This window comes from Cellulomonas rhizosphaerae (assembly GCF_003470205.1).
GTDB classification, from domain to species: Bacteria; Actinomycetota; Actinomycetes; order Actinomycetales; family Cellulomonadaceae; genus Cellulomonas; species Cellulomonas rhizosphaerae.
Genome location: NZ_QWKP01000220.1, coordinates 1 through 57,259, shown reverse-complemented (window position 1 = coordinate 57,259; position 57,259 = coordinate 1). Strand labels below are relative to the sequence as shown.

General features: G+C 70.8%; 52 protein-coding genes, 4 tRNA genes and 1 pseudogene (1 of these 57 cut by a window edge). 27 read left to right on the top strand and 30 right to left on the bottom strand.

Annotation, left to right across the window (positions count from 1 at the left end):
* A protein-coding gene (locus D1825_RS16265; protein WP_118768461.1) for an acyl-CoA dehydrogenase family protein crosses the window boundary here: on the top strand, positions 1-897 show its end. The gene continues 1,173 nt to the left of window position 1, outside the view; the window shows 897 of its 2,070 coding nt (coding positions 1,174-2,070); the start codon falls outside the window, past its left edge; it ends in the stop codon at positions 895-897.
* 60 nt (positions 898-957) lie between these two features.
* Here the strand turns inward: D1825_RS16265 and D1825_RS16260 are convergent, their stop codons facing one another.
* The 3 genes from D1825_RS16260 to D1825_RS16250 form a co-directional block, all read right to left on the bottom strand.
* The gene (locus D1825_RS16260) at positions 958-1,230 is read right to left on the bottom strand and encodes a LapA family protein (RefSeq protein WP_118768460.1); all 273 of its coding nucleotides are present in this window, start codon (positions 1,228-1,230) and stop codon (positions 958-960) included.
* Positions 1,231-1,343: 113 nt separating this feature from the next.
* Entirely contained in the window at positions 1,344-2,078 is a 735-nt protein-coding gene (locus tag D1825_RS16255; RefSeq protein ID WP_147356278.1) for a DUF2599 domain-containing protein, read from the bottom strand.
* A gap of 23 nt (positions 2,079-2,101) precedes the next feature.
* Complete coding sequence (locus D1825_RS16250; protein ID WP_118768458.1) at positions 2,102-3,181, bottom strand: hypothetical protein; 1,080 nt, start codon at positions 3,179-3,181, stop codon at positions 2,102-2,104.
* A gap of 123 nt (positions 3,182-3,304) precedes the next feature.
* Between D1825_RS16250 and purL the strand changes: the two genes are divergently transcribed.
* From purL to D1825_RS16230, 4 genes are all read left to right on the top strand, one after another.
* Positions 3,305-5,683, top strand: a complete 2,379-nt coding sequence (gene purL, locus D1825_RS16245; RefSeq protein WP_118768457.1) for a phosphoribosylformylglycinamidine synthase subunit PurL — start codon at positions 3,305-3,307, stop codon at positions 5,681-5,683.
* A 112-nt stretch (positions 5,684-5,795) separates the two neighbouring features.
* A complete protein-coding gene (rsgA, locus tag D1825_RS16240) occupies positions 5,796-6,818 on the top strand; it encodes a ribosome small subunit-dependent GTPase A (RefSeq protein ID WP_118768456.1) in 1,023 nt (340 codons plus the stop codon).
* A 94-nt stretch (positions 6,819-6,912) separates the two neighbouring features.
* A complete protein-coding gene (locus tag D1825_RS16235) occupies positions 6,913-8,976 on the top strand; it encodes a PQQ-dependent sugar dehydrogenase (protein WP_118768455.1) in 2,064 nt (687 codons plus the stop codon).
* 175 nt (positions 8,977-9,151) lie between these two features.
* Positions 9,152-10,534, top strand: coding sequence for a glycoside hydrolase family 6 protein (locus tag D1825_RS16230; protein WP_118768454.1), 1,383 nt, complete (start codon positions 9,152-9,154; stop codon positions 10,532-10,534).
* 4 nt (positions 10,535-10,538) lie between these two features.
* On the opposite strand, the gene trpS is transcribed toward D1825_RS16230, so the two are convergent.
* The gene (gene trpS / locus D1825_RS16225) at positions 10,539-11,528 is read right to left on the bottom strand and encodes a tryptophan--tRNA ligase (RefSeq protein ID WP_118768453.1); all 990 of its coding nucleotides are present in this window, start codon (positions 11,526-11,528) and stop codon (positions 10,539-10,541) included.
* Positions 11,529-11,740: 212 nt separating this feature from the next.
* Between trpS and D1825_RS16220 the strand changes: the two genes are divergently transcribed.
* The 4 genes from D1825_RS16220 (at position 11,741) to purM (ending at position 15,329) form a co-directional block, all read left to right on the top strand.
* A complete protein-coding gene (locus D1825_RS16220) occupies positions 11,741-12,133 on the top strand; it encodes a sterol carrier family protein (protein ID WP_118768452.1) in 393 nt (130 codons plus the stop codon).
* Positions 12,134-12,147: 14 nt separating this feature from the next.
* Positions 12,148-12,579 carry a histidine kinase gene (locus D1825_RS16215; RefSeq protein WP_118768451.1) on the top strand — a complete coding sequence of 144 codons (432 nt, stop codon included), beginning with the start codon at positions 12,148-12,150 and terminating at the stop codon, positions 12,577-12,579.
* An 81-nt stretch (positions 12,580-12,660) separates the two neighbouring features.
* Positions 12,661-14,214, top strand: coding sequence for an amidophosphoribosyltransferase (gene purF / locus D1825_RS16210; RefSeq protein ID WP_118768450.1), 1,554 nt, complete (start codon positions 12,661-12,663; stop codon positions 14,212-14,214).
* Entirely contained in the window at positions 14,211-15,329 is a 1,119-nt protein-coding gene (gene purM, locus D1825_RS16205) for a phosphoribosylformylglycinamidine cyclo-ligase (RefSeq protein ID WP_118768449.1), read from the top strand. The genes purF and purM overlap by 4 nt, the downstream gene beginning before the upstream one ends.
* 164 nt (positions 15,330-15,493) lie before the next feature.
* Here purM and D1825_RS16200 read toward each other — a convergent pair whose 3' ends face one another.
* Positions 15,494-15,700, bottom strand: coding sequence for a DUF3073 domain-containing protein (locus D1825_RS16200; protein ID WP_118768448.1), 207 nt, complete (start codon positions 15,698-15,700; stop codon positions 15,494-15,496).
* A 437-nt stretch (positions 15,701-16,137) separates the two neighbouring features.
* Between D1825_RS16200 and D1825_RS16195 the strand changes: the two genes are divergently transcribed.
* Positions 16,138-16,344: a BldC family transcriptional regulator gene (locus D1825_RS16195; protein ID WP_118768487.1), complete on the top strand. Its 207-nt coding sequence runs from the start codon at positions 16,138-16,140 to the stop codon at positions 16,342-16,344.
* A gap of 1 nt (position 16,345) precedes the next feature.
* Here the strand turns inward: D1825_RS16195 and D1825_RS16190 are convergent, their stop codons facing one another.
* The 8 genes from D1825_RS16190 to D1825_RS16155 form a co-directional block, all read right to left on the bottom strand.
* Positions 16,346-16,660 (bottom strand): DUF3618 domain-containing protein, encoded by a 315-nt coding sequence (locus tag D1825_RS16190; RefSeq protein ID WP_118768447.1) that lies wholly within the window; start codon positions 16,658-16,660, stop codon positions 16,346-16,348.
* Positions 16,657-17,049, bottom strand: coding sequence for a phage holin family protein (locus D1825_RS16185; RefSeq protein ID WP_118768446.1), 393 nt, complete (start codon positions 17,047-17,049; stop codon positions 16,657-16,659). Before D1825_RS16185 ends, D1825_RS16190 begins: the two co-directional genes overlap by 4 nt.
* A 105-nt stretch (positions 17,050-17,154) precedes the next feature.
* On the bottom strand, positions 17,155-17,586 hold the full coding sequence (locus tag D1825_RS16180; RefSeq protein WP_118768445.1) for a phage holin family protein: 432 nt from the start codon (positions 17,584-17,586) through the stop codon (positions 17,155-17,157).
* 32 nt (positions 17,587-17,618) lie between these two features.
* Complete coding sequence (locus tag D1825_RS16175; RefSeq protein WP_118768444.1) at positions 17,619-18,797, bottom strand: cation:proton antiporter; 1,179 nt, start codon at positions 18,795-18,797, stop codon at positions 17,619-17,621.
* Positions 18,798-18,875: 78 nt separating this feature from the next.
* Entirely contained in the window at positions 18,876-21,146 is a 2,271-nt protein-coding gene (locus tag D1825_RS16170) for a SpoIIE family protein phosphatase (protein ID WP_118768443.1), read from the bottom strand.
* A 147-nt stretch (positions 21,147-21,293) separates the two neighbouring features.
* Positions 21,294-21,369, bottom strand: a tRNA-Phe gene (locus tag D1825_RS16165).
* Between the two features lie 54 nt (positions 21,370-21,423).
* A tRNA-Asp gene (locus tag D1825_RS16160) sits at positions 21,424-21,497 on the bottom strand.
* A gap of 54 nt (positions 21,498-21,551) precedes the next feature.
* A tRNA-Glu gene (locus D1825_RS16155) sits at positions 21,552-21,624 on the bottom strand.
* A 133-nt stretch (positions 21,625-21,757) separates the two neighbouring features.
* Here D1825_RS16155 and D1825_RS16150 point away from each other — a divergent pair.
* The 3 genes from D1825_RS16150 to D1825_RS16140 are packed head-to-tail and all read left to right on the top strand — an operon-like array spanning position 21,758 to position 23,955.
* On the top strand, positions 21,758-22,102 hold the full coding sequence (locus tag D1825_RS16150) for a metallopeptidase family protein (RefSeq protein ID WP_118768486.1): 345 nt from the start codon (positions 21,758-21,760) through the stop codon (positions 22,100-22,102).
* Positions 22,102-23,016, top strand: coding sequence for a cation diffusion facilitator family transporter (locus D1825_RS16145; RefSeq protein WP_118768442.1), 915 nt, complete (start codon positions 22,102-22,104; stop codon positions 23,014-23,016). The genes D1825_RS16150 and D1825_RS16145 overlap by 1 nt, the downstream gene beginning before the upstream one ends.
* A gap of 39 nt (positions 23,017-23,055) precedes the next feature.
* The gene (locus tag D1825_RS16140; RefSeq protein WP_118768441.1) at positions 23,056-23,955 is read left to right on the top strand and encodes an LLM class flavin-dependent oxidoreductase; all 900 of its coding nucleotides are present in this window, start codon (positions 23,056-23,058) and stop codon (positions 23,953-23,955) included.
* A 53-nt stretch (positions 23,956-24,008) separates the two neighbouring features.
* On the opposite strand, the gene D1825_RS16135 is transcribed toward D1825_RS16140, so the two are convergent.
* Positions 24,009-25,502 carry an MFS transporter gene (locus D1825_RS16135; RefSeq protein WP_233549947.1) on the bottom strand — a complete coding sequence of 498 codons (1,494 nt, stop codon included), beginning with the start codon at positions 25,500-25,502 and terminating at the stop codon, positions 24,009-24,011.
* 132 nt (positions 25,503-25,634) lie between these two features.
* On the opposite strand from D1825_RS16135, the gene D1825_RS16130 reads away from it, so the two are divergent.
* Positions 25,635-26,282, top strand: a complete 648-nt coding sequence (locus D1825_RS16130; RefSeq protein ID WP_118768439.1) for a TetR/AcrR family transcriptional regulator — start codon at positions 25,635-25,637, stop codon at positions 26,280-26,282.
* A 4-nt stretch (positions 26,283-26,286) separates the two neighbouring features.
* Here the strand turns inward: D1825_RS16130 and D1825_RS16125 are convergent, their stop codons facing one another.
* A complete protein-coding gene (locus D1825_RS16125) occupies positions 26,287-26,670 on the bottom strand; it encodes a VOC family protein (protein WP_118768438.1) in 384 nt (127 codons plus the stop codon).
* A 61-nt stretch (positions 26,671-26,731) separates the two neighbouring features.
* On the opposite strand from D1825_RS16125, the gene D1825_RS16120 reads away from it, so the two are divergent.
* The gene (locus D1825_RS16120; protein ID WP_118768437.1) at positions 26,732-27,673 is read left to right on the top strand and encodes a helix-turn-helix transcriptional regulator; all 942 of its coding nucleotides are present in this window, start codon (positions 26,732-26,734) and stop codon (positions 27,671-27,673) included.
* Positions 27,674-27,681: 8 nt separating this feature from the next.
* On the opposite strand, the gene D1825_RS16115 is transcribed toward D1825_RS16120, so the two are convergent.
* The 7 genes from D1825_RS16115 to D1825_RS16085 form a co-directional block, all read right to left on the bottom strand.
* Complete coding sequence (locus D1825_RS16115; RefSeq protein ID WP_118768485.1) at positions 27,682-28,260, bottom strand: sugar O-acetyltransferase; 579 nt, start codon at positions 28,258-28,260, stop codon at positions 27,682-27,684.
* 60 nt (positions 28,261-28,320) lie between these two features.
* Entirely contained in the window at positions 28,321-30,015 is a 1,695-nt protein-coding gene (locus D1825_RS16110) for an ABC transporter ATP-binding protein (protein WP_118768436.1), read from the bottom strand.
* Positions 30,012-31,097 carry an ABC transporter permease gene (locus D1825_RS16105; protein ID WP_118768435.1) on the bottom strand — a complete coding sequence of 362 codons (1,086 nt, stop codon included), beginning with the start codon at positions 31,095-31,097 and terminating at the stop codon, positions 30,012-30,014. The genes D1825_RS16110 and D1825_RS16105 overlap by 4 nt, the downstream gene beginning before the upstream one ends.
* Position 31,098: 1 nt before the next feature.
* The gene (locus D1825_RS16100; RefSeq protein ID WP_118768434.1) at positions 31,099-32,205 is read right to left on the bottom strand and encodes an ABC transporter permease; all 1,107 of its coding nucleotides are present in this window, start codon (positions 32,203-32,205) and stop codon (positions 31,099-31,101) included.
* A gap of 74 nt (positions 32,206-32,279) precedes the next feature.
* Entirely contained in the window at positions 32,280-33,917 is a 1,638-nt protein-coding gene (locus tag D1825_RS16095; RefSeq protein WP_118768433.1) for an ABC transporter substrate-binding protein, read from the bottom strand.
* Between the two features lie 208 nt (positions 33,918-34,125).
* On the bottom strand, positions 34,126-34,545 hold the full coding sequence (locus D1825_RS18485; RefSeq protein ID WP_199721627.1) for an SHOCT domain-containing protein: 420 nt from the start codon (positions 34,543-34,545) through the stop codon (positions 34,126-34,128).
* A gap of 202 nt (positions 34,546-34,747) precedes the next feature.
* Positions 34,748-35,314: a TetR/AcrR family transcriptional regulator gene (locus D1825_RS16085; RefSeq protein ID WP_118768432.1), complete on the bottom strand. Its 567-nt coding sequence runs from the start codon at positions 35,312-35,314 to the stop codon at positions 34,748-34,750.
* A 50-nt stretch (positions 35,315-35,364) separates the two neighbouring features.
* On the opposite strand from D1825_RS16085, the gene D1825_RS16080 reads away from it, so the two are divergent.
* The 3 genes from D1825_RS16080 to D1825_RS16070 all read left to right on the top strand — a co-directional run bounded on the left by D1825_RS16080 (position 35,365) and on the right by D1825_RS16070 (position 38,471).
* Positions 35,365-36,294, top strand: coding sequence for an SDR family oxidoreductase (locus D1825_RS16080; protein ID WP_233549946.1), 930 nt, complete (start codon positions 35,365-35,367; stop codon positions 36,292-36,294).
* A 60-nt stretch (positions 36,295-36,354) separates the two neighbouring features.
* A complete protein-coding gene (locus D1825_RS16075) occupies positions 36,355-37,326 on the top strand; it encodes a hypothetical protein (RefSeq protein ID WP_118768430.1) in 972 nt (323 codons plus the stop codon).
* 320 nt (positions 37,327-37,646) lie between these two features.
* The gene (locus D1825_RS16070; protein ID WP_118768429.1) at positions 37,647-38,471 is read left to right on the top strand and encodes a tyrosine-type recombinase/integrase; all 825 of its coding nucleotides are present in this window, start codon (positions 37,647-37,649) and stop codon (positions 38,469-38,471) included.
* Between the two features lie 4 nt (positions 38,472-38,475).
* Here the strand turns inward: D1825_RS16070 and D1825_RS16065 are convergent.
* From D1825_RS16065 to D1825_RS18325, 3 genes are all read right to left on the bottom strand, one after another.
* Positions 38,476-38,548, bottom strand: a tRNA-Lys gene (locus tag D1825_RS16065).
* Between the two features lie 221 nt (positions 38,549-38,769).
* A complete protein-coding gene (locus D1825_RS16060; RefSeq protein ID WP_158580762.1) occupies positions 38,770-40,026 on the bottom strand; it encodes an endonuclease/exonuclease/phosphatase family protein in 1,257 nt (418 codons plus the stop codon).
* A gap of 261 nt (positions 40,027-40,287) precedes the next feature.
* Entirely contained in the window at positions 40,288-40,662 is a 375-nt protein-coding gene (locus D1825_RS18325) for a hypothetical protein (protein ID WP_158580761.1), read from the bottom strand.
* Between the two features lie 154 nt (positions 40,663-40,816).
* Between D1825_RS18325 and D1825_RS16050 the strand changes: the two genes are divergently transcribed.
* From D1825_RS16050 to D1825_RS16025, 6 genes are all read left to right on the top strand, one after another.
* A complete protein-coding gene (locus D1825_RS16050) occupies positions 40,817-41,731 on the top strand; it encodes a tyrosine-type recombinase/integrase (protein WP_158580760.1) in 915 nt (304 codons plus the stop codon).
* A 28-nt stretch (positions 41,732-41,759) separates the two neighbouring features.
* Positions 41,760-43,238, top strand: a complete 1,479-nt coding sequence (locus tag D1825_RS16045; protein ID WP_118768425.1) for a hypothetical protein — start codon at positions 41,760-41,762, stop codon at positions 43,236-43,238.
* 578 nt (positions 43,239-43,816) lie between these two features.
* Positions 43,817-43,978, top strand: a complete 162-nt coding sequence (locus D1825_RS18320) for a hypothetical protein (protein ID WP_158580759.1) — start codon at positions 43,817-43,819, stop codon at positions 43,976-43,978.
* Positions 43,979-44,211: 233 nt separating this feature from the next.
* Positions 44,212-46,593, top strand: a complete 2,382-nt coding sequence (locus D1825_RS16035; RefSeq protein WP_118768423.1) for a hypothetical protein — start codon at positions 44,212-44,214, stop codon at positions 46,591-46,593.
* A 208-nt stretch (positions 46,594-46,801) separates the two neighbouring features.
* A complete protein-coding gene (locus tag D1825_RS16030) occupies positions 46,802-47,800 on the top strand; it encodes a DUF4917 family protein (RefSeq protein ID WP_118768422.1) in 999 nt (332 codons plus the stop codon).
* Between the two features lie 294 nt (positions 47,801-48,094).
* Positions 48,095-51,595: an SIR2 family protein gene (locus tag D1825_RS16025; RefSeq protein WP_158580758.1), complete on the top strand. Its 3,501-nt coding sequence runs from the start codon at positions 48,095-48,097 to the stop codon at positions 51,593-51,595.
* A 636-nt stretch (positions 51,596-52,231) separates the two neighbouring features.
* Here D1825_RS16025 and D1825_RS16020 read toward each other — a convergent pair.
* Together D1825_RS16020 and D1825_RS16015 are read right to left on the bottom strand one after the other, a co-directional pair.
* Positions 52,232-52,888, bottom strand: a complete 657-nt coding sequence (locus tag D1825_RS16020; RefSeq protein WP_118768420.1) for a hypothetical protein — start codon at positions 52,886-52,888, stop codon at positions 52,232-52,234.
* A gap of 3 nt (positions 52,889-52,891) precedes the next feature.
* Positions 52,892-53,380, bottom strand: coding sequence for a hypothetical protein (locus D1825_RS16015; protein WP_158580757.1), 489 nt, complete (start codon positions 53,378-53,380; stop codon positions 52,892-52,894).
* A gap of 197 nt (positions 53,381-53,577) precedes the next feature.
* On the opposite strand from D1825_RS16015, the gene D1825_RS18315 reads away from it, so the two are divergent.
* The 3 genes from D1825_RS18315 (at position 53,578) to D1825_RS16000 (ending at position 55,404) form a co-directional block, all read left to right on the top strand.
* The gene (locus D1825_RS18315) at positions 53,578-53,970 is read left to right on the top strand and encodes a DUF4241 domain-containing protein (protein ID WP_158580756.1); all 393 of its coding nucleotides are present in this window, start codon (positions 53,578-53,580) and stop codon (positions 53,968-53,970) included.
* A gap of 151 nt (positions 53,971-54,121) precedes the next feature.
* Positions 54,122-54,694 carry a hypothetical protein gene (locus D1825_RS16005; protein ID WP_138067698.1) on the top strand — a complete coding sequence of 191 codons (573 nt, stop codon included), beginning with the start codon at positions 54,122-54,124 and terminating at the stop codon, positions 54,692-54,694.
* 86 nt (positions 54,695-54,780) lie between these two features.
* Complete coding sequence (locus tag D1825_RS16000) at positions 54,781-55,404, top strand: dihydrofolate reductase family protein (RefSeq protein ID WP_118768416.1); 624 nt, start codon at positions 54,781-54,783, stop codon at positions 55,402-55,404.
* 2 nt (positions 55,405-55,406) lie between these two features.
* Here D1825_RS16000 and D1825_RS15995 read toward each other — a convergent pair whose 3' ends face one another.
* From D1825_RS15995 to D1825_RS15985, 3 genes and pseudogenes are all read right to left on the bottom strand, one after another.
* A complete protein-coding gene (locus D1825_RS15995; RefSeq protein WP_118768415.1) occupies positions 55,407-56,192 on the bottom strand; it encodes an HpcH/HpaI aldolase family protein in 786 nt (261 codons plus the stop codon).
* Positions 56,177-56,959, bottom strand: a complete 783-nt coding sequence (locus tag D1825_RS15990; protein WP_118768483.1) for a 2-keto-4-pentenoate hydratase — start codon at positions 56,957-56,959, stop codon at positions 56,177-56,179. Before D1825_RS15990 ends, D1825_RS15995 begins: the two co-directional genes overlap by 16 nt.
* Positions 56,960-56,964: 5 nt before the next feature.
* Positions 56,965-57,259 (bottom strand): annotated as a pseudogene (locus D1825_RS15985) (3,4-dihydroxyphenylacetate 2,3-dioxygenase); the annotation flags it as partial.

Genomic DNA, 57,259 nt, shown 5'->3' with positions numbered 1-57,259 from the left:
CTCGAGACGCTCGCGGCGACGCTCAAGCCCACCTCGACGTGGCACGCGATGAACACGATCCAGACCGCGCGCGAGGCGTGCGGCGGCGCGGGCTACCTCGCGGAGAACCGGCTCGTCGGCCTGCACCAGGACATGGACGTCTACGTGACGTTCGAGGGCGACAACACGGTGCTCTACCAGCTCGTCGCCAAGCGCCTGCTCACGGACTACGCGCGCTCGCTCAAGGTCACCGGCGCGGGGGACGTGGCGCGCCACGTCGCGGGCCGGGCCGCGGACGCCGCGATGCACCGCACCCCGCTGATCCGCGCGGTGCAGACCTTGGCTGACGCGGGTGACGCGCGCCGCTCGGTGGGTCAGCTGCGCGACGAGGCCTCGCAGCGCGAGCTGCTCACCGACCGCGTCGAGTCGATGGTGGCCGACCTGGCCAACTCGCTGCGGCCCGCGCGGAAGATGGCACCGGCCGAGGCCGCGGCGCTGTTCAACGCCCACCAGCACGAGCTCATCGAGGCCGCCCGCGCGCACGCCGAGCGCGTCCAGTGGGAGGCGTTCACGCGGGGGCTGGCCCAGGTGAGCGACCCCGCGACGAAGCAGGTGCTCACGTGGGTGCGCGACCTGTTCGGCCTGCAGGTCATCGAGCGGCACCTGGCCTGGTACCTCATCAACGGCCGCCTCTCGGCCGGCCGCGCCCGCACGGTCACCTCGTACATCGACCGGCTCCTGGTGCGACTGCGTCCGCACGCCCAGGACCTCGTCGACGCGTTCGGGTACGGGCCTGAGCACCTGCGCGCGCCGATCGCCTCGGGTGCCGAGCAGGACCGGCAGGACGAGGCGCGCGCCTACTACCGCGCGCAGCGGGCCTCGGGCGACGCGCCCGTGCCGGAGAAGCACCACCGCTGATCCCGGCGGAGCCACGACCCCGGACCACCGCTCACGAGGCGGCGGTCCGGGGTCGCCGTGCTACTTGCCCTTCCGCTTGCGGCTCGTGCGGCGGTAGTGCAGCAGCCAGCCGATGACCACACCCAGCGCGAGGGTGATCAGGAGCATCACCCACGTCGGCGTCTCGAACGACCACGCGAGGACCTCGAAGGTCGCCGCCTGGGTGTTCTGCAGGATGATCACGAGCGCCACCACGACGACGACGAGGCCCGCGTAGAGCCGCCACGGGATCGGCTTCTTCTCGGCGGGCGTCCCGCCGGGACGTGGGCTGGGGCTGGGGCTCTGGGTCGACATGCTGGCCTCCGTGTCTGTTGCGTGGTCGCCGGCGTCTCTCGTCGCGCGGCCGTCCCCGTCGTCCTCATCCTGGCCTCGTCGCGGCTCGCGCGGAACGCCCGCGCCGCGTGTTCTCACGTGGGGTTGCAGCGCGCGGCGATCATCTCGAGGTCGCTGACCTCGGGCCGCCACGGCTCGAGGTTCCACGTGGGCTTGTCGGGCGCGCCGAGCTCGTGGCACTGCAGCTGCGCGCGCATCGTCGCGGAGTTGGCGTCGGGCTCGCGCTCGACGAGCTGCGACCAGACCAGGTCGTGCGCCGCGAGGCCGCCCGCGCGGGTCCACGCGGTCGGGGTCACGGCGAGCGAGCGGCCGCCCTCCTGGTTCGCCCACCGGGTCTTCGTGATCGTCGCGCCCGCGAACCACACGGTGACGTCGTCGGTCCCGCGGGGGAGCACGACCAGGACGTCGTCCGACGAGGCGGCCAGCGTCCCGTGCGTCGGGGACAGGCCGCCGCCGCCCGCGGTGGCCGTGCCGTCGGCGAACGGCTGGGCGTGGGCTCCGGCGACGAAGGCCAGCGGCGTGGCAGTCGTCGCTCCGGCGGGGACGACGAAGGTGAGGTGGACGGACCCGTCGTCGGCCGCCTTCTTCTCCATGCGCACGCCCGGTGCCGTCAGGACGCGCACCTGCGCGCCGTCGCTGCGGATGCGCGTGCCGTCCGCGCCGACCTCGGTCGCCGTCGGAGCGGTGGGGGTCGGTGTCGGGGTAGGCGCATGGCTCGTCGGCGCTGCGCTGGTCGTCGTGCTCGTGCGCGTGGTCGGGGCAGGGGGCGCGGCCGTGGCCGAGCACCCGGCGGTGAGCAGGACGGCCACGAGGGCGAGCGTCGCAGCGCGTCTCATCCGGCGGCGCCCGGGCGCGGAGCCCGCGCCGGCGTCGGGACCTCGGTCAGGAGCGTGGGGGTGTTCCGCACGGTCGACCGGTCCACGAGCCACCCGACCAGGAGACCACCCAGCGCGGCGAGCCAGCCGTACATGAGCCCCCACACGCCGCCCGTCGTGACGAGCGTCGCGCCGTACCTGAGCAGGTCGGCGAACCCGCCGACCTGGCCGGTCAGCGGGAGCACCGACACGAACGCGGCCACGGTGCTGCCCAGGACCACGGTCAACCAGAGGGCGAGGACGAGCGCGGTGCGGCCGCCGCGCAGGCTCGCCGTGAGCCCGGCAGCCGTCCCGACCAGGCCGACGACGAGGAGGAGCGCGACCGCCCCCAGCAGGTACGCGGACCCGTCCGTGTCGCTCACCGGCACGGACATCCCCCGGGACAGGGGCAGGAACGTCTCGACGACCCGTTGCGCGTCCTGCCGCGCCGGCGACGTCGCGGGCAGGATCTCCCCGAGCGCCCAGCTGCGCAGTGCCCCGGACAGCGCCCAGGCCGCGCCCGCGAGGACCGCGGTCGTCGCCGCGGCGCCGACCGCGGCCGGCAGCGCGAGCCGGTGCGCGGCCGGCGCGGGCACGATCCCCACCGTGCCCCGCACGCGCCAGGCGACGAGGCCGACGAGACACCCGGACACCAGCCCCCACCACGCCCCGGGTCCGAGGGCGGTCGCCGACGACCAGGCCGTCTCGTACGGGCTCCGGTCGGTGCGGATGACCGACCAGGCGAGCGTGCCCATCGCGCCCGCCGCGATCGTGACCCACCACAGGGCCAGGACGATGGTGGCGCCACCGGTGCGGGTCGAGCGCAGCACGGGGATCGACAGCGCCAGCACGAGCGCGAGCACGAGGACCATGACGAGGAAGACCCCGCCCGCGTCCACGGACGTGAGCCACCACGTACCGGCGGGGATCGAGGGCAGGTACGATGACCACGCGCCGGACCGCGCGATGCCCGTGCCGAGCGACCCGAGCGTGAACCAGAGCAGGACCGCCGTACCCCCGGCAGCCAGGATCGCGGCGTTCGTCCTGTTCCTGGGCATGCACGCGACGCTAGCGGACGCGCGTCCGCGGTGTCCGATGGGGCCGGTATCCTGTGCGTCGTCTGCCGACGTCGGCCGCGCGAGCATCAGCCGCGGCCCCCGGGCTCTCCACCGAGGGAATCGATGACCACCGCACCTGCGCGCCCCGCAAGCACCAGCGACAACCGGTCCGACACCGTCGAGAACGCGGCGGCGACGCCCGAGCTCGCCCAGCCGTTCGCCGAGCTGGGGCTGAAGCCCGACGAGTACCAGCGGATCCGCGACATCCTCGAGCGCCGCCCCACGGCCGCCGAGCTCGCCATGTACTCGGTCATGTGGTCGGAGCACTGCTCCTACAAGTCGAGCAAGAACCACCTGCGTCAGTTCGGCGACAAGACGACCGACGCGATGAAGGAGCACCTGCTCGTCGGCATCGGCGAGAACGCGGGCGTCGTCGACATCGGCGACGGCTGGGCCGTGACGTTCAAGGTCGAGTCGCACAACCACCCGTCGTACGTCGAGCCCTACCAGGGCGCCGCGACGGGCGTCGGCGGCATCGTGCGCGACATCATCTCGATGGGCGCGCGCCCGGTCGCTGTCATGGACCAGCTGCGCTTCGGCGCGGTCGACCACCCCGACACGGCCCGCGTGGTGCACGGCGTGGTCGCCGGCGTCGGCGGCTACGGCAACTCGCTCGGCCTGCCGAACATCGGCGGCGAGCTCGTCTTCGACGCGAGCTACCAGGGCAACCCGCTCGTCAACGCCCTGTGCCTCGGCGTGCTGCGGCACGAGGACATCCACCTGGCCAACGCGTCGGGCACCGGCAACAAGATCGTCCTGTTCGGCGCCCGGACGGGCGGCGACGGCATCGGCGGTGCCTCGATCCTCGCGAGCGAGACGTTCGACGACACCAAGCCCTCCAAGCGCCCGTCGGTCCAGGTCGGCGACCCGTTCATGGAGAAGGTGCTCATCGAGTGCTGCCTCGAGCTCTACGCCGCGCGCGTGGTCGAGGGCATCCAGGACCTGGGCGCGGCCGGCATCAGCTGCGCGACGAGCGAGCTGGCGTCCAACGGCGACGGCGGCATGCACGTCGACCTCGAGCACGTGCTGCTGCGCGACCCCACGCTGACCGCCGGCGAGATCCTCATGTCGGAGTCGCAGGAGCGCATGATGGCCGTCGTCCGGCCGGACCAGCTCGACGCGTTCCTCGCCATCACCGGCAAGTGGGACGTCGAGACGGCCGTGATCGGCGAGGTCACCGGCACGGGCCGCCTGACGATCGACCACCACGGCGAGCGCATCGTCGACGTCGACCCCAAGACGGTCGCGCACGACGGCCCGGTCTACGACCGCCCCTACGCGCGCCCGGCCTGGCAGGACGGCCTCAACGCCGACACCGCGGCCTCGCTGGCCCGCCCCGCGAGCCCCGCCGAGATCCGCGGCACGGTGCTCGAGCTGCTCGCCTCGCCGAACCTCGCCTCGAAGGCGTGGGTCACCAACCAGTACGACCGGTTCGTGCAGGGCAACACCGCGCTCGCGCAGCCTGACGACTCGGGCGTCATCCGCGTCGACGAGACGACCGGCCTCGGCGTCGCCCTGGCCACCGACGCGAGCGGCCGGTACGCCAAGCTCGACCCCTACACGGGCGCGCAGCTCGCGCTGGCCGAGGCGTACCGCAACGTCGCCACGACGGGCGCGCGCCCGCTCGCGGTGACCGACTGCCTCAACTTCGGCAGCCCCGAGCACCCCGACTCGATGTGGCAGCTCGTCGAGGCCATCCGCGGCCTGGCCGACGCGTGCCAGACGCTCGAGGTCCCCGTCACGGGCGGCAACGTCTCGCTGTACAACGGCACGGGCGAGCCCGGCCTGATCGACTCCGCGATCCACCCGACGCCCGTCGTCGGCGTGCTGGGCGTGCTCGACGACGTCGCGGACGCGACCCCGTCCGGCTGGACCACCCCCGGCCAGGCCGTCTACCTGCTGGGCACCACGCGCCCCGAGCTCGACGGCTCGGCCTGGGCCGACGTGGTGCACGACCACCTCGGCGGCGTCCCGCCCGTCGTCGACCTGGCCGCCGAGCGCCGCCTCGCCGGCGTGCTGCAGAACGCGAGCCGCGACGACCTCGTCGACGCCGCGCACGACCTGTCGGAGGGGGGCCTCGTCCAGGCGCTCGTCGAGTCCTCGCTGCGCTACGGCGTGGGCGTGCAGGTCTCGCTCGACGAGCTGTGCGCGCGCGACGGGCTGACCCCGTTCGAGGCGCTGTTCTCCGAGTCGACCGCGCGCGTGCTCGTCGCGGTGCCGCGCTCGGAGGAGGTGCGCCTCGTGGACCTGTGCACCGCGCGCGGCGTCCCCGCGCTGCGGATCGGCGAGACCGCCGAGTCGTGCACGCCCGGTGCGGGAGCGCCGACCGACGACGCCGACCACGACCACGGCCCCGCGGTCGAGGTCGCCGGCGTCTTCACGCTCCCGCTCGCCGAGGCGCGCGAGGCCCACGAGGCGACCCTGCCGCACTACTTCGGCTGAGCGGCGGCACCACCCAGAGCAGCGCGCGAACCGTGAGCAGCTCACGGTTCGAACGCCTTGACGGTCGGAAATGAGCTGGGTACCCGCGGAGGGCGTGGCTAGCGTCGGGGCGATGTCGTTCGACGAGGGTGCTGTGCGCGTGGTCCGGGCCGACAAGGGCTCGGTGCTCGTCGCGCCCGACGACGGCCTCGAGCCGCTGCGCGCCGTGCTCGACCGCGACGGCCTGGCGGCGCTCGACGACGGCCGCGCGGTGCCGACCGTCGGCGACTGGGTGCTGGTCGACGACGCGGACGGCGAGCCTCACGTGCGCCAGGTCCTGCCGCGATCGTCGGCCCTCGTCCGCGACTCGGCCGGCGCCACGTCCCGCGAGCAGGTGCTGGCCGCGAACGTCGACGTGGTGCTCGTCGTCGAGCACCTCGACCCGGACTCGGACCTCGGCCGCGTGGAGCGGCTGCTCACGCTCGCGTGGCGGTCCGGCGCGCGGCCGGTCGTCGTGCTGACCAAGGCCGACCTGGTCCCCGACCCCGCGAGCATGGCGCAGGACGTCGGCGCGGCGGCGATCGCGGTCGAGGTGCACGCGGTCAGCGCCGCGACGGGCGCTGGGCTCGAGCCGCTGCGCGCACTGCTGACTCCGGGCGCGACGCTCGTCGTCGTGGGGCCGTCGGGCGCGGGGAAGTCGACGCTGGTCAACGCGCTCGCGGGCCGCGACGTGATGTCGACCGGCGAGCGGCGCGAGCAGGACGGCCGCGGCCGGCACACGACCACGCACCGCGAGCTCGTGCCTCTGCCGGGCGGCGCGGTGCTCATCGACACCCCGGGGATCCGCGGGATCGGGGTCGTGGCCGACGAGGACGCGCTCGCGACGACCTTCGCGGACGTGGCCGAGCTCGTGGCGCTCTGCCGGTTCGCCGACTGCCACCACGAGGGGGAGCCGGGCTGCGCGGTGGCCGACGCGCTCGCGACTGGTGAGCTGTCGCGGCGGCGCTACGACTCGTGGCGCAAGCTCGCGCGCGAGGCCGCGTACCAGGCGCGCCGCGCGGACTCGCGGCTGGCGGCGCAGGAGCGCAACCGGTGGAAGAAGATCACGCAGGAGTACCAGCGCGGCATGCGCGGCCCGGGGCGGCCGCGGGGCTGATCCGTCACGTCGGCGCGACAGGTCGGCGCCGCGGGGGCAGAGTGGGGCGCGGCGATCGCCCGGTCCCGGGCGGTCATGGTCGAAGGAGACCCGGATGCCCTCGCGTCGCTCACCCTGGCTGCTCGCCGCGGTCATCGCCGGACTCGTCGTCTCGATCCTCGTTGCGCCACCCGCGTCGGCGGCGACGACCGCGACGATCGTCGGGGTCGGCTCCGGACGCTGCCTCGACGTCGCGGGCGGTGCGACTGCGGCGAAGACGCCTGTCGTGATCAACGACTGCGGCACGGCGGCGCGGCAGCGCTGGACCCTGACCACGGGTGGCCAGCTCACGGTCTTCGACGCGACCACGTGCCTCGACGTCTCGGGCGCCTCGACCGCGACCGGCGCGAAGGTCCAGATCTACCCGTGCAACGGCGGCGCCAACCAGCGCTGGACGCTGAACGCGGACGGCTCCGTCCGCAGCGTGCAGTCCGGGCTGTGCCTCGACGTGTCCGGCCGCGCGACCGCGAACGGCAGCTCGGTGATCATGTGGACCTGCAACGGCCAGACGAACCAGCAGTGGACGACCGCGCTGAGCGCCGAGAAGAACCCGCCGTCCGTGCCCGGCAACGCGCGCGTGAGCAACCTGACGTGCGACTCGGTGACGTTCGCGTGGAACGCGTCGACCGACGACGTGGGCGTCGTCGCCTACGACGTCTTCCACGACGGCCAGCTCATGAAGTCCGTCAGCGGGACGACGCTGTCGACGAGCCTGACCGTCGTCGCCGGCGTGACCTGGGGGCTGTTCGTCAACGCCCGAGACGCCGCCGGCAACGTCTCGCAGGCCAGCAGCACGGTGTCGATCACCCCGCCCCAGTGCCAGGTCGACACCCAGGCGCCGAGCACCCCGACCGGCGTCACCGGGGCCGCCTCAGGGACCACGGTCACGCTGCGCTGGACCGCCTCGACCGACAACACCGGCGTGCGTGCCTACGACGTCTACCGCGGCGGCACCAAGGTCGGCACGGTGACGGGCACGGCGACCGTCCCGCCGGCGACGACCTTCGTCGACAGCGGCCTGAGCCCGTCGACCGCCTACGCGTACGCGGTCGAGGCGCGCGACGGCCAGGGCAACGTCTCGGCGCGCAGCGCGTCGACGAGCGTGACGACCGGCGCCGCGTGCGGCAGCGCCATCTGCTCGGTGCAGCAGATCGGCACGGACACCGACATCCCGTGGGGCCTGGTGACGCTGCCCGACGGGACGATCCTGTACAGCCGCCGCGACGCGCAGGACATCGTCCGGCTCAACCCGACGACGGGTGCCAAGACGACCGTCGGCACGGTCCCGAACGTCTCCGGCACCGACGGCGAGGGCGGGCTGCTCGGGCTCGCGATCGCCCCGACCTACGCGAGCGACCACTGGCTCTACGTCATGCACACCTCGCCGACCGACAACCGGATCGTGCGCTTCAAGGTCGAGAACAACCTGCTCGTGACGAGCTCGGAGCAGGTGCTGCTCAGCGGCATCCTGCGCAACAAGTTCCACGACGGCGGCCGGCTGCGGTTCGGGCCCGACGGCAAGCTCTACGCCAGCACCGGCGACGCGCAGAACGGCGACAACGCCCAGAACATCAGCAGCCTCAACGGCAAGGTCCTGCGCCTGAACCCGGACGGCACGGTGCCGTCGGACAACCCGTTCGGCAACTACGTGTGGAGCTACGGGCACCGCAACCCGCAGGGCCTGGCGTTCGACTCCCAGGGCCGGCTGTGGGAGCAGGAGTTCGGCAACGCGGTGATGGACGAGACGAACCTGATCACCAAGGGCGGCAACTACGGCTGGCCCGCGTGCGAGGGCACGAGCGGCACGTGCGGCACGGCCGGGTACATCGCGCCGAAGCGCACCTACCCGACCGTGGACGGGTCCTGCTCGGGCATCGCGATCGTGCGCGACGTCCTCTACGTGGCCTGCGAGCGCGGCACGCGCCTGTACCGCGAGGTCATCAGCGGGACGAGCCTGACCGACGTCCAGGCGTTCTTCACCGGGACCTACGGGCGGCTGCGGACGGTCGAGCCGGCGCCCGACGGCGGGCTGTGGCTCACGACGAGCACCACGGGCGACAAGGACTCGATCGCCAACAACAGCAACGAGAAGATCCTGCACGTCACGTTGGGGAGCTGACGCAAGCGCTTCGACGGTGCGAGTTGGGCGACTGAAACGTTTCGTCGTGCCGGTTCGTCTCGCCACGAGGCGCGTCGTCGGGTTACCTCGGGTGGAGAGCGGAGCCCGCGGCGTCATCGTCGACGCCCGGGGCTGACCGCCACCCTGCCGGACGTTCCCGAGGAGATCCACGACCATGTCCCCCCGCAGAAGTGCCGCCGCGCTGCTCGTCGCCGCGGCCGTCGTGGTGGCCGGCCTGACCGCCGTGACCGCCAGCACCGCCACCCCCGCCATGGCTGCCCCCGGCTGCAAGGTCGACTACAAGATCACGAGCCAGTGGCAGGGCGGGTTCGGTGCGGACGTCACCGTGACCAACCTGGGTGACCCGATCAGCTCGTGGAACGTGGGCTGGACGCTGGCGTCCGGGCAGTCGATCTCGCAGCTCTGGAACGGCGCCCTGACCACGTCGGGCTCGTCGGTCAAGGTTGCGAGTCTCGCCTGGAACGGTTCGCTGGCCACCAACGCGAAGGCGAACTTCGGCTTCAACGGGGCCTGGACCACCGCCAACCCCGTGCCGAGCTCGTTCACCGTGAACGGCACGACCTGCACGGGCTCGACGCCCACGCAGCCGCCGACGACGCCCACCCCGACACCCACCCCGACGGTGACCCCGACCGTGACCCCCACCCCCACGCCGACCCCGACGCCGACCGTCACGCCCACCACCCCGCCGGTCACCACCGGCAGCCTCTACGTCGACCCCACGACGCAGGGCTACAAGGCGTGGCAGCCCGCCTCGGGCACCGACAAGACCCTGCTCGAGAAGATCGCGCTCACCCCGCAGGCCTACTGGGTCGGCAACTGGGCGGACCCGGCCCACGCCAAGGCCGAGGTGGCCGACTACACGGGCCGCGCGGTCGCCGCCGGCAAGGTCCCGACGCTCGTCATCTACGCGATCCCCGGCCGTGACTGCGGCTCCTACTCGGGCGGCGGCGTGGCCGAGAGCGCCTACGCGGCGTGGATCGACACCGTCGCGTCCGGCATCCAGGGCAAGCCGTACGTCGTGCTCGAGCCCGATGCCCTCGCGCAGCTGGGCGACTGCTCCGGCCAGGGCGACCGCGTCGGCTTCCTCAAGTACGCGGCCAAGTCGCTGACGCTCAAGGGCGCCCGCGTCTACATCGACGCCGGTCACTCGGCCTGGCTGCCCGTGAGCACCGCGGTCGCGCGGCTCAACCAGGTCGGCTTCGAGTACGCGGTCGGCTTCGCGCTCAACACCTCGAACTACCAGACGACCGCCGCCTCCAAGACCTACGGCCAGCAGATCTCCCAGCAGCTCGGCGGCAAGAAGTTCGTCATCGACACCTCGCGCAACGGCAACGGCTCCAACGGCGAGTGGTGCAACCCCCGCGGCCGCGCGCTCGGCGACCGGCCGACGCTCGTGAACGACGGCACCGGCCTCGACGCCCTCCTGTGGGTCAAGCTGCCCGGCGAGTCCGACGGCACCTGCAACGGCGGCCCGTCCGCCGGTGCCTGGTTCCAGGACATCGCGCTGGAGCTGGCCCGCAACGCGAAGTGGTGACCGCTCACCGGTAGACCATCCCCATGAGCTCGCGGACGTCCCGGATCGTGGCGTCCGCGAGCTCGTTCGCGTGGGCGTTGCCCTGCGCGAGGACGTCGGCCACGAGCCCGGGCTCGGCCGCGTAGAGCGCCCGGCGCGCGCGCAGCGGTGCCAGGTGGGCGACGAGCGCGTCGGCGAGCACGGCCTTGAGCCGGCCCGAGCCGCCGTCGCCGATTCCGTCCGCGACGACCTCCGGTGCGACGCCCGTGCACAGCGACGTGAGCAGCAGCAGGTTGGCGACCTCGGGGCGCTCGACCGGGTCGTAGGTGATGAACCGTTGCGAGTCCGTGCGCGCGGAGCGGATCGCCCGGACGGTCTCGTCGGCCGACGCCCGGAGCTCGATCGCGTTGCCGCGGCTCTTGGCCATCTTGCGCCCGTCGGTGCCCAGCACGGTCGGTGCCTGAGAGAGCAGCCCCTCGGGCGACGTGAAGTACTCGCTGTACCGCTGGTTGAACCGGCGCGCGATCGTGCGGGTGAGCTCCAGGTGGGGAAGCTGGTCGCGCCCCACGGGCACGACCGTGGCGTGGCAGAACAGGATGTCCGCGGCCTGGTGCACGGGGTAGGTGAGCATGAGGCCGCTCAGGGCGCGCCCGGAGTCGGCGAGCTCGGTCTTGACCGTCGGGTTCCGGTCGAGCTCCGCGACGGACACGAGCGACAGGAACGGCAGCATGAGCTGGTGCAGGGCCGTCACCGAGCTGTGCGTGAAGATCGTCGCGGCGTCCGGGTCGATGCCCGCCGCGAGGTAGTCGAGCACGATCTCGCGGACGTTCCCCGCGAGATCGCCGGCCACCTCGCGGTCGGTGATGACCTGGTAGTCGGCGACGACCAGGAAGGTCTCCACGCCGGAGGCCTGCAGGCGGACGCGGTTGGCCACGGTGCCGAACAGGTGGCCGATGTGCAGCGGGCCGGTCGGGCGTTCACCGGTGAGCATGCGGGGACGAGGGGTGTCGGACATGAGGGCTCCTCAGGGACGTGAGCAGCACACCGGCCGACGAGACAGCGATGCCCCCGCAGCCGCGTGAGCAGCTCGAGGGCAGGACGACCGCGGGCTGCGTCTAGTGCAGCCAGCGCCAGGTCGTCGAGGACATGCCCAGGACACTAGCGCGCGCACGGTGCCGATGGGCCCGTCGGGGCAGAGCTGTGGGCGGCGCGGGGCATGATCGAGCCATGCCTCCGCGCCGCCGCACCGATCCCGCCGACGGCCGCGCCGCGCTCGCACTCTGGCGGGCCGACCCGTCCGGCGTCGCGACGCCGGCGCGCCGGACCGCGGTCCGGTTCACGCTCGAGGAGCTGGCCGACGTCGCACCCGGGAACTCGGTCGAGGTGCGCGTGCCGCCCGACGGAGCCGTCCAGGCGGTGCAGGGACCTCGTCACACCCGCGGCACCCCGCCCAACGTCGTCGAGACCGATCCGCAGACCTGGCTCGGGCTCGCGACAGGCATGCTGACCTGGGACGATGCGGTCGAGGCCGGGCTCGTGCACGCCTCGGGGGAGCGCGCCGACCTCGCCGACCTGCTGCCGCTGCAGGCCACCCGGGTGCGGGGTTGGCAGGAGTCCTGACCTAAGATCTGCGGGTGCCCAGCGAGCCGCGCGACGAGACGCCCGACGACCCGACGGTCGTCGTGCCCGCCGCGGACGCTCCCGCCGGCCCCGAGGCGCTGACGCCGCAGGAGGACGCGCCCGACGAGGACGTCGAGCCGCCGATCCCCTCCGAGGAGGAGCTCGAGCGCACCGCGACCCCCGCGACCGTGCGTCGGGCCCCCAAGTACAGCGCCTTCATCACGTTCGGCGCGCTCGGCGGCATGGTTGTCGGCCTGCTGCTCGCCGTGATCATCCACCCCGAGACGCGCCTGGTCGCCGACGGGTCGGGCTTCATCTCGTTCCTCGACGGCGAGGGTGCGGTGCGCACGGTCATGGTCGTGGCGGTCGGGATCGTCGGTGGCTTCGTCGGCGGCGCGCTCGCGGTCTGGGCGGACAAGCGCTCCAAGGCGCCCCGGCTCCGCTGACCCCTGCCTCACGTCCGCCGGACACTCCCGGGGACTGGACGGCGCTCTCGTCGGCCCCGGGACCTGTGCGACGATAGCCGCGTGGCCCCCCGCGCAGACGGACGTCTGAACCACGACCTCCTCCCCAACGAAAAAGGCCCCCAGGACGCCTGTGGCGTCTTCGGAGTGTGGGCACCTGGCGAAGAAGTCGCCAAGCTGACCTACTTCGGCCTGTACGCCCTGCAGCACCGCGGACAGGAGTCCGCCGGCATCGCGACAAGCAACGGCACGCAGCTGCTCGTCTACAAGGACATGGGCCTCGTCTCCCAGGTCTTCGACGAGACCGCGCTCAACGCGCTGCAGGGCCACATCGCCATCGGCCACGCCCGGTACTCGACCACCGGCGGCTCCACGTGGGAGAACGCGCAGCCCACGCTCGGCCCCACGGCCGCCGGCACGGTCGCCCTCGGGCACAACGGCAACCTCACCAACACTGCGGAGCTCGTCGACCTCGTCGCGGAGCGCTACGGCAGCCAGCGGCGCGGCGAGCTCGCGCGCGGCAACACCACGGACACGGCGCTCATCACGGCGCTGCTCGCCGGGGACCCGGACCGCACGCTCGAGGCCACGGCGCTCGAGGTGCTTCCCCGCCTGCGCGGCGCGTTCTGCCTGGTCTTCATGGACGAGCACACGCTCTACGCCGCGCGCGACCCCCAGGGCGTGCGGCCGCTCGTGCTGGGCCGACTCGAGCGCGGCTGGGTCGTCGCGAGCGAGACCCCGGCGCTCGACATCGTCGGCGCGTCCTTCGTGCGCGAGATCGAGCCCGGCGAGTTCATCGCGATCGACGCCGACGGGCTGCGCTCCACGCGGTTCGCGCCCAAGAGCGAGCCGCGCGCCGGCTGCGTGTTCGAGTACGTCTACCTCGCCCGCCCGGACACGACGATCGCCGGCCGCTCGGTGCACACCGCGCGCGTCGCGATGGGCCGTCGCCTGGCGATCGAGCACCCCGTCGAGGCGGACCTGGTCATCCCCGTGCCGGAGTCCGGCACGCCCGCGGCCGTCGGGTACGCGCAGGAGTCCGGCATCCCGTTCGGGCAGGGCCTGACCAAGAACGCCTACGTGGGCCGCACGTTCATCCAGCCGTCGCAGACGCTGCGCCAGCTCGGCATCCGGCTCAAGCTCAACCCGCTGCGCGAGGTCATCCGCGGCAAGCGGCTCGTGGTCGTCGACGACTCGATCGTGCGCGGCAACACGCAGCGCGCGCTGGTCCGGATGCTGCGCGAGGCGGGCGCGGCCGAGGTGCACATCCGCATCTCCTCGCCGCCCGTGAAGTGGCCCTGCTTCTACGGCATCGACTTCGCCAGCCGCGCCGAGCTCATCGCCAACGGCCTGGCCGTCGACGAGATCGGGGCCTCGCTGGGCGCCGACTCGCTCGGCTACATCTCCGAGGAGGGCATGGTCGCCGCGACCGAGCAGCCGCGCTCCCAGCTGTGCACCGCCTGCTTCTCCGGCGTGTACCCGATCGAGCTGCCGCCCGCCGACAGGCTGGGCAAGCACCTGCTCGAGCAGAACGAGCTCCCCCTGGGGGCACCCGAGGACGGTCTCATGTCGATCCTGCCCGGAACCGGTGGCGCCACCGCGCTGGAGCACCCGTGAACGGGCCGGTCACCTACGCCGGTGCCGGCGTCGACACCGAGGCCGGCGACAAGGCCGTCGAGCTGATGAAGGACGCCGTGCGCGCGACGCACGGTCCGCAGGTGCTCGGCGGCGTCGGCGGGTTCGCCGGCCTGTACGACGCTTCGGCGCTCACGCGGTTCCGCCGCCCGCTGCTCGCGACGTCCACGGACGGCGTCGGCACCAAGGTCGCGATCGCGCAGGCGCTCGACATCCACCACACCATCGGGTTCGACCTGGTGGGCATGGTGGTCGACGACATCGTCGTGGTCGGCGCCGAGCCGCTGTTCATGACCGACTACATCGCGACCGGCCGCGTGGTGCCCGAGCGCATCGCCGACGTGGTGCGCGGCATCGCGGCGGCGTGCTCGGTCGCTGGCACGGCCCTCGTCGGCGGCGAGACGGCCGAGCACCCCGGCCTGCTGGCGCCCGACGAGTACGACGTGGCCGGCGCCGCGACCGGCGTGGTCGAGGCCGACGAGCTGCTCGGTCCCGAGCGCGTGCGCGCGGGCGACGTGCTCGTGGCGCTCGGATCGTCGGGCCTGCACTCCAACGGCTACTCGCTCGTGCGGGCCGTGGTCCGCCAGGCGGGCTGGGCGCTGGACCGGCACGTCGACGAGCTCGGCCGCACGCTGGGCGAGGAGCTGCTCGAGCCGACGCGCGTCTACGCCTCCGACTGCCTCGCGCTCGCGCGCCGGGCCGGCGTCGCCGGGCTCCACGCGTTCAGCCACGTGACCGGCGGGGGACTGGCGTCGAACGTGGCGCGCGTGCTGCCCGTGGGCCTCGTCGCGGACATCGACCGGGGCGGCTGGGAGCTGCCGCCGATCTTCTCGCTCGTGCAAGGGCTGGGGCAGGTCCCGTGGACCGACCTCGAGGGCACCCTGAACCTGGGCGTGGGCATGGTCGCGATGGTCGCGCCCGACGCGCTGGACGGGGTGCTCGCGCACGCCGCCGAGCTCGGGCTGCCCGCGTGGGAGCTCGGCACGGTTCGGGACAGCGACCCGACGACGGACGTCGTGGGCGCGCCCGGGTTCGTCGCGGGCACCAAGGGCGTGCACGGCGGGGCCGTGCTCATGTCGGGTGCCTACCGGGCCTGACGCCTGAGTGAGGCCCGGGCCTCGAAGGGCTCGCGCCAGAAGGCCTGCGCCGACGACCTCACGCGCGCGCGAGTGCGACCCAACGACCGACGATCCTGAAGGATCCCGCGCGTCAGACGCGCAGGTCCTTCAGGATCGTGTGGTCGATGACGTGGAGCGCGACGTCAACGGTCGTCGTCGTTCCAACGCTTGTAGTCGTCGTCATCGTCGTCAGCGGTGTCCACTGCGGCACCACCACGACGTTCGCCTAGGTCATTGTGGCCATGCGACGTGAGCTCCTGCTCGAGAGCTCGGTAGTTGGTGTCGGGGCTGAAGTACTTCAGCTCCCGGGCAACCTTCGTCTGCTTAGCCTTCTGACGGCCGCGCCCCATGGCATCGACCCCCTCTTACGTGGAAGCGGGGCGGCTCCGTGCTGACACGTGCGGCCCCGGGGTGCTGAATCGTCTCTTCGTGCCGCAACGGTACATGGCCGATGGCTATTCCGGCCACTTGCCGGGCCGCGACACATCTCACGTCTGCAAGCCGTCCCGGCCGCCGCGGGCCGAGCGCCACGGAAGTCTCGGCGCGCCGTGCTCGTGCGGGGGTGATATGTCCGAGTTAGGGTGGGATCGTCCGGGGGTGACCAGCAGGTTCGTTACTCCGGGTGGGTGATGTGTACCATTTCGTGACCGTTCCGTGTTGCGAAATGCATCGTTTGTCCCGCTTGTTCGTGCTAGTGGGACCGACGCCACTGCGGGTCGGTTCAATGCTTCAGTCCTGGCCGGAGGTCATCCAGTCCACCGGCCGCACGCTTGCCAGGAGGCAGCACATGACCACGCAGCCCGCTCAGTCCGAGGTCCTGCTCACGCCGTCCGAGGTCGCCACGCTCTTCCGCGTGGACCCCAAGACGGTCACGCGCTGGGCCAAGGCAGGAAAGCTGTCCTCGATCCGCACGCTCGGCGGACACCGCCGGTACCGCGAGTCGGAGGTCCTCGAGCTCCTGGGAGTCCCCAACCAGAGGGACCGTCAGGCCTGACTCACTCGCCGCGGCGCCGCAGCAGCGCCACGGCCACGACGAGCGCGACGGCTCCCGCCGCGCCCGCAAGGATCACTCGAGCGCGGGTGCTGGCCTCAGGGTCGGCCTCCGCGCTCGTCGCGTCGTGGACCAGCTGCTCCACGGCCGCGCGGGCCTGCTCGGCGCCCTGCCGGGCCTGCTTGCTCGCGTCGGACGCGAGCGCACCGGGCGAGAGGCGCCTCGCGAGGGCGTCGACCGTCGAGACGAGCTGGACGCGCGTGACCGCGATCTCCGCCTCGAGCTCGACCATGCGGGGGGTGCTGAACGGTTCGCTCACGGGCGGATCGCCTCCTTGACGGCGGTCAGGTCTGTCTGGACGCTCTCGATGGCCGTCGCCGGCGTGGGCGGAACGCCGCGCTTGATGTGCCGGATCCCAAGCCAGGCGAGCAGCGCGATCACGAGCAGCAGGAACACCGCGACGATGAGGCCGGCGAGCCAGGGCTCGAAGGGCACGGCGAGCGCCATGATGGCCGTCGCGATGACGACGGCCAGCAGGTAGAACGCGAGGATCGCCGCGGCCAGGACCAGCACGGTCCCGACGCTGATCTTCTGCAGGCGGCCTTGGATCTCGGCCTTCGCGAGCTCGATCTCGGCGCGCACCAGCTTGCTCAGCTGGTCGCTGAGCTCGCCGATCATCTCGCCGATGCTCCGGTCATGCTTCGCCATCTCGCAGCCCTCTCGTCAGCACACGCCAGCACGTCAGTCAGTGCGGGCGTCTGGGGCTCAGTCTGGCCGGGTGTGCGCCGCAGCGCACCCCCGCGTGCCGCTCGCTCAGTTGTCCCAGGGGTGAACCTGGTCGCCGGCGGGGTGCGGCTCGGGCGCGACCTTGGGTGCCGGCTTGGGCAGCCGGGCCTTGCCCCACGCCGCGAACCCGCCCGCGATGAGGATGAGCGCGACGCCGACGAGCAGTGCCGCTAGCCAGGGGTCGAGACCGCCCTCGACCAGTCCGAGCACCGACGCGGTGACCAGGAGCGCGAGACCGAAGAACGTCAGCAGGACGGCCGCGCCGAACGCGATCGCGGACGGCCGGACCTCCACCGCGCGCGCCCGGACGCTCGCCTGCACGGCGTCGATCTCGGCCTGGATCGACGCGCGGACCTTGTCCTCGGCCTGGTTGAGCTTCTCGCGGGCGCGGTCGGCCAGGGGCTCGGTCAGGCGGTCGAAGAAGCTGCGGGGCTGGTCGGGACCCGGGGTGCCGGTCACGGTACGTCTCCTCGTCGTCGGGTGGTCCCAGCCTAGTGAGCCTCGGCGGTGACCTGGGTGTCCTCGGTCCCAGAGCGGCTCCCGACGGCGCGGGACAGCAGGGGGAAGACCAGCACGGTCAGGGCCCCGGCGCCGACGAGGCACGCGGCCTTGCCCGGGTCGAGCGTGCCGTCGTCGACCGCGAGCTCGGTCAGCGCGACGAGGAGGGGGAGCGTCGTGGCCGTGTACAGCGCGAGGCGTACGCGGTCGCGCGCCGGCAGCACCTTGCGGTACCAGAACAGCGCGGGGCCGCCGCGCACGACGAGGATGATCGCGACGAACGCGAGCGGGAGCCACGGCGTCTCCGCCATGGCGTGGATCTGCAGCCCCATGCCCGAGGAGACGAAGAAGATCGGGATGAAGACGCCCCAGCCGACCGCGTCGAGCTTGCGCTCGAACTCCTTGTTCTCCACGGGTGACCACGAGCGCAGCACCATGCCGGCCAGGAACGCGCCGAGCACCGCGTCGAAGCCCATGAACGTGGCGTTGGCGAGCAGCGCGACGAGCAGCACGAGCGTGATCCGCAGCGGCGCCTGGCTCGTCCCCTCGCCCATCGTGGACAGCAGCCCGCGCGTGCGGACCAACGTGAACCGCCGGGGCGTGAGGGCGAGGACAACGACGGCCGCGGCGAACAGCGTGAGCGAGAACAGCGCCTCGGCCGTGCCGCCGGTGCCGAGCAGCACGGCCATCGCGACGATCGGGCCGAGCTCGCCGATCGCGCCGCCCGCGATCACGAACGCGCCCAGCGGCCGGTGCTCGAGGTTCTCGTCCTTGAGGATCGGGACGAGGATGCCCAGCGCGGTCGTCGAGAGGGCGATGGCGATGGCGGTGGCCGACGGGATCTCCCGCTCGAGCGAGAGCACGTAGAGCAGGACCGCGCCGAGCACGAACGACGAGACCCACGCGCGCATGCCGAGCCGTCCGGCCGGTCGTCGGGCGATGCCCGGGTCGATCTCGTACCCCGCGAGCAGGAACAGGAACCCCATGCCGAGGTCGGACAGCAGGCCGACGTCACCCGGCGAGGACAGCCCGAGCGCCTCGGGACCGATGACGACTCCGCCGGCCAGCAGGACGACCACCTGGGGGAGCCGGTACCGCGACGGCATCGCGGCCACCACGAGCAGGGCCAGCGCCGAGACGATGACCACCGGCAACAGCTTCTCGAACTCCACGGGACTCCTGCCCTGGTGCGGACGGCGTGGGGCTCATCCTCCCGGCCGCGTGGGGTGCGCAGGTCCCGGCACGCCGCGTCAGGTGTCGCGGCAGAGGACCAGCAGCGTCAGGTCGTCGACCGACGCGGCGTCGCGGCACGCGGCCATGACCTCGTCGATGTCGACGGGCCGGGTCTCGTCGTCGCGCTCGAACAGCGTGACGATCCGGCGCAGGCCGGCCCGCAGGTCCGTCTGGCGCGAGTCGACGAGGCCGTCGCTGTAGAGCACGAGTCCACCGCCCGGCTCGAGCGTGAGCCGCGTGGTGGGCGGGGCGCCGGACCCGACGCCGAGCGGCCGGTCGACGGGCAGGTCGGTGAGCAGCGCGCCGCCGCCCGCGTCGAGCAGCAGGGGCCGGGGGTGGCCCGCGGCGGAGATCGTGACCTCGCCCGAGGCGGTGTCCACGACGGCGACGACGACCGTCGCCATGTCGGTCGGCATCGTCAGCCGCGCCACGTGGTCGAGCCAGCGCAGCGCCTGCGCGGGGTCGTCACCGCGCAGCAGGAACCCGCGCAGGGTGTTGCGCAGCTGGCCCATCGCCGCCGCCGCCCCGAGTCCGTGCCCCGCGACGTCGCCGACCACGACGGCGAACCGCCCGTCGGGCAGCTCGAGCGCGTCGTACCAGTCGCCGCCGACCTGGCCGCCCGCGGCCGGCTCGTAGCGCGCCCGGATCGACCAGCCGTCGATCTCGGGCAGCTCCTGGGGGAGCAGGCTGCGCTGCACGTTCTGCGCGGTGCGCAGCTGCCAGCGGTTGCGCACGAGCAGCGTCTCCAGGAGGCGGCTGCGCAGCTCGCCCGCCGAGCGCACCTGCTGCTCGGTCCACGGCTCGCTCGTCCCGCTGACCACCTCGCTCCACCGCTCGAACGACTTCCGCGGGCTGAGCCGCACGGTGTCGCCCTCGCGGTGCGCGATGGCCTTGTTGTGCGGGTCGCCGCCCCAGTCGACGTTGCGGACCGCCTCGTGCCGCAGCCAGACGACGCACTGGTCGTCAGGCAGCCGCACCGCGAGGACCCCGGCCACGCTCGGCAGGGCCGCGGCGAGCGCGGGTTCCTGATCGCGCAGCGAGGTGCGGACCGCGACGTCGTCGGGCGACGCGTCGACCCACGCGAGGAGTCCGGCGACGTCCTCCACCGGGTCGCCCGCCGTGGCGACGCGGCCCTCGGCGCGCACGACGACGGACTGCGCGGGGACGAGATCGAGCGCGGACGCCGCGCCCGCGCGTCCGACGAGCGCGTCGGCCAGGGCGTGGTCGCCGTCGCGGGAGGCCGCGAGCAGGTGACCGAGCGTCGCCGCGGCAGCGACCTGCTCCTCGAGCGCGCGCTCCTCGGAGCGGGCGACCAGGCGCAGCGACAGGCTCGACCCGAGGAACTCGGCGGCCGCGCGCACGCCGTACGGCGGGTTGTGCGGGCCGGAGTAGTGGTGGCACGCGATGAGCCCCCACAGCCGGCCGTCGCGCAGCAGCGAGATGGACATCGACGCGGCGACGCCCATGTTGCCGAGGTACTCGCAGTGGATCGGCGAGACGCTGCGCAGCACCGAGTGGGTGAGGTCGAGCGGCAGACCGGTGTGCTCGTCGAGACCCGGGACGAGCGGCGCGGGCACGTAGGTGACGTCCGCGATGAGGCGGACCCAGTTCTTCTCGTACAGCGCGCGCGCCTGGGGCGGGATGTCGGTCGACGGGTAGTGCAGGCCGAAGAACGAGTTGAGGTCGGCGCGCTTCGCCTCCGCGACGACCTCGCCGTTGTACTCGGCGTCGAAGCGGTAGATCATCACGCGGTCGAACCCGGTGAGCGTGCGGACCTCGCGCGCGGTGACGTCGTACAGCTCGTCGAGGCTCAGCGCGTGGTTGAGCTGCTCGATCGCGCCTCGCACGGCCTGGTAGGTGTTGGGGAAGGAGAACGGCCGCGGGCCGAGTGCTGCTTCGAGCTCCACGACGAGCAGGGTGGAGGGCCCGCTGACGATGCGGTGGAGGACGGCGTCCATCTCGACCGGGCCGTCCGGCGTCTGCGCGGTCACGACCACGGGGTTGCGGGCGCGCAGGTCGCCCCACGCGCGCAGGTGGTGACGGAGCTGGCCGGCGGCCACGGTGCCGAGCACCTCGTCGAGGGTCGCCCCCACGGTGTCGTCGACGCGGCGGCCCAGGAGCTCGTCGACGTTGGCCGACGCGTGCCGGACGACGAGGTCCGGCTCGGTCACGGCCAGCAGGACGCCCCAGCGCTGGATGCTGCCGGGGATATGGATCGGCTCGCGGGCGCAGTTGTCCAGGTCAACGGGCTCACCAGGGGCCAGGAGACCCTCGTCGGTCTGCGTCATCGCCGCCCTTCGTGCGGTAGGGACGGCCCCGTTCTCGACCGCACCGGAAACCTAACCCCCCACGGCGGCGGTGTGCAGCCCCGCAGCGCATCGGGAGGTCCCGGGAATGACGAAGCCCCGCTGCGCCGGTGGCGTGCGGGGCTTGCGTGGTGGCTCCGACCGGCGTCGATCCGGTGACCTTTCGATTTTCAGTCGAACGCTCTACCAACTGAGCTACAGAGCCGTGAGGGAACCAGCCCTCGAACGAGAACGCCGGTCCGAGGACCGGCGCTTCGAGCGACCCCGACGGGACTTGAACCCGCGACCTCCGCCGTGACAGGGCGGCGCGCTAACCAACTGCGCTACGGGGCCTCGTGTACTGCTGCGAGACCTTACTTCGTGTACTGCGACCTGCTGAACTGCTCGTACCCCCAACGGGATTCGAACCCGTGCTACCGCCGTGAAAGGGCGGGGTCCTAGGCCGCTAGACGATGAGGGCTAAGTCCCGCCCCCGGCGGCGAGGCGCCGGGAACCGGTGATGAGCATACGTGGTCATCGGCCGGATCTCCAAAGTGAGTGACCTCGGGGTCGGTGGGAGCCCGCTGAGCAGGCAGGATGGTGCCGTGTTCGAGATGGCGCGCGAGGAGTTCGAGGATGCCGTCCGTGATGCGCTCGACGAGATCCCCGAGGAGCTCGCGCGCGTCATGGAGAACGTCGTCGTGCTCGTCGAGGACCACGCGCCGCCCGACGAGCCCGACCTGCTCGGTCTGTACGAGGGCACGCCGCTCACCGAGCGCACCTCGTTCTGGGCCGCGGGCTCGCTGCCGGACCGGATCTTCGTCTACCGCCTGCCGACCCTCGCGATCTGCGACACCCGCGACGACGTGATCGAGGAGGTGGCGATCACGGTGGTGCACGAGATCGCCCACCACTTCGGCATCGACGACGACAAGCTGCACGAGCTGGGCTGGGGCTGATGGGGCACAGCCACGACCACGGCCACGCGACCGCCGCACACGCGCACCGCGGGCGGCTCGCTGCTGTCCTCGCGCTGACGCTCACCGTGATGGTCGTCGAGGTCGTCGGCGGCATCGCGTCGGGTTCGTTCGCGCTCGTCGCCGACGCCGGCCACATGCTCACCGACGCGGCCGGCGTCGCCCTCGCGCTGGGGGCGACCGCGCTCGCGGCCCGGCCCGCGACCGCCGAGCGGACGTTCGGGTGGCAGCGCGCCGAGATGCTCGCCGCGCTGGTCAACGGGCTGCTGATCCTCGTCGTCGGCGTGCTGGTCCTCGCGGGGGGCATCCGCCGGATCGTCGACCCGCAGGAGGTCGAGGGCGGGCTCATGCTCGTCATCGCATGCGTGGGACTGGTCGCCAACGGGATCGGGCTGCTGCTCCTGGTGCCGGGTCAGCGCGACTCGCTCAACGTGCGCGGCGCCTACCTGGAGGTGCTCGGCGACCTGCTCGGCTCGGCGGCGGTCATCGCCGCGGCCCTCGTCGTGCTGACGACCGGGTTCGAGCGGGCCGACGGCGTCGCGTCCGTGCTCATCGGCGTGATGATCCTGCCGCGAGCCGTGGGGCTGCTCAAGCAGGTCGCGACCGTGCTGCTCGAGGCGACCCCGGCGGGCGTGGACCTGGCCGCCGTGCGGGCGCACATCTGCGGCGTGCGAGGCGTGGTCGGCGTGCACGACCTGCACGCCTGGACCATCACGTCCGGGGTGCCGGTGCTGTCCGCGCACGTCGAGGTGCCCGACGAGGTGCTCGAGCGTGGCGAGGCCGGCCGCGTGCTCGACGACCTGCGGGGCTGCCTCGCCGGCCACTTCGACGTCGACCACTGCACCTTCCAGCTCGAACCCCCCTCCACCGGCGCGGAGCCGCACACCCACGCGTAACCCCCCGGGGTCGCGGGAGGGGGCCGTTAGGGTCGGGGGATGGTTGCCGTCGGGGTCGTGCTGTTGCCGCAGGATCGGTGGGCCGTGGCCCGGGACAAGTGGCGGCAGGCCGAGGAGTGGGGCTTCGACCACGCCTGGACCTACGACCACCTCTCGTGGCGGACGCTCGTCGACGAGCCGTGGTTCGCCACGGTCCCGCTGCTGGCCGCCGCGGCCGCCGTCACCGAGCGGATCCAGCTCGGCACGTTCGTCGCCTCCCCGAACTTCCGCCACCCAGTGCCGTTCGGCAAGGACGTGCTCGGCCTCGACGACATCTCCGGCGGCCGGTTCCTGCTCGGTCTGGGTGCCGGCGGCGAGGGCTTCGACGCGGGCGTGCTCGGCCCGGCGCCCACGCGCGGCGAGCGCACGCGGCGGTTCGAGGAGTTCGTCGACGTGCTCGACCACCTGCTCACCCAGCCCCGGACGGACCACGCGGGCGAGTTCTACGAGGCGCACGACGCCCGGATGATCCCCGTCCCGGCCACCCGGCCGCCGTTCCTGCTGGCCGCGGCCGGCCCGCGGACGATGGCGCTGGCCGCTCGTCGCGGGGACGGGTGGGTGACGTACGGCTCGTCGTTCGTGCCCGACGAGGTCAGCGACGACCGCCACGCCGCGCACGAGCTCTGGTGGGCGGAGCTGGCGACGGCGTCGGCGCAGATGGACGAGGCCGAGACCGCCGCCGGGCGGTCCACCCCGCTGCGCCGCTACCTCAACCTCGACGGCGCCCCGATCTTCTCGCTCGAGTCCGCGCAGGTGGCCATCGAGGGGATCGAGCGGGCAGCGGCGCTCGGCTTCACGGACGTGATCGTGCACTGGCCGCGCGACGAGGGCATCTACGCCGGCCCGCAGCGCGCGCTCGAGGAGCTGGCCGCCGCCCTCCCTGGGCTCCAGGCGCTCTAGCGAGGACGACGCAGCCCCGCGCCGCGGGGAGCGACGCGGGGCTGCGGGGCACGTCAGTGCGCGAGCACGGACTCCGGGGCAGGGCCGGCCGGCGAGGCCTCGAGGCGCGCGGCGCGGTCCGCCCGGGTGCGGAACATCGTGGCCGCCATGACGGCGCCGATCGCGAAGATCCCGGCCGACCACGTGTAGGCCGTCGAGTAGCCCTCGAGCGCGGCCTGGGCGAGCACGTCGGGCGTCTTGGCTGCCTGGTCCGCGAGGAACGCGGTGGTCGCGGTCGCGGCCAGGGTGTTGAGCAGCGCGGTGCCGATGGCGCCGCCCACCTGCTGGCTCGTCGAGACCATCGCCGAGGCGGCACCCGCCTGCTGCGGCGCGACGCCGAGCGTCGCGAGCTGGAACGACGCGGGCATGATCGAGGCCATCCCGACGCCGAGGATCACGAGCCCCGGCAGCACGTGCCAGTAGGTGGAGTCCACCTCGAGCGTGGTGAACCAGAGCATCCCGAGCGCGCCGAGAGTCATGCCGATCGGCACGAGCACCTTGGGCCCGAAGCGCGGCAGCAGGATGTTGCTCATGATCTGCGCGGTGATGATGATCGAGACGATCATCGGCAGGAACGCGACGCCGGTCTGCATGGGCGAGTAGTCGAGCGTCGCCTGCAGGTAGTAGGTGACGAACAGGAACGCACCGAACATGCCCGAGCCCGCGACGAGGATCGACAGGAACGAGGCGCCGCGGTCGCGGTCGAGGATCACGGTGAGCGGCAGCACGGGGAACTCGGCGCGGCGCTGGCGGGCGACGAACGCGACGAGCAGGACGACGCTCGCGACGAGCGAGCCCCACGTCAGCGGCGAGTCCCAGCCCTTGGGCTCGGCCTGCGAGAAGCCGAACACGAGCGCGAACAGGCCCGCCGAGCCGAGCAGCACGTCCGGGATGGCGAGGTGGCCGTGGCTGGCGTGGCGGCTGCTGGTGAGCAGGATCGAGCCGGCGACGAACGCGATGACCGCGATCACGACGTTGACGTAGAGGTTCCAGCGCCAGTCGAAGTTCTCGGTGAGGAACCCGCCGAGCAGCAGGCCGATGGCCCCGCCCATGCCGGCGATCGCACCGAAGACGCCGAACGCGCGGGCACGCTCCTTGGGGATCGTGAACGTGGTGGTCAGCACGGAGAGCGCGGCCGGGGCGAGGACCGCACCGAAGACGCCCTGCAGGGCGCGGGCACCGACGAGGAGCTCGAAGGTCTGCGCCGCGCCGCCGAGGGCCGAGGCCGTCGCGAAGCCGACGAGGCCGATGAGGAACATGCGACGCCGCCCGAACATGTCGGACAGGCGGCCGCCGAGCAGCAGGAGGCTGCCGAACGCGAGCGCGTACGCGGTGACGACCCACTGGCGGTCGTTGTCGGAGAAGCCGAGGTCCGCCTGGGCGGACGGCAGGGCGATGTTCACGATGGTCGCGTCGAGGACGACCATGAGCTGCGCCAGCGCGACCGTCGCGAGGACGAACCAGCGGCGGCGGCCCGAGTGGTCGGGCGTGGGGGATGTCGAGGACATGGGGGACTCCATGGACGTCGTGGTCGGTGGAGCGACTGTAATACAGGACTACACAGTTCCGGAACCCCCGAGTTCCGGAACTAGCGCGTGTCGTTTCGAGGTAGGGTGAGCTTCGGAGAGAGCGGAGGCCCCATGACGGCGTACGACGAGGACGTCCTCGCGGCGGCCCCTGCGCGGCGTCCCGGCAGGCGCCGGGACGACTCCAAGGACGACGTGATCCTCGAGGCCGCGCGCCAGCTCATCGCCGAGCGCGGGTACGAGGGTATGACGATGGACGCGGTGGCCGAGCGCGCCGGGACCGGCAAGGCGACCGTCTACCGTCGCTGGCCGTCCAAGGTCGAGCTCACGGTCGACGCCGTCATCTGCGGCCGCCCGCTGCTGACGATCGACGACGTCCCGGACACGGGCTCGCTGCGCTCGGACCTGCTGGCCACGCGCGGCGTGCCGCAGGGCACGCGCAACGACGAGCTCATGCACGGGCTGCACCAGGCGGCGCAGGCGGACCCGCAGGTCGCCGCCGTGTTCCACGAGCAGTTCGTCGCCGCCCGGACCGCGCTCATGCGCGGCCTGCTCGAGCGGGCCAAGGAACGCGGCGAGATCGCCCCGGGGCGCGACCTCGACATGATCGCGACCGTCGCGCCGGCGATGATCGCCTACCAGAAGGTGGTCGCGGGCAAGAAGGTCGGGCCCGAGTTCATCGAGCGGATGATCGACACGATCATCCTGCCGCTCGCGACGGGCACGACCCCCCTGCCGACGGCGCCTGGCGACCCCGCCTGACGGCTCACGCGTGGGCGAGCCAGTTCGGGTTCGTCATCAGGCCCAGGACGTTGCCGAACGGGTCGACGACCGACGCGGTCACGAACCCCGCGCCGCGCTCGCGGACCTCGTCGTGCTGCGTGGCTCCGAGCGCCAGAGCGCGCTCGAACGTCGCCTCGAGCTCGTCGACGTGCCAGTAGACGATGGCGCCGGACGGGCCGCCCTGGTTCGGGGCGTAGCGCCGGTCGACGATGCCGAGCTCGTCGTCGTGATCGCCCAGGCGGAACTCGACGTAGCCGTCGCGGACGAAGTAGGGCTCGAGGTCGAGGAAGTCGGCGTACCAGCGCTGGGCAGCGGGGACGTCGTCGGCGAAGAGGGACGTGTTGGCGAGACCGCGGAATGTGTTCATGGCTCCACTCTCGCGTTCAAAGTGCTCACCTTCTGACTACTTTGCTGGCTAGATTTGCCGCATGCGCGCCGATCGGTTGGTCTCCGTCCTCCTGCTCATGCAGGCGCACGGCCGGGTGACAGCGGCCGAGCTGGCCGAGCAGCTCGAGATCTCGGTCGCCACGGCCCGGCGCGACCTCGAGGCCCTGTCCACGGCGGGCATCCCCGTCTACCCGCAGCCCGGGCGGGGCGGCGGGTGGTCGCTCGTCGGCGGTTCGCGCACCGATCTGACCGGGCTGACCGCGGCCGAGGCGCAGGCGCTGTTCCTGCTCGTCGGGCCGACGTCCGGCAGGGCGCCCGAGGCGACGTCCGCGCTGCGCAAGCTCGTCCGCGCACTCCCCGAGACGTTCCGGGCCGACGCCGAGGCGGCTGCGGGCGCGGTGCTGGTCGACAGGTCGCGCTGGGGACGGACCCCGCACGACGAGCTCGCTCCTGCGGCCCTCGCCGACCTGCAGGCCGCGGTAGTCCGCCGCCGCCAGGTCGGCTTCCGCTACCGGGAGGCGGCCGCGCCGCGCACGGTCGACCCGTGGGCGCTCGTCGACAAGGACGGCACCTGGTACCTCCTGGCCGGGACACCGGCCGGTCGACGCACCTTCCGGGTCGATCGGATCAGCGGCGTCGAGGTGCTCGCGTCGACGTTCCCGCGTCCGCCCGCCCTCGACGTCGCGGCGATGTGGGACGAGGTCGTGGACGCGGTCGAAGCGCGCCGGACCGCCGTCACGGCGCAGGTGCTCGTGCCCGGGCGTCTCGTGCCGGTGCTCGAGGGCCAGCTCGGTCGCGCCTGCCGGGTGGTCGGGACCGAGAGCGACGGGCGCACCCGGATGGAGGTCTCGGCGCACATGGCCCGCGCCGTGGCCGAGCAGCTCGCCGGGCACGGGACCTCGATCGAGGTCGTCTCGCCGCCCGCGGTGGTCGACGAGCTCGCGCGGATCGGCCGCGAGCTCGTCGACGCCTACGGGGTCTAGCCGTCGGGTCAGACGTGCCGGACCACCCGGGCGGGGTTGCCGACGGCCACGACGTTCGCCGGGACGTCCCGCGTGACGACCGCGCCCGCGCCGATCACCGCGTTGTCGCCGATCGTGACCCCCGGGCAGACGATCACGCCGCCGCCGAGCCAGACGTTGTCGCCGATCGTGATGGGCTTCGCGGCCTCGAGCTTGTCCCGGCGCGGCTGCGGGTCCACGGGGTGCGTGGGGGTGAGCAGCTGGACGTTCGGGCCGATCATGCAGTCGTCGCCGATCCTGATCGCCGCCACGTCGAGCGCGGTGAGGTGGTAGTTGATCGCGGTGCGCGCGCCGATGTGGATGTTGGACCCGAGGTCGACGAACAGCGGCGGGCGGATCGTGGAGCCCTCGCCCAGCGTGCCGAGCAGGTCGACGAGGACCGCGTGGCCGGCCGCCTCGTCGTGCAGGGCGGTGCGCCCGTACTCGTCGGCCAGCAGGGCGGCCCGGCGGGCGAGCGCCTCGACCTCCGCGTCGGCGACGTAGAAGTCGCCCGCGAGCATCCGTTCGGCGTGGGTGCGCGGGTCGTCAGCGAAGTAGTCGGTCGTCATGGCCCCGACGGTACGCATCCGGTGGCCGGCCCGCCCGAGCGGCGAGCCGGCCACCGGGCGCTACGCGCGGGTCGCCTCCCACGCCGTGCGGCGCGCGGCCTGCTCGACTGGGTCCGGCACGGGAAGCGAGGCGAGCAACCGCTGCGTGTACGGGTGCTGGGGAGCGCCGAGGACGTCGTCGCCCGTGCCCTCCTCCACCACCAGCCCGCGGTGCAGCACCATGATCCGGTCCGCGAGCAGGTCGACGACGGCCAGGTCGTGGCTGATGAACAGGCACGCGAACCCGAGCTCGGACTGCAGCCGGGCGAACAGGTCGAGCACGCGGGCCTGCACGGAGACGTCGAGCGCCGAGGTCGGCTCGTCGGCGATGAGCAGCTCCGGGTCGAGCGCGAGGGCCCGCGCGAGCGACGCGCGCTGCCGCTGCCCGCCCGAGAGCTCGTGCGGGAACCGGTCGCCGAACGCGCGCGGCAGCTGGACCGCCTCGAGCAGCTCGTCGACCCGGCCGCGGGCCGCGTGCGGGGAGGCCGCGACGCCGTGCACGACGAGCGGCTCGGCGATGCACTGCGCGATCGTGAGCAGCGGGTTGAAGCTCGTCGCCGGGTCCTGGAAGACGAACCCGATCCGCTTGCGCACGGGCCGGAACCGGCGCTCGCGCACACCGTTCATCTCGATGCCGAGCACCTCGAGCGAGCCCTCGCTCACGGGGGTCAGCCCCCCGATCGCGCGGCCGATCGTCGTCTTGCCGGAGCCCGACTCGCCGACGAGCCCGACGACCTCGCCCGGCCCGATCCGCAGGTCGACGCCGTCGACCGCCGTGAACCCGGGCGTCCGCAGGCGGCCGGGGTAGGTGATCCGCAGGCCGCGGGCCTCCACGACCGCCGGGCCGTCGCGGTCGACGACCTTGCGGGCCAGGCTCGCCTCGGCGGACTCGGACCGGTCCCGCAGGCGCAGGCCACCGACGCGGGGGACCGCGTCGAGCAGCGCGCGCGTGTAGGCGTGCTGCGGAGCGGCGAACAGGTCGGCCACCGAGGCCTGCTCCACGATCTCGCCGTCGTACATCACGGCGACGCGGTCGGCCAGGTCCGCGACCACGCCCATGTTGTGCGTGATCAGGACGACGGCCGTGCCGAACTCGGCCGGCAGACGACGCAGCAGGTCGAGGATCTCGGCCTGCACGGTGACGTCCAGGGCGGTCGTCGGCTCGTCCGCGATGATCAGGCTCGGGTTGAGCACGAGCGCCTGGGCGATCACGATGCGCTGCTTCTGCCCGCCCGAGAACTGGTGCGGGTAGTGGTCGACCCGGTGCTCGGGGTCGGGGATGCCGACGCGTCGCAGCACGTCGATCGCGCGCTCGCGGGCCTCGGCGCGCGACAGCCCACCGTGGGCGCGCAGCCCTTCGGCGATCTGCCAGCCCACCGGGAACACCGGGTTGAGCACGCTCGACGGCTCCTGGAACACCATCGCGGCGTCGCGACCGCGCACCGCGCGCAGGTCGGCGCCGGACAGCGTCGTGACGTCGTGCGGCGCCGAGCCGTCCGGCCGGCTCAGCAGCACCGCGCCCGAGGTCTGCGCTGTGGAGGGGAGCAGGCCGAGGATCGAGCGGGCGGTCACGGTCTTGCCCGACCCGGACTCGCCGACGACGGCGAGCACCTCGCCCGGCTCGACGTGCAGGCTCACGCCGCGCACGGCCCGCACGGGCCCCGCATCGGTGTCGAACGTGATGGTCAGGTCCTGGATGTCGACGACGCGGCTCACGCGCGCTCTCCGTCCTCGGCCGTGGGGCCGGACAGGGGGAAGTCGGGCGGGCCCTCGAGGTCGTCCATACCGGCGACTCCCTCCGGTCCGGCGCTGAGCACGCCGCCCGGCACGGCCGTCGTCGTGCCCACCACGCCCGCGGTCGCCGCGGCGCGACGACGCGTGCGCAGGCGCGGGTCGGCGAGGTCGTTGAGGGACTCGCCCACGAGGCTGACGCCGAGCACGGCGAGGATGATCGCGACGCCCGGCGGGATGGCGGTCCACCAGATGCCGCTCGTCACGTCGGCCAGGGCCTTGTTGAGGTCGTAGCCCCAGTCGCCCGCCTCGGTGGGCTCGATGCCGAAGCCGAGGAACCCGAGCCCGGCGAGCGTGAGCACCGCCTCGCCCGCGTTGAGGGTGACGATCAGCGGCAGCGTGCGGGTCGAGTTGCGCAGCACGTGGCGGGTCATGATCCGGGTGTGGCTGGACCCGACCACGCGCGCCGACTCGACGAACGCCTCGGCCTTGATCCGTACGGCCTCGGCCCGGATGACGCGGAAGTACTGCGGGATGAACACGACCGTGATCGAGATGGCGGTGGCCAGGATGCCGCCCCACATCGAGGACTGGCCGCCGCTGATGACGATGGCCGCGAGGATCGCGAGCAGCAGGGACGGGAACGCGTAGATCGCGTCGGCGATCACGACGAGCACGCGGTCGAGCCAGCCGCCGAAGTAGCCGGAGACCAGGCCGATGGCGACGCCGAGGAAGATCGACAGCGCGACGCCGATGACGATCGTGAGCAGCGCGGTGCGCGCGCCCCAGATGACGCGGCTGAGCACGTCGAACCCGCCGACCGTGGTGCCGAGCCAGTGGTCGGCGGACGGTCCCTGCTGGGCGCCGAAGAGCTCGCCGCCGGCGCGCAGTTGGTCCCAGCTGTAGGGCGCCAGGAGCGGCGCGAAGATCGCGGTGAGGACGAAGATCGCGGTGAGCACGAGGCCGGCGACGAGCATCGTGCGTTGCAGGCCGACGCTCGTGCGCAGCTGGTGGACGACGGGCAGGCGCTTGTAGAGCGGGGCCCTCTCGGGGATGACGGTGGTCATGTCAGTACCTGATCCGGGGGTCGACGAGGGCCGCGACGACGTCGACCAGGAAGTTCGTCACGGCGACGATGACGGCGAGCAGCGCGACCAGGCCCTGCACGGCGACGAAGTCGCGCGCCAGCAGGTACTGGACGAGCTGGAAGCCGAGGCCCTTCCACTCGAACGTGGTCTCGGTGAGGACGGCGCCTGCGAGCAGCATGGCGATCTGGAGGCCGATGACGGTGATGATCGGGACGAGCGCGGGCCGCCACGCGTGCTTGCGCAGCAGCCGGCGCTCGTGCACGCCCCGGGAGCGCGCGGCCTCGACGTAGCCGGTCGAGAGCGTGCCGATGACGTTGGTGCGCACCAGGCGCAGGAACACGCCGGCGGTGAGCAGGCCGAGGGCGAGCGCGGGCAGGATGGCGTGCTCGAGCACGTCCTGCACCGCGGCGGGGTCGCCCGTGCTGATCGCGTCGATCAGGTAGATGCCGGTGCCCGCGCCGTGGCGCTGCAGCTGGATCTCGGTGCCGGTCGTCGCGCGGCCCGCCACGGGGAGCCAGTCGAGCCACACCGAGAACACGAGCTTGAGCAGGATGCCGGCGAAGAAGACAGGCGTCGCGTAGACGACGACGGCGGAGATGCGCAGCGTCGCGTCGACGCCGCGGTCGCGGCGCGCTGCGGCGATCCGGCCGAGCGGGATGCCGACGAGGAACGCCACGACCAGCGCGTACGCGGCGAGCTCGAGGGTCGCCGTGCCGTACGTGAGCAGCACCTCGGTGACCGGGCGGTGGTCGGAGATCGTCGTGCCGAAGTCGCCGCGCAGGATGCTGCCGAGGTAGTCGAGGTACTGCACGAGCACCGGGCGGTCGTAGCCCGCGCTGTGGATGCGCTCGGCCAGCTGGTCCGGAGGGAGGCGGCCGCCGAGGGCCGCGGTGATCGGGTCGCCCGTGGCCCGCATCATGACGAACACGGTCGTCACGAGGATGAGGATCGTCGGGAAGATCAGCAGGAAGCGGACCAGCAGGTAGCGGCCGAGGCCTCCGCCGGACTTGCGGGGTCCGGTCTTCGTGGTGCCGGGGAGCGGAGCCGGATCGACGTCGGTCGGCTCGCTCGTGGTGGTCGAGGTCATGAAGGTCCTGACGTGGTGCGGGTGGGGACCGGGCGAGCCCCCGCTCCCGGGATGGGAGCGGGGGCTCGTCGGCCTTACTTCGACAGGGCCGCGTAGCGGAACTTGAAGGAGGCGTCGAGGGTGTCCTCGGTGCCCTTCACGTCCTTGCCGACGACGGCGACCTGGGCGCCCTGCAGGTACGGGACCGTGGACAGGTCCTTCGCCACGAGGTCCTGGATCTGCTCGATGAGCTTGGTCCGGGCGTCGGCGTCGGCCGTGGTGGCCTGCTGCAGGATCAGGTCGTTGACCTGCTTGTTGTCGTAGTGGTTGGACAGGAAGTTCTCCGTGAGGAAGAACGGCGTCAGGTAGTTGTCGGCGTCCGAGTAGTCCGGGAACCAGCCGAGCTGGTAGGCCGGGTAGACGTCGGCGACGCGGTCGTCGGAGTACTGGCCCCACTCGGTGGACTTCGAGTCGACGGCGAAGATGCCGTCGGCCTGCAGCTGGTCCTTGATCTGGCCGTACTCGTCGGCCGACGACGGACCGTAGTGCTCGCTCGAGTACTGCAGCTTGAGCTGCACCGGCAGCGTGACGCCGGCGTCCTCGAGCGTCTTCTTCGCCTTGGCCGCGTCGGGTCCGCCCTGGCCGTCGCCGTACAGGCCCTTGAGCGACTCGGTCGCGCCGGTCAGGCCGTCGGGCACGTAGGAGTACAGGGGCGTGTAGGTGCCCTTGTAGACCTGCTCGGAGAGGGCCTTGCGGTCGATCAGGTCCGCGACGGCCTGCCGGACGGCGAGCGCCTTGGCCGGGTCGGCCTCGGGGGTCTTCGCGCCGTAGGGCTGGGTGTCGAAGTTGAACGTGATGTAGCGGATCTCGCCGCCGGGGCCGTCGACGACCGTGACCTTGTCGTCCTTGCGCAGGTCGTCGATGTCGGTCGCGGCCAGGCTGCGGAACGCGACGTCGATGTTGCCCTGCTGGATGTCGAGCTTGAGGTTGGACGCCTCGGCGTAGTATTTGACGTTGACCTCGGCGGTCTTGGCCGCGCCCAGGATGCCCTTGTAGCCGTCGAACGCCTTGTACGCGACGAGGTTGTTCAGGTCGTAGTCCGTGATCTCGTACTGGCCAGCGAAAGCGTTGGCCTTGACGATGTCGGCGTCCGGCGTGAGCGCGTCGGGGGAGAAGGACTCCTCGTCGACGATCGGGCCGGCCGGGCTCGACAGGATCTGCGGGAAGATCTGGTCGTCCTTCGACTTCAGGTGGAAGACCACCGTCGTCGGGTCCACGGCCTCGGTGCTCTCGAGGTTGTAGAGCAGCGACGACGGGCCGTTCTCGTCGGCGATCTTGACCTGGCGGTCGAACGTGAACTTCACGTCCGACGAGGTCAGGTCGTGGCCGTTGGCCCACTTCAGGCCGGCCTTGAGCTTGACGGTGTACTCCGTGGGGCCCGTGAACTCGGCCGACTCGGCGATGTCCGGCTCGACGTCTGGGCTGCCGTACGGCGTGTTCAGCAGGAACGGGTAGACCTGGTTCATCACGGCGAACGAGCCGTTGTCGTACGACCCGGCGGGGTCGAGCGAGGTCACCTTGTCGGTGGTGCCGATCGTCAGGGTTCCGCCGCCGTCGCCCGAGGCGCCGTCGTCGTCCTTGTTGCTCGAGCATGCCGTGAGCACGAGCGCACCCACGGCCAGTCCTGCGGTCGTCGCGACGAGGCGACGCCGGTTTCCAGCAAGCGAAGACATCCGGTTCCTCTTCCGTCAGAGCCGCCCGTGGTGGCCGGCTTGATTCCAGGTGGACGGTTGTCTAGCACACAGTTGTGTCACAGGTCACCCAGTTGCTACCAATGAGTAACGCCGCGGTCTCGGTGTGGTCACACGCGCGCGTGAACGTTCACACGCGCAACCGTGCGACGGCGGCCCGGGCGGGCCGTCGCTGCAGGTCGTGGTGGTGCTAGAGGCCGAGCGTCTGCCGCTTGGCCGCGGCGAACTCCTCGTCGTCGAGGACTCCGGACTCGTGCAGGCGCACGAGGCGGTCGAGCTTGTCCGGCACCGATCCGTCGAGGTCGACGACGGCGTCGTCCTCCGGGACGTCCGGCACGTCGATCAGGCGCGGCTCGTCAGGCTTGGCGGCGCGCGCGCCCACCTTCGTTGCGTCGTACGCGCGGGTGCCCGCGTCCACCGCGGCGGTCGCGAACGTCACCGCTCCGGCGGCCGCCCCGGCCACCACGGGGGCCGCCTTGGACTTCAGCGTCGCCTGGGTCTGGGCGCTCACCGGCAGCTTGTCGATGCCCTTGCCCAGGGCGTCCGCCGTGCTCGACCCGATGTCGAACGCGCGGATCCGGTCGCTCATCGTCTTGCGCTTCTCAGCCACGTGACTCCCCACCTGGTTCAGCGTCTTCGGTGTCTGGGAGCGTACCTCCGGGTGTCTCAGCCTGCGATCCCTCGCCCGCGTGCACCCTGGCGCGCCGGCCGGCCCCATCCCCGCCCATCCCCGTGAACGCAGCTCTCGTCGCAGCGTTCGTGCTGCTCAGCGGTGCGCGGGCTGCAACGTTCCCTGCAGCGATCGGCGCGGATCAGGTGCCCGAGGCCAGTGCGCGGAGCTCGTCGAGCGCTGCGGCGATGTCGGCGGCCAGGTCGCCCTCCTCGGGGCCGGCGATCCACGCCTCGAAGCCGATGCGGAACGCGGTCACCCCGGCCTCCGCGGCGACCGTCGCCGTCACCGCGGGGGTGCCGCGCTCGCGCAGGGCGGTGGCCGCGGCGGTGGCGAGCGTGGCCATCTTGAGCAGCTCGCGCTCCATGAGGCTCGGGTTGGCGGCGACCACGGCGGCCCGACGAACGGCGTGGTCGCGCGTCTCGCCGAGCAGTCGGCCGATGGGGGCGAACGCCTCGCCGACGACCTCGAGAGGAGCCCTGTCGGCCGGTGCCTGCGCGATGGCGGCGACGAGCATCGACTGCAAGGTTCCGGAGCCGTCGAACAGCACCTCGCGCTTGTCCGGGAAGTGCCGGAAGAAGGTCCGCTCGGTGACGCCGGCGCGCTCGGCGATGTCGCCGACGGTCGTCTGCTCGTACCCGCGCTCCGCGTAGAGCTCGAGCGCCACCTGCGCCAGTCGGCCGCGCGCGCCCGGTTCCCATCGACCCATGAGGGGGAGTGTAGTGATGACAGGATCTGACATCGGGTCTATCGTGAGTGATGACAGCAACTGACATCACCAAGGAGTACCCCATGCGCGTCTTCGTCACCGGAGCCTCCGGCTGGATCGGCTCGGCCGTCGTCCCCGAGCTCCTCGCAGCCGGCCACCACGTCGTCGGCCTCGCCCGGTCCGACGAGTCGGCCGCCCGCATCGTCGCCGCCGGCGCCGAGCCCCACGCCGGCAGCCTCGATGACCTCGAGAGCCTGCGTTCCGCGGCTGCCGCCGCCGACGCGGTGATCCACCTCGGCTTCAAGCACGACTTCTCCGACATGCCCGGCGCCTGGGCCACCGAACGGGCCGTCGTCCAGACCTTCCTCGACACGCTCGAGGGGTCGGACCGGCCGTTCCTGCTCGCCTCCGGCACGGCTGGCCTCGCGCCTGGCAGCGTCGTGACCGAGCGTGTCCCCTCGCTGGCGAGCGGTCCCGGCTCGCCGCGCGGCGGCGGGGAGAACCTCGCGCTGGACTACGCGACGCGCGGCGTCCGATCGGTCGCGCTGCGCTTCGCCCCGACCGTGCACGGCGAGGGCGACCACGGCTTCGTCGCGACCCTGGCGGGCATCGCCCGCACCCAGGGCGTAGCGGGCTACGTCGGCGACGGCTCGAACCTGTGGCCGGCTGTGCACCGCCGCGACGCCGCACGGCTCGTCGCCCTCGCCCTCGACAGCGCGCCCGCCGGGACCGTGGTGCACGCGATCGGCGAGGAGGGGGTGCCGACCCGCGCGATCGCCGAGGCGCTCGGCCGCGGGCTCGGCGTGCCCGCCGCGTCGATCGCGCCCGACGACGTAGACGCGCACTTCGGCTGGATCGGGCGGTTCTTCGCGCTCGACATCCCGTCCTCGAGCGCCCTCACGCGTGAGCTGCTCGGGTGGGAGCCGCGCGAGCAGGGGATCCTGGCGGACATCGAGGCGGGGTACTACACCGGAGCGTGACCCGCGCGGCCGGGCCCGCCCAGGCGGGCCCGGCTCGTCGGCCGCCGTACGCTACGGCGCGTGACTGACCTGCAGTGGCACGAGACGACGGCTGGAGCGGACTACCCGCACCGTGCCGCGCTGGCGATGATGGTCCACTTCTGGCGCAAGCCCTGGGCGCTCGTGGTCCCCGTGCTCCTCCTGCTGATGCTGCTGTTTGCGCTGGTCGACGGCGACTGGATCTCCCCGGTGGTCTTCGCGCTCGCGTTCGGATCCCTCGCCGCCCTGCAGTACTGGATCTACCGCCGCCAGTGCGGGCGCGCAGTGACCCCGGGCTCGGTCGTCCGCGCCGCGCTCGGGCCACACGAGCTGCTGCTGGAGGACCCGACGGGCTCGGCGGCCATCCCGTACGCGACCGTCCGTGCCATCCGGGTGCGGCGCGGCTTCGTCGTGCTGACGCGCCGCGGGCTGCCGCCTGTGGGGTTCGCGGCCGCGATGCTGCCCGACGACGCGCTCGCCGAGCTGCGCGCGCGGATCGCCGGCCGCCCGCAGCCCGCGCCACCCGTCTCGACGGCTGCCGAACCGGGCGACATCGTCAAGACGTTCGTGCCCGACGGGAGCTACGCGGGCCAGGCGGGGTGGGCCGGAGTGCGAGCCGTCTTCTTGGGTCGGCCGCGCCTCACGGTCGTCGCGGCGATCGTCGTCGTGGGAGTCCTCGGTTTCTACGTCACGGGCGGTGCCGGCGGGGTCATCGTCTGTGCCGCGTTCCTCGTTCTTCTCGTCGCCGTCATGTATCTGTCCTGTCGACGAGCGGTCCGCCGGCAGCAGCCGCCGGGCTCGACCGTGTCGTTCGTCATCGGCGCCGACGGCGTACGGGCCGACTGGGCGACAGCCCGCGTCGAGGCCCCCTACTCGACGTTCGACCGGGTGGAGCGGCGGGGCGACGTGCTGCTGCTGCGCGTGCAGGCGTCGAGCGGGTTCTGGATGCTGCCGGCGTCGGTGCTCTCGGACGACGAGGTCGTCCTGCTCCGCGCCCGCATCGAGTCGCGCTGATCGATCGGTGGGCCCCGTGGGGATCGAACCCACAACCCGCGGATTACACGTCACCCCAGGTCAGCGACGCGCGGGTGATCGTCGGGCCGTGGGCTGCTGCACCGTTCGCTGACGACGAGCGGGCATCCTGATGCAGCGCGCCGTTACCACGCCGCGCGCGGTTCGGTAGGGCAAACGAGCAGGTCAGGGCTAATGCCACACGAACGAGCGTCGTCAACCTCCCCACCGTGAGGCGCGCGAGCGAACCGGGCCGAACATCCCTGCGACTCGTCGTCGCGGCTACCGATGCCACCACTTCACATCAAAGTGAGGGGAACGGCATGAACTGGCAGGGGGCCATCGCGGCATGGGTGCAGGCGCTGCGCGGAGCGGGTCGTAGACCACAGACCATCGTGCTCTACCGCCACTACCTGAACCACACGGCCGCAGCGCTCCGGGGTTCGCCTTGGGCCGTCACCACGGCCGACCTTGAGCGGCTACTCGGCGAGCTCGCCGTTGGTCCGTCCGCGAAGAAGTCACTGCGGACTGTCGTCTGCGGGTTCTACCGCTGGGCGCTGCGCAGCGGCCACATCACCCACGACCCGGCTGCCGGCCTCCCAACAGTTCGAGTGCCCCGCGGGCGTCCCAGGCCAACGCCGGAGGGCATCGTCGCCGACGCGCTGCAACGGGCCGACGGCCGCGAGCGCCTCATGGTCGAGCTCGGCGCGCTGGCAGGCCTCAGGGCCGGCGAGATTTCGCGGGTGCACCGCAATGACTACGACGGCGACATGCTCTTGGTCCACGGCAAGGGTGGCCACGAGCGTCTTGTCCCCATCATCGACGGGAATCTGCGTGACGCGCTGGTCGCGTGCGACGGGTGGCTCTTCCCGAACGTTCAGCGCGGTGGGCACCTGACGCCGAACCACGTCTCGAAGCTGCTCTCGGCGCTGCTGCCGGCCCCGTGGACCGCCCACACCCTGCGACACCGGTTCGGGACTGTCGCCTACGCGGCGACGCGCGACCTGCTCGCGGTGTCCAACCTCCTAGGGCACGCCTCGACGGAGACGACGCTCATCTACGTGCGGATGCCTACCGACCACCTACGGAACGCGGTCGCGGCCGCGGCGACCATCGGCGCCGTCCGGCCCGCGTCGGCAGCAGTATGACCCGTGAGGCCGGTGGGGCTCGAACCCACGACCCGAGGATTAAAAGTCCCCTGCTCTGCCAACTGAGCTACGGCCCCAGAGCAGGAGGCTACCCGGGACATGCGGCCGTCAGAGACGCCGCGCGGCGGCGCGGGCCTCCCTGCACCTCGGGAAGAGGATGTGCGGGTCCTCACCGTCCCTGCTGTCACGGATCAGATGTCGCACGGTGCGCGCGATGAGAGTGCGACGAGAGCCAGCGCGACGCGACGGACGGCGTCTCCGGTCCGATATTCCCGAGGACGCCGTCCGGCTGAGCCCGTCAGGGTGCGTACGTGCCTGTCGACCACACGAACGAGTGGTCGCTGTCTCGCTGGCTGTAATTTGGCAAGCCCGTCACGGTTGTTCCGGACATCGTGTAGCCGCGCTGGGTGCCGTCGATGACGCCACTCGCGTACTCGCCGCTTGAGAGTTCTAGAACCTCACGCCAGTCGGTGATCGTCACGCTCGTCGGGAAGTACACGTGATCGAGGTGCCGGCCCTGGAGCTGGTAGGCCTGTGCGTTCGCGGTGTCGTCCCAGTAGGAGTTGAACTTCTGGGTGTCCTGGGCTACAGCCTGGCTAGCCGCCGGGAGGGCGGGGACGACGTTTGCGTTCCAGTCCCTGAAGCCGGACCGCCACACGGTCGAGGTCACACGCGTCTTGAGGCCGTAGGAAGTTGCAGATGCGCCGGGGTCAGCGTTGTCCCGGTATTTGTAGCCGGCCTGAGTCATGAAGCAGAAGGTCTGCGACCGCGTGGTGTCCATCGCAGAGATCGACTCTGTGCTCGTCGCCTGGGCGGTGCAGTCCGAAGCGCTGGCGGCATAGCCGTAGTCATTGAAGTCGCCGAGGAAGATCTGAGGTGCGGCGTCGGACGGCAATTGGTTGAGGATCACGTCCTTGAGCTGGATCGACCGCGACCGCATGCGGATCGCCACTGCAACGTCCGAAGGCGGAACGACCGCGGCGCCCGATCCCAGGCGGTACACGGAGCTGACGCCGGCACTGAGATGGACGTTCACGGCCGTGTACTTCTTTCCGTCAAGCTTGCTCTCAAACGTCTGGTAGACGAACGTCCTGGCTGCGCCTCGATCTTGGTAGCGATCGCTTCCGAGCCCGGACCAGACCTCCTTCGCAGGGATCGTCCCAACGCCGGCTGGCGCGATCTTCTTCCAGGAGTTCGGGTTGTAGTAGATGGCCAGCCCCTTGGTCGTCGGCGATACGTAGGCGCCGCCAACTGCGAACTTGTAGCCACGGCATTCCATGCTTGCGCGGAGGGGGTTCGAGCTGCTGTCAGCTTGCGGGTCCGGCGCCTCCTGGAAGCCGACGATGTCGGGGTTGTACTTGACGACTCGGACTGCGACGTCAAACGATCGTGAACCCGTGCCCTCCCAGGGCCTGGCTAGGGCACGACCACCGTCGCCGGCGACGTTGTACGTCCCGACCTTGATCTCACCCGACGGCGAGCCGTCGCGATCCGGAGTTGAGACACATCCAGTCTCTGCGGACGCTGGCGCGGTCAGCGCCAGTGGCGTTGCCATGGCGATAAGCCCTATTAGTACTGCTGCGTTGCGACGTCGTCGTTGCATCGTTGCCCCCGGATCAGGTGTGAAGGACTTTGGCCGAAGCAAACTAGCAGCCCGCCTTGCGGCACGACTCGATTCGCCGTCCTCGGGGCGCAGCCGAGCGCGGAATTCCCAGCAACCCGAGGCGTGCAGACTCGCTACCGTCGCCGGGCGTCCTGGGCGGCTAGCCACACGCCCTGGATCCGACGGCGCGGGTCCTGCAGGTCGACGAGGACGTCACTGCCGGCGAAGTGGGTGGCCACCGTGCCGACGAGCTCGAGCGTCGGGGAGCAGGAAACCGTCCATCTGCTCCTCGAGGTGTTGGGCGCACACCTTCCACAGAAAGGCGCCGTAGCAGCTGAGCTCACGAATGACCGTGGCGTCGCCGCCGTAGAGCGTGGACGCCATCAGGACCGCGAGCATGCAGATCGGCGGGTAGTCCGGGCGCTTGCCCTTGCCCACCCGCGGCGGGAAGGCGGCGGTGAGATCGTGGAGACCCGGGAACGCAAAGCAGGCAATGGCCGCCTCGATGTACGCGGGTGTCTCGAACGCTCCCCTTCGCAGGTCGACGGGGATGGCTGCGCGGGCGGGGCCAATGTTTGTGATGGTCACGATGTCCTCCTGGACGGTGCTTGGTGACCGGCACGGTTCGGGCCAGGCGGGCGGACGCAATCGCCTCTTCGCGCATTCCCGCGACGGCCCTCGCGCGTTCAGTGGCTCCCCTTTGGGAGACGCCTGTCCTACGGTCGAAGCGGACGGTGATCGGATGGGCGACCAGACGAGTGATGTCGACCGCAGCCTCGATGACGCACTGGAGCAGGTGCGGGCGGCGTGGCTGATCGACGACGCGTTCTCGGAGCAGACGCGGCTACGAAACGGTGAAACTGTCGAGCGGTTCACACGTCGGGCGGCGACACAGGGCGCACGCAGCCTCGGTGACCTCACGCCCGAGTTGTGCCGCGGATTCCTCGTCGCTCCGACGTCCGAGGGGCGCCGGCCGGAGCTCACGACACAACACGCCCGCCGGGCCGCGTTGCGCATGTACTTCCGCACCCTGCGGCAGCTCGAGTTGATCGACTGGGATCCGACGTTGGATCTGCAGTTGCAGGCCCGCTCGTCGACCGCGGCGCGTCCGCTCACCGACGACGAAGTCACGCTGTGTCGGTTCGCGTCGCGCCTCGGCTCCGCAGGAGCGATCTCACTGCAACGGGCCGTTTGCTGGGCCCTGGCGGAAGCCACGGCCATCACGAGCGAGATCGCGCAGGTGCGCATCAACGACGTCGATGACTGTGAGAACCCGCGCTGGGTTCGCCTGGCCGGCACAAAGCGCTCTCGAGAGCGACGCGGCGAGCTCACAGAGTGGGGCTCACACGTAGTGAGCCGTCAGATCCAAGTCCTGGTCAGCGCAGGTGCCCCGACCTCGACCCTGCTGACCTACCGAGGGTCAGGGGTGCCAGGGCAACACGTCGCGCAGGCGGCTGTCTGTAACGCGATCGCCGAGATCCTCAAGGCTGTCGACCTGGCCGGGGAGCCTGATGTCCGACCCGCGTCGGTCCGGAACTGGACCGGCCGGCGCCTTTTCGATTCCGGCATGCCGATCGAGCAGGTGGCAGTGCGAATGGGGGCTCGGAGCCTGGACACGGTTGCCGAGGACATCGCGCTTAACTGGAGCCCGGCATGACTGCCGCCGAGCTCGAGGTCCACGTCTGATGGCCCGCCCGGTCGTGCGAATCGGCACCCTCGACCGGCTGCAGGCCGTGCTGTCGTCGCCGAGCATCTACCGCCTGGGTGCCGAGCTGACCCACGAGCACCGCATCGGTCGGTGCACGACGCACCCGCCGTACGTGATGCTGCAGTTCGCTGCGTTGGCGCGGCTTGCCCGTTCCGGGATTCGCGTCGAGGTAGTCCTCGCCAACGCCACGACCTGGGCGTACGCGCGCCAGACCATAGCGAGCGCTCTCGCCCAAGCCGACGTCGACCTCCCCGAACCTGGTCGGACACCGCCTACATGGGAGCAGTGGCGATGGTTCCGAGACCATCACCTCGCGACCGAAGATGGGCTGGGGACACTTGGGCGTGTCTACCCGCAGGTCGCGGTCGAGTTGGCCCGCTCGATCGGTCAGCTCAACCCGCGCGGCCCCGGGTCGTTGACCCACCCCGACGCGTCCCGCACCGTGTACGGCGACGGCACGATCGTGCGACCGATCTACCAGCCACCCGAGGCGGTTCGTGTCGTGCAGCCTGACGGTTCCACGCGCGCTCGGTACCCGGACCCTCGAACTGGGCGACTCGAGGAGTGGCCGAGTGGCCGCTTCGATCCCAACCTGGCCGAGCACCACGGCACTCGCGGCCCCGTTCAGGGGCATGGCTACGTCGCCTTCCACACCCGTGGCCGGCGCGCTTACGAACGCGTCGTCCTGGCCGTCGACCACATCCCTGAGCCCGGCGCAGAGGCCCCGGCGGCGGTCCGCCTCCTCGGCAATGTCGCTCGTGATGCACGCGACGGCATCCAACTCGTCGTCTACGACGGTGCCTTTCACGGTGTGCACATCGACGAAGTCATGCGTCGCCACGGCTACCTGGTAATCAGCAAGATCCCCACAGGCCAGGACGTCCCCGGCGCGCTGCAGGCCGTCAGGACTCAATGCGGCCGCCTCGCGAAGAGCTACCCGCTGGGGCTCGCCACCCATACCCTGCCGACCGGATCATGCAGCCACGCGATCGCCACCATCGGCGGGCGGGTCGTACAGCTCGACTTGGACGAACGCGGCGACCCGGTCGTGATCGCCACCCCGAGGCGAGGACCTATCAAGCGAACTCGGCGCGCGAACGGCGACTATCACTTCAACCTCGGCTACGACATCGACTGCCCCTACGGAGACTTCACGGTGTGGCTCTCGCCGGGTGGCACACACGGCGACTACTCGCGCCCCGAGAACCTGCGGGCAATCCCCGACGACGACCCCGATTCGCTGCGCCTCCGCGGGCTCCGAAGCGACGCCGAGTCCTTCCACGCCAATCTCAAGCGAACACTGCTCACGGACCGGGCCATGAGTCTGGGCTGGCGGCGAGGGTTGCTCGACGTCTACGCGTTCTCGCTGCTCAACAATGCCCTGACCGAGTTCCGCGCGCTGCAAGTCGCGTCCGACTCCGCACGCCGCCTCCCGACGATCAAGTGGGCGAAGTAGAGGTGCGTAGTGCGCCTGCGGCTGGCGGCAGTCGGGACCTTCCGATCGGGGTTCTCGAGCCGACGGCTTCAGGCTTGTGGTCAATCGAGACCCAGGACGGCTCGCGCTTTCTGTTCGACCTTCCACAGGATGGCACGCCGCGTGTGACGAGGTACCCAGGCCCTACGGCCGGCCGATCACCCCAGGCGGACGGAACACCGTTGGTCGTCATTTCTTGGGAGGGCACCCGCGCTGCGGGCGGGGGTGACCCAAGCGTCCTTCTCGGGGACCAGGTGATCCTCGTTCTTGAGCCGCTCAGTGCAGATGCTGAGTTCAGCGTGTGCATCACGGGTCGCGTCGTGCAGATCGAGCAGCTACGAGACGCCGTGGAGCGCCCATGAACCCGGCAACGCCGGCCGATGACCTGGGAGACGCAGTTGGTGTGGCCGAACTGGACCTCGACACGGCCACAGGGCTCTGGCTCGTGCTCAGCTCCAGCCAAACGATCTACCGGCTCGACCTGGATCGCCGACGACTTCGGCGTGAGCCGGGCCCAATCTCACCCAGAGGTCCGTTCGACAACGAATGGGGTGCCGCTCGTGCGCGTCGAGATCCTCATCGACGAGTTCACGACCCGCGAAACCCGGAGGATCACGGTTGGCCGCAGGCACCTGTACGTGACGGACCCAATGGGGGGCATGGCGGACTTCCGCTGGTGGCTGCAGAGAGTGACCGAGCGCATTCAACGAACGGCGCCGTGACAGTTCTGTAGCAAGAACAGATGTGACCCCCTTCTCGGCTCGAGTCAGCCACGCCGTGGCATCCGAAACATGTCAGCGCTGGCTGACACCCTTCTGGCGTGAGAACCGAATCCGACTCTGCCGACCGGCCTCGCCCGCTCTCGCCCTCCTGGGCACAAGAGGCCGCCGCCCCTGACCTATCTACGACCTGCCACGAAGCGACCTATATCTCCCCGGAGGGTCGGCGACTTCACATGGTGGCCGGCAGCGCGGCAGCGCTTCAGTCAGCGGTTCTACCCCTGATCGCCGTCGCGCAGGCCGACGAATCAGCGGAGGAGGATCCGTTCGAAGCGAAGGACCTTGCCGCGGAAGTCCATCGGGCCACGTCCGAACTGTGTGAACTCCTGTCGGGTCATGACGCGCTGGACGTCATGTCGATGGTCAGGCAGTACCTCGTGCCGCCCGACTTGGCGCTTTGGGTCGAAAGCAGCTCGCAAGTCATCGACTCTTGGGCGTGCGGGGAGGTCGTTGCACTCGCCCTGCTCGGCAACGGACTACCGGAACGGTCAGCTCCCTCGAAAGCTACTGCCCAGATCATCCCGGTTCTCCTACAGGCTGCCGCCCGGGTGGTCCATTTGGCCGTGTTTGCGTCGATGGCAACTCGAGCCGACGCCGTAACCACGACGGCCCTCGACGCCGGGGCAAGCGACGTGGCGTGGCAGTTGCGCAGCTACGAGACGACCGTTCGCGGTCGCCAGTACGTCTCGATCGCCGAGCGAATCAACGAGGCGACCCTCCGCCGCCCCAACGCGGATGTCGCCTGGCGTCAGGTGCTTGGGTTCGACTACTCAGACGTGTTGGCGGTGAGGGGGGCCTTGATCGACGTCCTTGGCGCGGCGCAGGAGGCTACGTTCGACCGCATCGCCGAAGCTGCAACGGCAGACGCCATACCCGATGCGGACACACTCGATGCGGTCCGGGCCGTCTTTCAGAATCCTTCGGTCCTGCACCTGATCACCGTCGATCGGGTGGTGGCCCACACAGGCCTGAGTGCCGAGGCGGTCACCGGCGTCCTCGACCTGTTCAGCATCGCTCCGGATGGCAGGACGTCACTCGAGCTCATCGAAGAGTTCGTCGCTGGCCGCAATCCAATGACTGGTAAGGGGATCCTCAAGGCGCCAGGGCGCGGTTACCTGGTCCTACCTGGCGCCATTGCCCTCGATGAAATTCGCAGAGCCGCCGAGTCGCGCATTGCGAAGGACGTCGCGTGGGTTAAGTACGGCAAGGGTCGCGACAGCGCAGCCGAAGCGCTCGTTGCCGACGCGTTCCAGCAGATGGTCCATGGCCGTGGTGACATGCGCCGCCAGCTGCGCTATCGGGCCGCGTCCCGGCCCGGTCAGACAGTCGACCTGTCCGCGGCCGCGAACAGCGCCGGTGAGGCTGACAGTGCCGAAGCCGACGCGCTCCTGGTGCTCGACGGAGTCGCCCTGTGCATCGAGGTGAAGGCGGGATCAATCAGAACCCCCTCGCGCCAAGGGCGCTCGACACATCTGCGCAGAGACCTAAAGCAGACCGTGCAGTCGGCTGCAGATCAAGCAAACCGGCTCCGGCGCCTCATCACGAGCCATCAGGGTCTGTGGTTGGAAGACGGGAGCTGGCTCGACCTTCCTGAAATCCGCGAGGTGTACAGCATCGTCGTCACTCTGGACGACCTTGGTCCAGCGGGCCTCGACGTCGAAGCTCTGGTGAGAAGCGGAGTGCTGAGCCAGACGACTTTGCCTTGGATCGTCAGCGTTCATGACGTCCTCGTGATCGCCGAACTTCTCGATCGCCCCGAGCACTTCCTGACCTATCTTCGGCGGCGTACCAATCGCGATGCTGCGTTGTGGGTGACTGCTGTCGACGAACTCGACATCGTGATGTGGTTCATCGGAGGTGGCTTTTATTTCGAGGCGGACCCTGATCGCCTGCACGGCGACCACCCTGGCGGTCGCCCGCCGACTGCAAAGGACCGGCGCACGTACGCCGAGCAAGGGCGCACCATCGTTGGCACCTTCACCGACCCACTCGACGCTTGGTACTACCACCGTGAAGGCAGTTCTTCCGCACCCGCTGACCGACCGATCCGCGACATCAACGAGTTCGTGCAAGGCCTGATCGACCAGATGACCGCGCACGAAGCGCCGGGATGGTGGCGCTCGAGTGCAGACCTGGACGGCTACTCGGCGCGCGCCCAAGCCGACATCGCTCGCCACGTCGCGGGGACATTGCGATTGTCGGCGAGGGACGGGAAGTTTCACACGTACGCGAGCGGCGGAACCGACGATTCCGGCCGATGGCTCTTCATCTTCGCGACTGGACCGGACTCGGCGCGGAACATCGATCATTTGCGCGAGTACCTGCGTGCAAAGAAGCATCTCGAACACGCCGACCGTGCCATGGCCTTCTTCCTCGGCACAGACGGAGCGCCGCGCCTCACCATCTGGATGGCGGACCCGCCCGCCCCTGATCAGGAGTTGGATCGCCTCGCGCGAGCGATGCGACTCGTTCCACCGGACCGCACACCTCGCGTCATTCCACCCCACGCAAAGCCCGGCGCCGCGCGCAGCACTCGGAAGAAGCGCCGCAAACGATGAGGCCGACGTCCGTGGCCCCATCTGGTGCCTTGGTCGAGCGCAGCGCCCGAACCACGGGCGAGACGGCTGGACCTTCCACCCCCTCGGTTGGGAGGGGCAGGGCGGCGGCCTGTCGTAGTGCGCAGCGATAGCCTCACCTCAACATGACTGCACCAACTCGGCCGGTTCAAAGTTTCGGCGGCTGGAACCTGATGGTGAAGGGGTTGCGATGACCACCGCCATCGACTCTGACCTCCAGAGTTGGCTAAGCCTCCAGGAAGACGACTGGCCGACATTGCTGGTAGGCAACGGCCTGAGCATCAACCTCTGGGCCGGCTTCAGCTATTCCAGCCTCTACCAGAGCGCGGCACTGACGACGGCCGCGCAATCCATCTTCAATGAACTCGGCACAACAAACTTCGAGCAGTGTCTCGAGTGCCTGCACCATGCGAACATCGCGCTCAGCGCACTAAACGAGTCCACCGCCAAGGTGGACCAGACCTACGAAGACGTCCGTGACGCCCTTTTCACGGCCGTCGGCCTGGTCCACGTGCCCTGGGAGCGATTCCCCCAGGACGCACACGACGCGCTGGCCGTGGCCATCAACGGATACGACGCCGTCTTCACCACCAACTACGACCTGAGCCTGTACTGGAGCCAGATGCAGACCACGAAGGTGGTCGACATCGTCGACTACTTCTGGGCGGCGGGCCACCAGTTCGACCCCGCCGACACCGCCGTGCGGAGCAGTCGGTCAACCCGGATGCACTACCTGCACGGCGGCATCCACCTCTGGCAGGACAACCAGACGGGCGAGAACGGGAAGTGGACCAGCGGCAGAGGCCGACTACTCGACATCCAGGGCAAGTACGGACCGGGCATCGATCGACGCCCACTCTTCGTCAGCGAAGGCACCGCCGCCGCGAAGGCGCGCACCATCAGGCAGTCGACCTACCTGTCTTTCTGTCTGGAGCAGTTGCGGATGGACGACAAGCCAACGGTCGTTTTCGGACAGTCACTCGCGGATCAGGATCGTCACGTCGTAGCGGCACTCATGCACGGACCGACGCGGCGGATCGCGGTCTCGATGTACCCGACAACGGACGACGCTGCTGTCATCGCCGAGAAGGCGCGGATCCTCGGGGCGCTCGGCCGTCACAAGGTCGAGTTCTTCGACTCGACCTCGTACCCAATCGGAGCTCCGTCCTTGCTCATCCCGGCACCATGACTTGAACCGAAGCTCGCTCCAGGCGTTTGAATCCGGCATCCATGTCTGTTGCGGCCCGGCCGCGTGCGGGCGCGGAGGCGCGGGCTGGCAGCCCGCGGTACGGGTCGTAGACCACGACGGACCAGAAGTTGTTAACGGGCGAGTTCGCGGGGCGCTCTCGGTGCTCAAGCTCCAATTCGCGGCCACACCGATGAATACACTGCCCGAAGCGCGGCTGGCCTTGGCTCGACCGTAGTTGCCAGTTGGAACTCATCGCAGTGCGGAAGGGCTGGTAGCGGGATGCGGTTTGCAGGAGTGGACATCCCACCAGAACTCGTGTTCGCGCACGCCGACGGGGACGTGGTTTTTTTCGTGGGCGCCGGCGCTTCGATGGCCAGCCCGACGAACCTGCCCAACTTCACGGAGCTGGTGAAGCGAGTCGCTCAACGCACCGGAGCGGAAGAGCCGACCAAGCGGGCGCTCAAGGCGCCCGACGTGTGTCTGGGACGGCTTGTTCGACCCGGGGTCGACGTGCATGGCCTCGTTGCCCAGGAGATACGGGGCCGGCACCGCAATGCCCTGCACGACGCCATAGCGACGCTGGCGGCCGCACCCGGCACGCCCCGAATCGTGACCACGAACTACGACAACCACCTGCATAGCTCGCTGAGGGCGATCGGTGCCAAGCACTCGGTCTTCGAAGCCCCGGCAATGCCCGCCGGAGGCGACTTCGAGGGACTCGTGCACCTACATGGTCGACTCGGACAACCCCCGCGACGATTGATCGTCACAGACGCCGACTTCGGCCGCGCATACGTGACGCAGGGCTGGGCCCCCGCCTTCCTGCGGGAAGTGTTCGCCGAGTTCGTCGTTCTGTTCGTGGGCTACAGCCACGACGACCGCATGATGGAGTACCTCGCGAAGGGCTTGTCATCGAAGACCCGAGAGCGGTACATCCTCATCGACCGCGACAAGGCCAAGAAGTGGGCTGGCCTCGGGATCCGGCCGATCCTCTACACGCGTGACCAACACTCGATGGTCACCGCCACCCTCGAGCGCTGGGGCGCCTGGGCCCGGGATACACCGTTTGATCGCGCGCAGCGAATCCGGCGCCTCGCCGGCGAGACGCCGCCCGCCGACCCGGACGAAGACGACTTTCTTGTGGTCTCGCTCGACGACGAACGCCTGGCCAAGGAGGTTTGCGCCGTCGCCAAGGGCGATGAGTGGATCGACTGGATGGCTCGGCAACTGCCGTTCAAGAAGCTTGCTGGTACTGAAGACGCGGCGGTGGACGACCGTGTCCTGAGCCATGTGGCGAACTGGGCTGCGCAGGCCGGTGTCGGGACCGAGGCCTTCCGGCACCTCGACCAGGCGCTACGAGACACACCCGGTCCGGTGCACCCGATGTTCGTGTCTGCGGTCCTCCGGCGGATCACGTTTGAGCAAGTCGACGACGAGCAGCGCTCCCATTGGCTTCGGTGGGTCTTGGACTACGCCGTCGGCCAGCATGGGGCCGAACTCCAATGGCTGTGGGGGTCGGAAGTCAACCTCACCTGGCCGGACACGATGCTCCTGTTGAACCACCTGGCCAACCAGTGGCGGCCGAGCACCGGCTCGGGCTTCTGGGCGCTTCGATCGCCGCGTCTCGCCTCGGGCGGTGGACTCGAAGCTGGGATGCGTAGGCTGCTCGCCGTTCCGTCGCAGCCCGACAAGAGCCGCGAACTGTTGAGCTGGCTTACCGCCTACCTCGAGCAGGCCCATCGTCGCGTCACCTCGGCCGGCCGTTCGTTCGACCCCTGGTCCTACGCCCGGTCGTCGATCGCACCACATGAACAAGACCGGCGCGCCCCCAGCGAGCCCGAGCAGGTCCTGGTCGATCTCGGACGCGATGGGCTCGCGCAGATCGGGGCTGTAGCCCCTGAACTGGCTGACGCCGTCCGGGGACTCTGGTTCGACAGTCCAGCGCCGCTACTCCGACGGCTCGCGATCGACAACCTGTGGAAGGCAGCAGAACCACCCGCTGGGGTCAAGGTCTCGTTCGTGCTCGCGCGCCGGATGCTGTTCGACAATGAGGTCCGCCACGAGGTCTACGGGTTGCTTGCCTCGGCCGTGCCGGACTTGCCCGGCGATGAGTTCGACGATCTCGTACAGGCGGCGTCGGTGGGCCCAGAATTGAGCGCCGTTCGTCACGACGACCCCACGGTCGCTGTGAGGTACCGCGACCGCGCGGCGTTCGAGCTGCTGCATTGGCTCGTGAAGTACCGGCCCGGCGCCGCGGCGCCCCCAGCGCTGGCCGAGATCGAGCGGAGATTTCCGGAGTGGGAGCCAAGCCCACATCCCGACCTGTCTCGCTATACGGAGACCGGGTCGCGCAGCATCGAGGACGACTGGCCATGGGCGCCGCTCGAGTTCCACCAGATGCTCGCGGACGATGCGGGATCTGCCATCGCGCGACTCGGGTCCGAGCTGCCTGATGACGTGGAACGGGGATGGTGGGGAGCTGGCAGCATGCTCGAGCGCGTGGTCGGAGAGTGGCCGGATGACGGCTTCGTCATCTGGGATGCCTTGGCCCGTGTGGAAGTCCGGGAGTGTGTGATCCTCGGCTGGTCCACTGCACCGCTGGATGAGTCGCAGATGGATCGCGTGGCAGCAGTACTGAGCGCCGGGGACCTTGGAGGGCTCGCCGGTCCCGTTGCGCGACTCCTGCACCCGTGGACGAGTGACACTGCGCTGAGCCGGCGCTGGGTTCACCGAGGTGACGGTCGGGGGTTGGCGCGTCGCGCGGCCACGATGGTTGATGACACTGAGAGCCTCAGTGGCGCCACGGACCTCCATTCAGCGGCAATCAACAGTGCCCCAGGGGTGCTGGTCGATTTTTGGATCGATGTGGCCGTGGACGACGCGCGAACCGGCACCTACCCGGGGGGCGGCCTGTCCTCGGAGGTCGTGTCAGCACTTGAAGATCTGCTGGCAACGCATTCGCGGCTCGCCAGGGCGTCACTGCTGCGTCAGTTGAACTTCCTCTACCGCGCTGATCCGGCGTGGACAGCAATGCACCTACTGGCCACCATCGATCCGAACAAACTTCCGTGGCCCCAGGTCGAAGAAGCCTGGGGGATTCTCCTCCACGGTCAATTCAGCGAGGACCTCCTGCAGTCCGGGCTCCGCGAGTGGATACCTGTCTGCGCCCGGCGGGTCGGCCAAGGTTCGGAGATCACCGGCGACCTGATGCGACTTGCCGCTGTCGTGGCAGTCCACAGCACCATGGACGACGCCGAGCGGCTGTCGTGGCTGACCGCGCTGGTGGCCAATGCGACTACTGATGCCGTCGTTCAGTGGTCAGCGGAGGTGGGGGAGCTTGTCGAGGATCTTGAGCCCGCCGCACGTGCCTCACTGTGGGGAAGGTGGATGAAGCCGTACATCGCACTTCGCGTGGGCGGTGCACCTCGACTGCTGGAGGCTCCGGAGATCACCGCAATGCTCGGGTGGCTCGGAGGTCTCGACGCGGCCGTGAACGTCCGTGAGGGAGTGGACCTCCTGCTACGGACCTCGGTCGGCATCAGTTCGGAGACTGGCTCATGGCGGCAGGTCGATGTGCCGCCAGAAGCGCTCGAGGTTGCACCCGGCGAGTGGGCGCGTCTGCTCGCAGGGCTCCTTTCCGCGACGGCACACCCCCTGGCGCCGGGCGTCGCGCACTGGGCGTCGGGTGCACACACCACGCTGCGCGCATTGGGCGCTGATCAAGTCAGCATGGCGACGATCCGATCAGAGTTCTTCCGACTGACCGGCAACGACCTGGACGAACGAACCGCATAGCCACTGGAGTTTCAACCGGTGCCGTGGCTCGGAGGCGGACGGGTTCTGCGCCTCGTTGACCGGCACGCGCACCTCAAGTCGCCGGGGGCAGGGGCATCGCCTCGGTGCGCCGTCACCGCGTAGCCGCTTGACGACCGCCTGTTCGCGCGTCGCCCAACCCGAGCAGCCGCGACAACGTCGTCGCGCGGTGATTGCGCTCGTCGGGACCCGGAAAACCGTTCATGGTGAGTGAGGCGGGCCTGCCGCACTCAGAAGCATTCCGGGAACGCAGAAAAGTCATTCCCGCATCCCCGGCTCACGCCATCCGTACCTGCAACGAAGCTGCTGGTACGGATTAGAACATTGATCACCCAGAGGCCCGGGTGATGCGGAGTTTAATGGGTGGAACGCTCGGGACAACTTTCGTGTAGCTCGCGCCGCCCGCTCCGTGAGTGGGGCGCGCCATGGATACCTGCCAGGTGGCGACACGCTGCCCGTCGCGGACTCGTCGCACGCTGGCTCGGCGCTCCGGCGCCGCGGCACTTGCACGCGCAAGAGGCGACACGGATGGCGAGACGCCGGCTTCGGGGCCGATGAGCCACACGGTCGACGAAGAATGGCGACGCCGTCGGCCCCAGTTGACGTCCTCGCGTGCGTTCAGGCGCTCCGGCGCCACCAGGAGCCGCGCCCCGTTCGCGTAGGTGGATTCCAGGGAGGTCCCTCCAGTCGAGGACCGGAGATGACCAGACCCGATTCGGGGTCGACGACGAACGAGTCCGGATCGCCCGCGAGAAGGTCGCCCGTACAGTGGATGCCTGCTGCGCTCACCTCGACGACGCGCAAGTCATCGACAGCCAGTCGCGGCGATTGCCACGCGACTCCGTCCGCGCCCAGCGCGACGATGTCGATGAACCGCACGAGGAGCAGCAAGGAGGTCTCTGCAGAAGCCACAACCTGGTGAACCTGGTTGTGCGCGATCACGGCGCCGTCCGCCGGGGAGTCCACATTGACGAGGTACGCGAGTCCATCGACGACGACACACAGGCGTTCTGGCGCGGGCGTCGCGAAGACACCGGACTCGACTCCAAGTCCGCCGGCCGCGAACATGCCTATCCACTCGGGCGAATGTGCAGGCTGCACTCGGACTATGCGCGGCGGACCCCAGCGCGAGACGAACTCGTCCTGGAGATCGCCATCGCGATCAAATGCGTACACCGGCCGGCGCCAGTCGCCGTCAGCCGGAAACTCCGGGTCAACCTCCGCCTCGAATGCAGCAGAGAAGCCCAGTCGATCGAAGCCGTTCGCGCCCGTCATGCCCTACGCGTCCTCGACCGGTTCGAGGTGAACCTCCAGAGACCTCGCCGAGAACCGCAGCCGGGTGTTCACAGTGTTGAGCGAGAACTCGTTGCTCGATGACAGGTAGTCCAGAGCGCCGACCTGCCCACGCACCTCGATTGGCGTCCCGAGGAGGTCGTCGTCGTCCTCCCACGCGTGCACCAGGACTTCGCGGAAGCTCAAGACGGCAACTGGCGTGGCGCGTGCTTCCGGTGGTGTCCATTGGGGGTCGTCGTAGACGAAGCGCAGCGTCAGCGTCGGAATCTGCACCTGGTAGTCGAACCCGATGAACCGCATGTCGTGCAGGCGCACCCACATGCCCGCCTCGGTTTGGAACTCGTACAGCGTGAAGTCGCGGCGCACCAGGCTCGCGGCGGCGACTCCCGTGAACGCGACAGGTGCCTGATCAGCGGCGGCCGATGGTGGCCCACTCGCCCCCACAGGTTCTGAATTCCGCATGGAGAGTGCCACGGGGGAACGCTATAGGGCCTGTGACGTATCGGACGCGTGGTTTGTCTACGCCTCATGACCGGCCCAGACGCCAGGCGCTGATCGGGTCGCGGAGGCTCGGCACCCACGGGCGTCAGCGGGGGGTCTCCCGTTTCCTCAACGGCCTTGGCCGCCGACCTCGTGCGGCACCCTGGTCCACATGGACCTCGGCGCGGAGCGTGGCGTTCGTCGAGGTGCGGGTCGGGGACGGTGTCCCGGTCCGCTGGGAGGAGGACCCCGCGCTCGGGTTCGTGACCGACGGCGGCGACGGCGGCGTGTGGGCCCCGGCCACCCGGGGCAAGGAGCCAGTCGACGACGTCGCCGCGTTCGACTCCATCGAGGCGATGTACCCGAACGGTGACTCCGCCAGCGGCAACGTGTGCGTCCTCCGGTCGACGAAGGCCGGCGTGGACGGGCTCCAGTTCTCGGCCGGGTGGGGCGACGGCGGCTACCCGACCATCGTCGGCTACGACGCGGCCGGCCAGGAGGTCAGCGTCGTGTCGCACGGGCTGATCGTCCCGTGGGCGCTCAGCGGGCTTCCGGGCACTCCGCCGTCGGGCGAGGACCTCTGATGCTGGCGGATGCGTTCCCGGTCATCGATCGTCGCCGGTTCGACGTCGGTCCGTGACCCAGGACCGGCACACTCGAGCCGTGCCAGCGCCTATCGCCCCTCCTGTGGCAGCACTGCCGTCCGCGCCCCAGTGGGCGCGCTGGCTCCGACCCGTGGCAGTCGTCGGTATCGCGCTCGGAGCCGTCGTCGTCGCGCTGATGGCGCTCGTCCTCATGGTGGTGGGGATGTCTGACCCCGCGGTGCCGTGGGTGGGGCTCACGCCCGGCGCCGACGGCGCGCCGAACCTCGTCGTCCAGCGGGAAGGCGCCCGGGGCGTGACGGAGGTGTCGCTCGAGGCCGAGACATCCTTCGACGTTCTGTGGTCGGTCGAGCGGGTGTCCGACGAGGTGTGGGACGGCGTCATCCCCGTTGGCGGCGTCCCGCGAGGCTTCGAGGAGCGCGTCCCGGCGGGTACGGAGTCGTTCCCGGCCGGCTCCACCATCGTCGTGACCAACGGCTGCTACGGGTCGTACGTCACGATGCCGCGGGGCGCGTTGACTCCCGGCGCAATCACGACCGACGACGGTGTGCTCGACGTCGACGAGTTCTCTGCCGACGGCAGTGCATTCAGCTCGTGCGGCCCGGATGACCTGAAGACTCCGCTCGCGATTGCCGGCGGCGGCGTGGTTCTCCTCCTCGGGGGCATCGTCCTGCTGGTGGCGACCGCGCGACGTCGCGTCACCTGACGCACGGGACGCGCTCCCGACGAGCCGCCTCGGCTCAGTCGTGGCTAGGCTCGAGCTGTCCACCCAGCGACGGTCGGGGAGAAGCCATGGGACGCCTGCACATCGACCTGTTCGTCACGCTCGACGGCGTCGCGCAGGCGCCGGGTGCCCCGGAGGAGGACCAGTCGGACGGGTTCCCGTTCGGCGGGTGGCAGGCGCCGCTGATGGACGACCTCGTCGGCCAGAAGGTCACCGACGGCATCGCCCAGATGGACGCGCTCCTGCTCGGTCGCAAGACCTACGACATCTTCGCGGCGTACTGGCCGCACCAGGGCAACGAGATCGGGCGCCAGCTCAACGCGGTGCCCAAGTACGTGGCGAGTCGCGGGACGCCGGAGCTCGGCTGGGCGGACTCGACGCTGCTCGGCGGCGACCTCGTCGCCGAGGTCGGGGCTGTCCGCGACCGGCACGAGAACACGCACGTGATCGGCAGCGTCGACCTCGTCCAGACCCTGCTCGCCGAGCGGTTGTTCGACGTGCTGACGCTGTGGGTCTACCCGATCGTGCTCGGGCAGGGGAAGAAGGTGTTCCCCGACGGGGCACGGGCGTCCGGCCTCACGCTGATCGAACTGCCGCAGGCGGGGAGCTCAGGTGCGGTCATGCTGCGGTACGCACCGACGGGCGCCGATCCGGAGACCGGTGACATGACGGTGGAGGACGAAGCGAGCTGAGCTCACGCCTCCCGGTGCCCGACGAACCGGGCGGCGAGGTCCTCGGACCCCCGGGCGAGCAGCGTCACGTCGGCGCCGACGAGCACGAAGGACGCACCGGCGTCGGCGTACGCATGCGCCAGGTCCGGGTCGAACGCGTTGACGCCCACCGGCTTGCCCGCCGCGCGGACGGCGTCGAAGACGCGGTGGACGGCGGCGACCACGTCGGGATGACTTTGCTGACCGAGCAGCCCCATCGAGGCGGCGAGGTCGGCCGGCCCGACGAAGACGGCGTCGACCCCGTCGGTCGCGGCGATCTCGCCCGCAGTCTCGACCCCGGAGATCGTCTCGACCTGCACGACGAGGGACACGTGGTCGTCGGCGCCCTGGACGTACCCCTCGACGCGGTTCCACCGTCCTGAGCGGGCCAGCGCCGAGCCGACGCCGCGGACCCCGTGCGGGGGGTACCGCACCGCCGCGACCGCGGCCCGGGCCTCCTCCGCGGAGGACACCATGGGCACCACGAGGCTCTGCGCTCCCAGGTCGAGGACCTGCTTGATCGCGACGGGGTCACCGCTGGGCACGCGCACGACGGCCGTCACCGGGTAGCCGCCGACGGCCTGCAGCTGCGCGAGCACCGATTCCAGGGTGTTGGGCGAGTGCTCCATGTCGATCAGCACGCAGTCCAGGCCCGAGCCCGCGCAGATCTCCGCGACGAGCGCGCTGCCCGAGCAGACCCACATGCCGACGAGCGGGCGGTCGGCCGCGGCGAGCGCGTCGCGGAAGGTCGGGGTCAGGTGAAGCGGCATGTGATCGTCCCCAGGTCGCGGTAGTCGGCCAGCAGGGTGTCGCCCGGCTGGACCCAGATCGGGCGGGTGAACGAGCCCGCGAGGACGAGCTCGCCGGCCGCGAGGTGGTCGCCGTGCTGCGCCAGCTTGTTCGCCAGCCACGCGACCCCGGTCGCCGGGTGGCCGAGCACGGCGCTCGCGACGCCGGACTCCTCGACGACCCCGTTGCGGTGGAGCACCGCGGCGACCCAGGGCAGGTCGACGTCGTCGGGCCGCGCGGTCGTGTCCCCGACGACCATCGCGCCCATCGCGGCGTTGTCGCTGATGGTGTCGACGATCGTGCGGCCCTCGAGCTCGATGCGGGACGAGAGGATCTCGAGCGCGGGCACCACGTGCTCGGTGGCGCGCAGGACGTCGGCCAGGGTCACGTCCGGACCCTCGAGCGGCTCGGCCAGGCGGAAGGCGAGCTCGACCTCGACGCGAACGCTCGAGAACCGGCCGTGCTCGATGACCGACCCGCTCGCGTAGACCATGTCGTCGAAGATGGCGCCGTAGTCGGGCTCGTCGATGCCGGTCGCGACCTGCATGACCTTCGACGTCAGGCCGATCTTGTGGCCCACGGGTCGCCGCCCGGCGGCCACGGCTCGCCGTCGCCACTCGCCCTGCACGGCGTACGCGTCGTCGACCGTCATGCCGGGGTGGCGCGCGGTGAGCAGCGGCACCATGGTCCGGTCCCGCTCCGCCCCGGCGAGCTCGTCGGCGATCGCGACGAGCGTCGCCGCGTGCATCGGGCTCACAGCTGGTGACCCAGCTTGTACTCGCCCTGCTTCCAGCTCGGCAGCTCGTCCTCGTCCTTGCGCGTGTAGGAGAAGCCGTCCGCCCCGATGGTCACGGCCATCTCGCTGGTGTCCGTGCGGGCGACGACAGGCTGCGGGCTGCCGTCCAGGTCGAGGACCAGCGACGCCTCGGTGTACCAGGAGGGGACCACGGGGTTGCCCCACCAGTCGCGGCGCTGGTTGTCGTGGACGTCCCACGTGACCACCGGGTTGTCCGGGTCGCCCGTGTAGTAGTCCTGCGTGTAGATCTCG

Coding starts and splice junctions, on each gene's coding strand:
- D1825_RS16030 (WP_118768422.1), top strand. CDS start 46,802: ATGACCACCGCCATCGACTCTGACCTCCAGAGTTGGCTAAGCCTCCAG.
- D1825_RS16235 (WP_118768455.1), top strand. CDS start 6,913: ATGCCCTCGCGTCGCTCACCCTGGCTGCTCGCCGCGGTCATCGCCGGA.
- D1825_RS15990 (WP_118768483.1), bottom strand. CDS start 56,959: ATGCACGCGGCGACGCTCGTCGCGATCGCCGACGAGCTCGCCGGGGCG.
- D1825_RS16080 (WP_233549946.1), top strand. CDS start 35,365: ATGACAGCAACTGACATCACCAAGGAGTACCCCATGCGCGTCTTCGTC.
- D1825_RS16120 (WP_118768437.1), top strand. CDS start 26,732: ATGCGCGCCGATCGGTTGGTCTCCGTCCTCCTGCTCATGCAGGCGCAC.
- D1825_RS16070 (WP_118768429.1), top strand. CDS start 37,647: ATGAACTGGCAGGGGGCCATCGCGGCATGGGTGCAGGCGCTGCGCGGA.
- D1825_RS16125 (WP_118768438.1), bottom strand. CDS start 26,670: ATGAACACATTCCGCGGTCTCGCCAACACGTCCCTCTTCGCCGACGAC.
- D1825_RS15995 (WP_118768415.1), bottom strand. CDS start 56,192: ATGCCGCTTCACCTGACCCCGACCTTCCGCGACGCGCTCGCCGCGGCC.
- D1825_RS16145 (WP_118768442.1), top strand. CDS start 22,102: ATGGGGCACAGCCACGACCACGGCCACGCGACCGCCGCACACGCGCAC.
- D1825_RS16185 (WP_118768446.1), bottom strand. CDS start 17,049: ATGGCGAAGCATGACCGGAGCATCGGCGAGATGATCGGCGAGCTCAGC.
- D1825_RS16220 (WP_118768452.1), top strand. CDS start 11,741: ATGCCTCCGCGCCGCCGCACCGATCCCGCCGACGGCCGCGCCGCGCTC.
- D1825_RS16035 (WP_118768423.1), top strand. CDS start 44,212: ATGGTGGCCGGCAGCGCGGCAGCGCTTCAGTCAGCGGTTCTACCCCTG.
- D1825_RS16085 (WP_118768432.1), bottom strand. CDS start 35,314: ATGGGTCGATGGGAACCGGGCGCGCGCGGCCGACTGGCGCAGGTGGCG.
- D1825_RS16060 (WP_158580762.1), bottom strand. CDS start 40,026: ATGGCAACGCCACTGGCGCTGACCGCGCCAGCGTCCGCAGAGACTGGA.
- D1825_RS16095 (WP_118768433.1), bottom strand. CDS start 33,917: ATGTCTTCGCTTGCTGGAAACCGGCGTCGCCTCGTCGCGACGACCGCA.
- trpS (WP_118768453.1), bottom strand. CDS start 11,528: ATGTCCGACACCCCTCGTCCCCGCATGCTCACCGGTGAACGCCCGACC.
- D1825_RS16260 (WP_118768460.1), bottom strand. CDS start 1,230: ATGTCGACCCAGAGCCCCAGCCCCAGCCCACGTCCCGGCGGGACGCCC.
- D1825_RS16195 (WP_118768487.1), top strand. CDS start 16,138: ATGACCACGCAGCCCGCTCAGTCCGAGGTCCTGCTCACGCCGTCCGAG.
- D1825_RS16115 (WP_118768485.1), bottom strand. CDS start 28,260: ATGACGACCGACTACTTCGCTGACGACCCGCGCACCCACGCCGAACGG.
- D1825_RS16020 (WP_118768420.1), bottom strand. CDS start 52,888: ATGACGGGCGCGAACGGCTTCGATCGACTGGGCTTCTCTGCTGCATTC.
- D1825_RS16150 (WP_118768486.1), top strand. CDS start 21,758: ATGGCGCGCGAGGAGTTCGAGGATGCCGTCCGTGATGCGCTCGACGAG.
- D1825_RS16000 (WP_118768416.1), top strand. CDS start 54,781: ATGGGACGCCTGCACATCGACCTGTTCGTCACGCTCGACGGCGTCGCG.
- D1825_RS16200 (WP_118768448.1), bottom strand. CDS start 15,700: ATGGGGCGCGGCCGTCAGAAGGCTAAGCAGACGAAGGTTGCCCGGGAG.
- D1825_RS16045 (WP_118768425.1), top strand. CDS start 41,760: ATGGCCCGCCCGGTCGTGCGAATCGGCACCCTCGACCGGCTGCAGGCC.
- D1825_RS16140 (WP_118768441.1), top strand. CDS start 23,056: ATGGTTGCCGTCGGGGTCGTGCTGTTGCCGCAGGATCGGTGGGCCGTG.
- D1825_RS16135 (WP_233549947.1), bottom strand. CDS start 25,502: ATGTCCTCGACATCCCCCACGCCCGACCACTCGGGCCGCCGCCGCTGG.
- D1825_RS16230 (WP_118768454.1), top strand. CDS start 9,152: ATGTCCCCCCGCAGAAGTGCCGCCGCGCTGCTCGTCGCCGCGGCCGTC.
- rsgA (WP_118768456.1), top strand. CDS start 5,796: ATGTCGTTCGACGAGGGTGCTGTGCGCGTGGTCCGGGCCGACAAGGGC.
- D1825_RS16170 (WP_118768443.1), bottom strand. CDS start 21,146: ATGACGCAGACCGACGAGGGTCTCCTGGCCCCTGGTGAGCCCGTTGAC.
- D1825_RS16100 (WP_118768434.1), bottom strand. CDS start 32,205: ATGACCTCGACCACCACGAGCGAGCCGACCGACGTCGATCCGGCTCCG.
- D1825_RS16105 (WP_118768435.1), bottom strand. CDS start 31,097: ATGACCACCGTCATCCCCGAGAGGGCCCCGCTCTACAAGCGCCTGCCC.
- D1825_RS16250 (WP_118768458.1), bottom strand. CDS start 3,181: ATGCCCAGGAACAGGACGAACGCCGCGATCCTGGCTGCCGGGGGTACG.
- purL (WP_118768457.1), top strand. CDS start 3,305: ATGACCACCGCACCTGCGCGCCCCGCAAGCACCAGCGACAACCGGTCC.
- D1825_RS16130 (WP_118768439.1), top strand. CDS start 25,635: ATGACGGCGTACGACGAGGACGTCCTCGCGGCGGCCCCTGCGCGGCGT.
- D1825_RS16050 (WP_158580760.1), top strand. CDS start 40,817: ATGGGCGACCAGACGAGTGATGTCGACCGCAGCCTCGATGACGCACTG.